The 54,918-nt window shown below is 70.2% G+C and carries 52 protein-coding genes and 1 pseudogene (1 of these 53 running past the window's edge); 27 read left to right on the forward strand and 26 right to left on the reverse strand.

Annotated elements, in window-relative coordinates; genetic code table 11:
• Positions 1-98 precede the first annotated feature (98 nt).
• The 5 genes from mctP to ACLVWQ_RS08445 all read right to left on the reverse strand — a co-directional run bounded on the left by mctP (position 99) and on the right by ACLVWQ_RS08445 (position 5,464).
• Complete coding sequence (gene mctP / locus ACLVWQ_RS08425; protein WP_414107600.1) at positions 99-1,727, reverse strand: monocarboxylate uptake permease MctP; 1,629 nt, start codon at positions 1,725-1,727, stop codon at positions 99-101.
• Complete coding sequence (locus tag ACLVWQ_RS08430) at positions 1,724-2,005, reverse strand: DUF3311 domain-containing protein (RefSeq protein ID WP_414107601.1); 282 nt, start codon at positions 2,003-2,005, stop codon at positions 1,724-1,726. Before ACLVWQ_RS08430 ends, mctP begins: the two co-directional genes overlap by 4 nt.
• A gap of 160 nt (positions 2,006-2,165) precedes the next feature.
• A complete protein-coding gene (locus tag ACLVWQ_RS08435) occupies positions 2,166-2,375 on the reverse strand; it encodes a YbdD/YjiX family protein (RefSeq protein WP_414107602.1) in 210 nt (69 codons plus the stop codon).
• Positions 2,347-4,500 carry a carbon starvation CstA family protein gene (locus ACLVWQ_RS08440; RefSeq protein ID WP_414107603.1) on the reverse strand — a complete coding sequence of 718 codons (2,154 nt, stop codon included), beginning with the start codon at positions 4,498-4,500 and terminating at the stop codon, positions 2,347-2,349. The genes ACLVWQ_RS08435 and ACLVWQ_RS08440 overlap by 29 nt, the downstream gene beginning before the upstream one ends.
• 199 nt (positions 4,501-4,699) lie before the next feature.
• Positions 4,700-5,464 carry a GntR family transcriptional regulator gene (locus ACLVWQ_RS08445; RefSeq protein WP_414107604.1) on the reverse strand — a complete coding sequence of 255 codons (765 nt, stop codon included), beginning with the start codon at positions 5,462-5,464 and terminating at the stop codon, positions 4,700-4,702.
• A gap of 441 nt (positions 5,465-5,905) precedes the next feature.
• Here ACLVWQ_RS08445 and ACLVWQ_RS08450 point away from each other — a divergent pair, with 441 nt between their 5' ends.
• The 4 genes from ACLVWQ_RS08450 (at position 5,906) to ACLVWQ_RS08465 (ending at position 10,632) form a co-directional block, all read left to right on the forward strand.
• Entirely contained in the window at positions 5,906-7,183 is a 1,278-nt protein-coding gene (locus ACLVWQ_RS08450; protein WP_414107605.1) for an extracellular solute-binding protein, read from the forward strand.
• A gap of 87 nt (positions 7,184-7,270) precedes the next feature.
• Positions 7,271-8,272, forward strand: a complete 1,002-nt coding sequence (locus ACLVWQ_RS08455) for a carbohydrate ABC transporter permease (protein ID WP_414107606.1) — start codon at positions 7,271-7,273, stop codon at positions 8,270-8,272.
• Positions 8,269-9,099 carry a carbohydrate ABC transporter permease gene (locus ACLVWQ_RS08460; protein WP_414107607.1) on the forward strand — a complete coding sequence of 277 codons (831 nt, stop codon included), beginning with the start codon at positions 8,269-8,271 and terminating at the stop codon, positions 9,097-9,099. Before ACLVWQ_RS08455 ends, ACLVWQ_RS08460 begins: the two co-directional genes overlap by 4 nt.
• A gap of 9 nt (positions 9,100-9,108) precedes the next feature.
• Positions 9,109-10,632, forward strand: coding sequence for a glycoside hydrolase family 3 protein (locus ACLVWQ_RS08465; protein WP_414107608.1), 1,524 nt, complete (start codon positions 9,109-9,111; stop codon positions 10,630-10,632).
• 459 nt (positions 10,633-11,091) lie between these two features.
• Here ACLVWQ_RS08465 and nagB read toward each other — a convergent pair whose 3' ends face one another.
• A complete protein-coding gene (gene nagB / locus ACLVWQ_RS08470) occupies positions 11,092-11,877 on the reverse strand; it encodes a glucosamine-6-phosphate deaminase (RefSeq protein WP_414107609.1) in 786 nt (261 codons plus the stop codon).
• Between the two features lie 108 nt (positions 11,878-11,985).
• Positions 11,986-12,738 carry an SDR family oxidoreductase gene (locus ACLVWQ_RS08475; RefSeq protein WP_414107610.1) on the reverse strand — a complete coding sequence of 251 codons (753 nt, stop codon included), beginning with the start codon at positions 12,736-12,738 and terminating at the stop codon, positions 11,986-11,988.
• Positions 12,739-13,266: 528 nt separating this feature from the next.
• Between ACLVWQ_RS08475 and ACLVWQ_RS08480 the strand changes: the two genes are divergently transcribed.
• Together ACLVWQ_RS08480 and ACLVWQ_RS08485 are read left to right on the forward strand one after the other, a co-directional pair.
• Positions 13,267-13,812 (forward strand): TetR/AcrR family transcriptional regulator, encoded by a 546-nt coding sequence (locus ACLVWQ_RS08480; RefSeq protein WP_414107826.1) that lies wholly within the window; start codon positions 13,267-13,269, stop codon positions 13,810-13,812.
• A 473-nt stretch (positions 13,813-14,285) separates the two neighbouring features.
• Entirely contained in the window at positions 14,286-15,761 is a 1,476-nt protein-coding gene (locus tag ACLVWQ_RS08485; protein ID WP_414107611.1) for a sensor histidine kinase, read from the forward strand.
• A gap of 331 nt (positions 15,762-16,092) precedes the next feature.
• Here ACLVWQ_RS08485 and ACLVWQ_RS08490 read toward each other — a convergent pair whose 3' ends face one another.
• Both ACLVWQ_RS08490 and ACLVWQ_RS08495 read right to left on the reverse strand, forming a co-directional pair.
• The gene (locus ACLVWQ_RS08490) at positions 16,093-16,350 is read right to left on the reverse strand and encodes a WhiB family transcriptional regulator (protein ID WP_016639615.1); all 258 of its coding nucleotides are present in this window, start codon (positions 16,348-16,350) and stop codon (positions 16,093-16,095) included.
• 318 nt (positions 16,351-16,668) lie between these two features.
• On the reverse strand, positions 16,669-17,637 hold the full coding sequence (locus ACLVWQ_RS08495) for a diacylglycerol/lipid kinase family protein (RefSeq protein ID WP_414107612.1): 969 nt from the start codon (positions 17,635-17,637) through the stop codon (positions 16,669-16,671).
• A gap of 228 nt (positions 17,638-17,865) precedes the next feature.
• Here ACLVWQ_RS08495 and ACLVWQ_RS08500 point away from each other — a divergent pair, with 228 nt between their 5' ends.
• Positions 17,866-18,315 carry a hypothetical protein gene (locus ACLVWQ_RS08500; RefSeq protein ID WP_414107613.1) on the forward strand — a complete coding sequence of 150 codons (450 nt, stop codon included), beginning with the start codon at positions 17,866-17,868 and terminating at the stop codon, positions 18,313-18,315.
• A gap of 312 nt (positions 18,316-18,627) precedes the next feature.
• On the opposite strand, the gene ACLVWQ_RS08505 is transcribed toward ACLVWQ_RS08500, so the two are convergent.
• The 3 genes from ACLVWQ_RS08505 to ACLVWQ_RS08515 all read right to left on the reverse strand — a co-directional run bounded on the left by ACLVWQ_RS08505 (position 18,628) and on the right by ACLVWQ_RS08515 (position 20,698).
• Positions 18,628-19,755 (reverse strand): RNA polymerase sigma factor SigF, encoded by a 1,128-nt coding sequence (locus ACLVWQ_RS08505; protein ID WP_414107614.1) that lies wholly within the window; start codon positions 19,753-19,755, stop codon positions 18,628-18,630.
• Positions 19,756-19,772: 17 nt separating this feature from the next.
• Positions 19,773-20,186, reverse strand: a complete 414-nt coding sequence (locus tag ACLVWQ_RS08510; RefSeq protein ID WP_055512819.1) for an anti-sigma regulatory factor — start codon at positions 20,184-20,186, stop codon at positions 19,773-19,775.
• Positions 20,187-20,437: 251 nt separating this feature from the next.
• Positions 20,438-20,698, reverse strand: a complete 261-nt coding sequence (locus ACLVWQ_RS08515) for a UBP-type zinc finger domain-containing protein (RefSeq protein WP_414107615.1) — start codon at positions 20,696-20,698, stop codon at positions 20,438-20,440.
• A 61-nt stretch (positions 20,699-20,759) separates the two neighbouring features.
• On the opposite strand from ACLVWQ_RS08515, the gene ACLVWQ_RS08520 reads away from it, so the two are divergent.
• The gene (locus ACLVWQ_RS08520; protein ID WP_414107616.1) at positions 20,760-22,355 is read left to right on the forward strand and encodes a Na+/H+ antiporter; all 1,596 of its coding nucleotides are present in this window, start codon (positions 20,760-20,762) and stop codon (positions 22,353-22,355) included.
• Here ACLVWQ_RS08520 and ACLVWQ_RS08525 read toward each other — a convergent pair.
• From ACLVWQ_RS08525 to ACLVWQ_RS08535, 3 genes are all read right to left on the reverse strand, one after another.
• Entirely contained in the window at positions 22,339-23,397 is a 1,059-nt protein-coding gene (locus ACLVWQ_RS08525; RefSeq protein ID WP_414107617.1) for a 1-aminocyclopropane-1-carboxylate deaminase/D-cysteine desulfhydrase, read from the reverse strand. The two genes, ACLVWQ_RS08520 and ACLVWQ_RS08525, sit on opposite strands and share 17 nt — an antisense overlap.
• Before the next feature lie 94 nt (positions 23,398-23,491).
• On the reverse strand, positions 23,492-24,082 hold the full coding sequence (locus ACLVWQ_RS08530; RefSeq protein WP_414107618.1) for an N-acetylmuramoyl-L-alanine amidase: 591 nt from the start codon (positions 24,080-24,082) through the stop codon (positions 23,492-23,494).
• Positions 24,083-24,217: 135 nt separating this feature from the next.
• On the reverse strand, positions 24,218-24,451 hold the full coding sequence (locus ACLVWQ_RS08535) for a hypothetical protein (RefSeq protein ID WP_414107619.1): 234 nt from the start codon (positions 24,449-24,451) through the stop codon (positions 24,218-24,220).
• Between the two features lie 220 nt (positions 24,452-24,671).
• Between ACLVWQ_RS08535 and ACLVWQ_RS08540 the strand changes: the two genes are divergently transcribed.
• The 5 genes and pseudogenes from ACLVWQ_RS08540 (at position 24,672) to ACLVWQ_RS08560 (ending at position 29,977) form a co-directional block, all read left to right on the forward strand.
• Complete coding sequence (locus ACLVWQ_RS08540) at positions 24,672-26,078, forward strand: family 2B encapsulin nanocompartment shell protein (RefSeq protein ID WP_414107620.1); 1,407 nt, start codon at positions 24,672-24,674, stop codon at positions 26,076-26,078.
• 112 nt (positions 26,079-26,190) lie between these two features.
• Positions 26,191-27,309: a family 2 encapsulin nanocompartment cargo protein polyprenyl transferase gene (locus tag ACLVWQ_RS08545; RefSeq protein ID WP_414107621.1), complete on the forward strand. Its 1,119-nt coding sequence runs from the start codon at positions 26,191-26,193 to the stop codon at positions 27,307-27,309.
• A gap of 807 nt (positions 27,310-28,116) precedes the next feature.
• Positions 28,117-28,407, forward strand: coding sequence for a hypothetical protein (locus ACLVWQ_RS08550; protein ID WP_414107622.1), 291 nt, complete (start codon positions 28,117-28,119; stop codon positions 28,405-28,407).
• Between the two features lie 221 nt (positions 28,408-28,628).
• Positions 28,629-29,041 (forward strand): annotated as a pseudogene (locus ACLVWQ_RS08555) (YciI family protein).
• Between the two features lie 522 nt (positions 29,042-29,563).
• Positions 29,564-29,977, forward strand: coding sequence for a VOC family protein (locus tag ACLVWQ_RS08560; RefSeq protein WP_414107623.1), 414 nt, complete (start codon positions 29,564-29,566; stop codon positions 29,975-29,977).
• Here ACLVWQ_RS08560 and ACLVWQ_RS08565 read toward each other — a convergent pair.
• The 3 genes from ACLVWQ_RS08565 to ACLVWQ_RS08575 all read right to left on the reverse strand — a co-directional run bounded on the left by ACLVWQ_RS08565 (position 29,958) and on the right by ACLVWQ_RS08575 (position 32,227).
• Positions 29,958-30,410, reverse strand: coding sequence for a helix-turn-helix transcriptional regulator (locus ACLVWQ_RS08565; RefSeq protein ID WP_414107624.1), 453 nt, complete (start codon positions 30,408-30,410; stop codon positions 29,958-29,960). The two genes, ACLVWQ_RS08560 and ACLVWQ_RS08565, sit on opposite strands and share 20 nt — an antisense overlap.
• A gap of 47 nt (positions 30,411-30,457) precedes the next feature.
• Positions 30,458-31,198 carry an ANTAR domain-containing protein gene (locus ACLVWQ_RS08570; RefSeq protein ID WP_414107625.1) on the reverse strand — a complete coding sequence of 247 codons (741 nt, stop codon included), beginning with the start codon at positions 31,196-31,198 and terminating at the stop codon, positions 30,458-30,460.
• A 270-nt stretch (positions 31,199-31,468) separates the two neighbouring features.
• Complete coding sequence (locus tag ACLVWQ_RS08575) at positions 31,469-32,227, reverse strand: GAF and ANTAR domain-containing protein (protein ID WP_414107626.1); 759 nt, start codon at positions 32,225-32,227, stop codon at positions 31,469-31,471.
• A gap of 1,348 nt (positions 32,228-33,575) precedes the next feature.
• Here ACLVWQ_RS08575 and ACLVWQ_RS08580 point away from each other — a divergent pair.
• From ACLVWQ_RS08580 to ACLVWQ_RS08590, 3 genes are all read left to right on the forward strand, one after another.
• Positions 33,576-34,391, forward strand: coding sequence for a GAF and ANTAR domain-containing protein (locus ACLVWQ_RS08580; RefSeq protein ID WP_414107627.1), 816 nt, complete (start codon positions 33,576-33,578; stop codon positions 34,389-34,391).
• A complete protein-coding gene (locus tag ACLVWQ_RS08585; protein ID WP_414107628.1) occupies positions 34,388-35,116 on the forward strand; it encodes a GAF domain-containing protein in 729 nt (242 codons plus the stop codon). The genes ACLVWQ_RS08580 and ACLVWQ_RS08585 overlap by 4 nt, the downstream gene beginning before the upstream one ends.
• A gap of 233 nt (positions 35,117-35,349) precedes the next feature.
• Positions 35,350-35,736: an STAS domain-containing protein gene (locus ACLVWQ_RS08590; protein ID WP_414107629.1), complete on the forward strand. Its 387-nt coding sequence runs from the start codon at positions 35,350-35,352 to the stop codon at positions 35,734-35,736.
• A gap of 120 nt (positions 35,737-35,856) precedes the next feature.
• On the opposite strand, the gene sodN is transcribed toward ACLVWQ_RS08590, so the two are convergent.
• Complete coding sequence (gene sodN / locus ACLVWQ_RS08595; protein WP_261707948.1) at positions 35,857-36,252, reverse strand: superoxide dismutase, Ni; 396 nt, start codon at positions 36,250-36,252, stop codon at positions 35,857-35,859.
• Between the two features lie 136 nt (positions 36,253-36,388).
• Between sodN and sodX the strand changes: the two genes are divergently transcribed.
• Complete coding sequence (gene sodX, locus ACLVWQ_RS08600) at positions 36,389-36,823, forward strand: nickel-type superoxide dismutase maturation protease (protein ID WP_414107827.1); 435 nt, start codon at positions 36,389-36,391, stop codon at positions 36,821-36,823.
• Here sodX and ACLVWQ_RS08605 read toward each other — a convergent pair.
• Entirely contained in the window at positions 36,727-37,356 is a 630-nt protein-coding gene (locus ACLVWQ_RS08605) for a CGNR zinc finger domain-containing protein (RefSeq protein WP_414107630.1), read from the reverse strand. The genes sodX and ACLVWQ_RS08605 overlap by 97 nt on opposite strands.
• 98 nt (positions 37,357-37,454) lie before the next feature.
• Between ACLVWQ_RS08605 and ACLVWQ_RS08610 the strand changes: the two genes are divergently transcribed.
• Positions 37,455-38,213 (forward strand): class I SAM-dependent methyltransferase, encoded by a 759-nt coding sequence (locus ACLVWQ_RS08610; RefSeq protein ID WP_414107631.1) that lies wholly within the window; start codon positions 37,455-37,457, stop codon positions 38,211-38,213.
• A 141-nt stretch (positions 38,214-38,354) separates the two neighbouring features.
• Here ACLVWQ_RS08610 and ACLVWQ_RS08615 read toward each other — a convergent pair whose 3' ends face one another.
• Genes ACLVWQ_RS08615 through ACLVWQ_RS08625 form a run of 3 tightly spaced genes read right to left on the reverse strand, consistent with a single transcriptional unit; the run spans position 38,355 to position 41,110 of the window.
• The gene (locus tag ACLVWQ_RS08615) at positions 38,355-39,164 is read right to left on the reverse strand and encodes an amino acid ABC transporter ATP-binding protein (RefSeq protein WP_414107632.1); all 810 of its coding nucleotides are present in this window, start codon (positions 39,162-39,164) and stop codon (positions 38,355-38,357) included.
• Positions 39,161-40,114: an amino acid ABC transporter permease gene (locus tag ACLVWQ_RS08620; RefSeq protein ID WP_414107633.1), complete on the reverse strand. Its 954-nt coding sequence runs from the start codon at positions 40,112-40,114 to the stop codon at positions 39,161-39,163. The genes ACLVWQ_RS08615 and ACLVWQ_RS08620 overlap by 4 nt, the downstream gene beginning before the upstream one ends.
• Before the next feature lie 33 nt (positions 40,115-40,147).
• Positions 40,148-41,110: an ABC transporter substrate-binding protein gene (locus ACLVWQ_RS08625; RefSeq protein ID WP_414107634.1), complete on the reverse strand. Its 963-nt coding sequence runs from the start codon at positions 41,108-41,110 to the stop codon at positions 40,148-40,150.
• A gap of 637 nt (positions 41,111-41,747) precedes the next feature.
• Between ACLVWQ_RS08625 and ACLVWQ_RS08630 the strand changes: the two genes are divergently transcribed.
• From ACLVWQ_RS08630 to ACLVWQ_RS08645, 4 genes are all read left to right on the forward strand, one after another.
• Positions 41,748-42,971: an NAD(P)-dependent malic enzyme gene (locus ACLVWQ_RS08630; protein ID WP_414107635.1), complete on the forward strand. Its 1,224-nt coding sequence runs from the start codon at positions 41,748-41,750 to the stop codon at positions 42,969-42,971.
• 492 nt (positions 42,972-43,463) lie between these two features.
• Positions 43,464-44,429, forward strand: coding sequence for a zinc-binding dehydrogenase (locus ACLVWQ_RS08635; protein WP_414107636.1), 966 nt, complete (start codon positions 43,464-43,466; stop codon positions 44,427-44,429).
• Between the two features lie 55 nt (positions 44,430-44,484).
• Positions 44,485-44,694 (forward strand): helix-turn-helix domain-containing protein, encoded by a 210-nt coding sequence (locus tag ACLVWQ_RS08640; protein ID WP_414107637.1) that lies wholly within the window; start codon positions 44,485-44,487, stop codon positions 44,692-44,694.
• On the forward strand, positions 44,694-45,302 hold the full coding sequence (locus ACLVWQ_RS08645) for a Clp protease N-terminal domain-containing protein (protein ID WP_414107638.1): 609 nt from the start codon (positions 44,694-44,696) through the stop codon (positions 45,300-45,302). The genes ACLVWQ_RS08640 and ACLVWQ_RS08645 overlap by 1 nt, the downstream gene beginning before the upstream one ends.
• A gap of 93 nt (positions 45,303-45,395) precedes the next feature.
• On the opposite strand, the gene ACLVWQ_RS08650 is transcribed toward ACLVWQ_RS08645, so the two are convergent.
• Together ACLVWQ_RS08650 and ACLVWQ_RS08655 are read right to left on the reverse strand one after the other, a co-directional pair.
• Positions 45,396-46,496, reverse strand: coding sequence for a helix-turn-helix transcriptional regulator (locus tag ACLVWQ_RS08650; RefSeq protein ID WP_414107639.1), 1,101 nt, complete (start codon positions 46,494-46,496; stop codon positions 45,396-45,398).
• Position 46,497: 1 nt separating this feature from the next.
• Entirely contained in the window at positions 46,498-47,601 is a 1,104-nt protein-coding gene (locus ACLVWQ_RS08655) for a DUF4097 family beta strand repeat-containing protein (protein WP_414107640.1), read from the reverse strand.
• 147 nt (positions 47,602-47,748) lie between these two features.
• Between ACLVWQ_RS08655 and ACLVWQ_RS08660 the strand changes: the two genes are divergently transcribed.
• Complete coding sequence (locus ACLVWQ_RS08660; RefSeq protein ID WP_414107641.1) at positions 47,749-48,609, forward strand: hypothetical protein; 861 nt, start codon at positions 47,749-47,751, stop codon at positions 48,607-48,609.
• Between the two features lie 151 nt (positions 48,610-48,760).
• Here the strand turns inward: ACLVWQ_RS08660 and ACLVWQ_RS08665 are convergent, their stop codons facing one another.
• Complete coding sequence (locus tag ACLVWQ_RS08665; protein WP_037674049.1) at positions 48,761-48,946, reverse strand: DUF6104 family protein; 186 nt, start codon at positions 48,944-48,946, stop codon at positions 48,761-48,763.
• 261 nt (positions 48,947-49,207) lie between these two features.
• Here ACLVWQ_RS08665 and fxsA point away from each other — a divergent pair, with 261 nt between their 5' ends.
• The 4 genes from fxsA to fxsT form a co-directional block, all read left to right on the forward strand.
• The gene (gene fxsA / locus ACLVWQ_RS08670) at positions 49,208-49,384 is read left to right on the forward strand and encodes an FxSxx-COOH cyclophane-containing RiPP peptide (RefSeq protein ID WP_414107642.1); all 177 of its coding nucleotides are present in this window, start codon (positions 49,208-49,210) and stop codon (positions 49,382-49,384) included.
• 243 nt (positions 49,385-49,627) lie between these two features.
• Positions 49,628-50,839 carry an FxsB family cyclophane-forming radical SAM/SPASM peptide maturase gene (locus ACLVWQ_RS08675; RefSeq protein ID WP_414107643.1) on the forward strand — a complete coding sequence of 404 codons (1,212 nt, stop codon included), beginning with the start codon at positions 49,628-49,630 and terminating at the stop codon, positions 50,837-50,839.
• Positions 50,836-52,353: an aKG-HExxH-type peptide beta-hydroxylase gene (locus ACLVWQ_RS08680; RefSeq protein WP_414107644.1), complete on the forward strand. Its 1,518-nt coding sequence runs from the start codon at positions 50,836-50,838 to the stop codon at positions 52,351-52,353. Before ACLVWQ_RS08675 ends, ACLVWQ_RS08680 begins: the two co-directional genes overlap by 4 nt.
• A 219-nt stretch (positions 52,354-52,572) precedes the next feature.
• On the forward strand, positions 52,573-54,918 hold the 5' portion of the coding sequence (fxsT, locus tag ACLVWQ_RS08685) for an FxSxx-COOH system tetratricopeptide repeat protein (protein WP_414107645.1). It continues 672 nt past the right edge of the window; only the first 2,346 of its 3,018 coding nucleotides appear in the window; it begins with the start codon at positions 52,573-52,575; the stop codon falls past the right edge of the window.

The raw sequence follows: 54,918 nt of genomic DNA on the forward strand, positions 1-54,918 counted from the left end.
CCTTCTTCCAGCCCCTCCGGCGTTTGAGGAGCGGGGGTCCGGGGGCGGAGCCCCCGAGTGAGTGACGGGATCGGGCAGGGGCGGCGGGGGCGAAACCCCTAGTGGCTGCTCCCGGCCGTGGCCGGCGGCAGCTCCACCTGAACCCCCTTGTCCCCCGCGTCGACCGTGTAGTCCGCGGGCGACGTCTCATCGACACCCTCGGGAGCCTTCACCGCCCGCAGGACGAACGTCAGCACCACGGTCACGATCACGTTCAGCACGATCGCCGTCATGCCGATGTACCCGATCTCGCCGATCCCGGGGATCTCGTCCGAAGAGCCACCGAAGTGCTTCTGCGTCGGCGAGGCCACCCCGTACGCGGCGATCGTGCCGTACGCCATGCCGACCGCCCAGCCCGCGAGCAGCGCCCACCGGTGGAACCAGCGGGTGAACAGGCCACCGACCAGCGCCGGGAAGGTCTGCAGGATCCAGATGCCGCCGAGCAGCTGGAAGTTGATCGCCACGGTCTTGTCCATGGTCAGGACGAAGACGAGCGCGCCCACCTTCACAAGGAGCGAGACCAGCTTGGAGACCTTGGTCTCCTGCGCGGGCGTCGCGTCGGGCTTGATGAAGTCCTTGTAGATGTTGCGGGTGAACAGGTTCGCCGCCGCGATGGACATGATGGCCGCCGGCACCAGCGCGCCGATGCCGATCGCCGCGAAGGCGACCCCCGCGAACCAGTCGGGGAACATGGTCTCGAAGAGCTGCGGGATCGCCAGCTGCCCGTTGTCCACCTTGATGCCGGCCGCGATCGCCATGAAGCCGAGCAGCGCGAGCAGGCCCAGCATCAGCGAGTACAGCGGCAGGATCGTGGTGTTGCGCCGGATCACCTCACGGCTGCGGCTGGACAGCGTCGCCGTGATCGAGTGCGGGTACATGAAGAGGGCCAGCGCGGAGCCGAGCGCGAGCGTCGCGTACGTCCACTGGCCCGCCTCACCCGGTGCCAGGGCGCCGCGTGGCGCGCCGGTCGCGGGGTTGGTCTGGCTGTAGGCCTCACCGGCCTTGGCGAAGATCTCGTCGAAGCCGCCCAGCTTGATCGGGATGTAGATGATCGCGACCGTGATGACGATGTAGATCAGCGTGTCCTTGACGAACGCGATCAGGGCGGGTGCGCGCAGCCCGGACGAGTACGTGTACGCGGCCAGCACGGCGAAGGCGATGAGCAGCGGCAGGTCCTTGACGAACCAGTTGGTGTCCTCACCGCCGCCGACGCCCATCACGTCGAGGACGGCCTGGATGCCCACCAACTGCAGTGCGATGTACGGCATCGTCGCGAGGATGCCGGTGACGGCGACCGCGAGCGACAGCCCCTTCGAGCCGAAGCGCCCGCGCACGAAGTCCGACGTCGTCACGTACCCGTGCTTGTGCGACACCGACCAGAGGCGGGGGAGGAAGGTGAAGATGAGGGGGTAGACCAGGATCGTGTAAGGGACGGCGAAGAAGCCCGCCGCGCCCGCCGCGTAGATCGCCGCCGGGACCGCCACGAACGTGTAAGCCGTGTAGAGGTCGCCGCCGAGCAGGAACCAGGTGACCCAGGTGCCGAACGATCTTCCGCCCAGGCCCCATTCGTCGAGGGTCTGTTCGTTGGCGGACCGGCGCCAGCGCGAGGCCATGAAGCCCATGACCGTGACGGCCAGGAAGAAGAAGATGAAGACGGCGAGTGCCACGCCGTTCACGCCGTCCTTCATGCGGACACGCCCCCGTTCTGCGACTTGCGGGCGCGCTGGTCACGGTTCCACAGGAAGTACGCGGTCATCGTGAGCGCGGTCGAGATGAGCACCCACAGCATCTGGTACCAGTAGAAGAACGGGATGCCGATGAAGGTGGGGTCGACCTTCGCGTACGACCCCACCCAGAGCAGTGCCACGAACGGCGCGATCAGGCAGAGGGCGATCACCACCCGGACCGGTGTCACCACCGGCGGATTCCCCTCGGGCGCTCCTGGCGCATCCGGTGTTTCTGACATACGGCGGCTCCGTCCCCTCACTGATCACCTGTGCAACGCGCAGGAAATCTAAGGGACGTTTCCGCTTTATGGAACCCCTGTCCGCATAACGGATGTGCCGCGCCGCTCGCTCGACACCATGCCGGACAGCGGCTCTGAGAACGGCTTCCGACAGCAGCCCTCAGCAGCAGCGGAAACCCCGCCGGGGATCCTCCTCCTGACGGTCCGTGCGCATCCGCTCGAACGCACGCCGCGAGGGCACATCGGCATCGGGCCGGTCCCTGCGCACATGCGCGACGTAACGGTCGTACGCGGACTCGTCGGTGAACTCCCGTACGTACCAGCGCACGCCTCTCACCGCCTTAACCGCCTGGTGCAGCGCCGACCGCATCGCGTACCTCCTCCTTCTCCTCCTTGGTCGGGATCAGCCCGGCCGGAGCGACGATCTGCGACTCGACGTACGGTGCCTCGCTGAGGGTGGAGAGCGCGGGACGGCGTACATGCCGGATGCACACCCTCGTCGCGTCCACGATCACGATCACGATGAGCAGGGCGAGCGCCGCCGTGAGGACGCCGTCGACCGTGGAGTTCGTGACGATCGTGTGCATGTCGTCCATGTTCTTGGCGGGCGCGATGACCTCGCCCCGGTCGATGCCGCCCTGGTAGACCGAGCGTTGCTCGAAGAAGCCGACGCGCGGGTCGCCGGAGAAGACCTTCTGCCAGCTCGCGGTCAGGGTGACGGTGGCGTCCCAGACGAGTGGGATGCCGGTGATCCAGGCCCACTTGAGGCGGCCGGACTTCACCAGCAGGGTCGTGCAGACCGCCAGGGCGACGGCGGCGAGGAGTTGGTTGGAGATGCCGAAGATCGGGAACAACTGGTTGATCCCGCCGAGCGGTTCATGGACGCCCACCCACAGGAAGTAGCCCCACAGACCGCAGACGATGCCGCTCGTGATGACGAGTCCGGGCTTCCAGCTCACGTTCTTGAAAGGTTTGTAGAGGTTGCCCAGGGTGTCCTGGAGCATGAAGCGGCCCACCCGGGTGCCCGCGTCCAGCGCGGTCAGGATGAACAGCGCCTCGAACATGATGGCGAAGTGATACCAGAACGCGCGCAGGCCGTTCCCGGTGACCTCGGAGAAGATCTCCGAGACGCCGACCGCGAGGGTGGGCGCGCCGCCGGTCCGCGAGAGCAGGGACGCCTCCTCGACGTTCTTCGCCGCGGCGGCCAGGTCCCCGGGGGAGATCTGGTACCCCCAGCCGCCCACGACCTGTGAGGCGTTCTGGACCGTGTCCCCGATGACCCCGGCGGGCGCGTTCATCGCGAAGTACAGCCCCGGATCGATGACGGACGCCGCGACCAGCGCCATGACGGCCACGGCCGACTCCATGAGCATGGAGCCGTACCCGATCATCCGGACCTGCGTCTCCTTCTGGATCATCTTCGGCGTCGTACCGGAGGAGATCAGGGCGTGGAAGCCGGAGAGCGCACCGCAGGCGATGGTGATGAAGACGAACGGGAAGAGCGAGCCCGCGAAGACCGGCCCGTCGCCCTGCGAGGCGAAGTCCGTCACCGCGTCCATCTTCAGGGTCGGCAGCGTGACCACGACACCGAGCGCGAGCAGCACGATCGTGCCGATCTTCATGAAGGTGGAGAGGTAGTCGCGCGGCGCCAGCAGCATCCACACGGGCAGGATCGACGCGATGAACCCGTACGCCACCAGCCAGACGACCAGTGTCGAGGGCGCGAGCGTGAACGTGCCGGCCCAGGACGACTCGGCGACCCAGCGTCCGGCGACCAGCGCGAACAGCAGCAGCGCCACACCGATCAGCGAGACCTCGGTGACCCGGCCGGGCCTCAGGACGCGCAGATAGAAGCCCATCAGCAGGGCGATCGGGAACGTCATCGCGATGGAGAAGGTGCCCCACGGCGACTGGGCGAGCGCGTTGACGACGACCAGCGCGAGCACCCCGAGCAGGATGATCATGATGGCGAAGGCGGCGACCAGGGCGGCCGCGCCGCCGAACGGGCCGATCTCCTCGCGCGCCATCTGCCCCAGCGACCTGCCGTCCCGGCGGGTGGAGAAGAACAGCACGATCATGTCCTGGACCGCGCCCGCGAAGATCACGCCGACGATGATCCAGATGGTGCCGGGCAGATACCCCATCTGCGCGGCCAGCACGGGCCCCACCAGCGGCCCCGCGCCCGCGATCGCCGCGAAGTGGTGGCCGAGCAGCACCCGCCGGTCGGTGGGATGGAAGTCGATGCCGTTGTTGAGCCGCTCGGCGGGCGTGGCCCGGGTCTTGTCGACCTTCAGGACCCTGTAGGCGATGAACTTCGCGTAGAAGCGATAGGCGATGGCGTACGAGCCGAGGGCGGCCGCGACCATCCAGGCGGCCGAGACCTCCTCGCCCCGCGAGAGCGCGAGCACGGACCACCCGGCCGCGCTCACCAGCGCGACGAGGGTCCAGATGACGATGCTGCGAGGAGTTGCCTTACGAGGTCTGTCGCTGTGCACGGGTCGTCCTCCCGTCCATGGATGACGGGAGGACGGTAGAACAGGACGAGCACCAACGCCACACCAGGCACGGTCTCTTGTCTTGAGACGCGGGGAACGGCGCAATCCTTTAGGGGCGCGGGGCTGTGTCGATATGCGGCTCCGCCGCGTGGGCGCGACCAGCCACAAGGCACCCGCCCCCGACAACGCCCCCGCGCACCTACTCCGTGGGCCTCTTCAACCGCGCAACGAACTTGTACCGATCCCCCCGGTACACCGACCGCACCCACTCCACCGGCTGCTCATCCTTGTCCAGCGAATGCCGCGACAACATCAGCATCGGCAACCCCACATCCGTCCCGAGCAACCCCGCCTCCCGAGGAGTCGCCAGCGACGTCTCGATCGTCTCCTCCGCCTCCGCCAGATGCACGTCGTACACCTCGGCCAACGCGGTGTACAGCGACGTGTACTTCACCAGCGACCTCCGCAACGCGGGAAACCGCTTCGCGGACAGATGCGTCGTCTCGATCGCCATCGGCTCCCCGCTGGCGAGCCGCAGCCGCTCGATCCGCAGCACCCGCCCCCCGGCCGTGATGTCGAGCAACTCCGCGAGCGCGTCGTCCGCGGTGATGTAGCCGATGTCCAGGAGCTGCGAGGTCGGCTCGAGCCCCTGCGCCCGCATGTCCTCGGTGTACGAGGTGAGCTGCAGCGCCTGCGACACCTTCGGCTTCGCGACGAACGTGCCCTTGCCCTGGATGCGTTCGAGGCGCCCCTCGACGACCAGCTCCTGGAGCGCCTGGCGCACCGTCGTGCGCGAGGTGTCGAACTCCGCGGCGAGCGTGCGCTCGGGCGGTACCGGCGTACCGGGCGGCAGCGTGTCCGTCATGTCGAGCAGGTGCTTCTTGAGGCGGTAGTACTTGGGCACGCGCGCGGTACGGATGGGGGCCCCACCCTCGTTCTCCGCACTGCTGACGTCGGTGCTCATACTCTGCCTTCCCGGCTCCGGGTGCCGTCGCGGCCGATGTACGCGCCGGCCACGGCTCACATCGTGGCACGCCCAGTCGTGCGAGTGTCCTCCCCGCACGCTGCGTGATCCCCTCTATATACCGTCGGGGTCCCTTTTGGTCTAGTCCACCAGGAGGCCGGGGCAGGTGGCGGACCCTGTCATGACCTGCGCACGCGTACGGCCGTACCCGCGCGCGAGTGTGTCCGATCTGCCGCGCGTGCAGTGAAAGGTCCCTGCATATGTAGGTCCCGTAACGGACGGTCGGGAGGGCCTTTTCCACCCTTGACACCCTTCTAGGTCTAGGCCAAGCTCCCCGTACTGGTCTAAACCATTGAGGACCAGGTCCCAGCCCCACGGGCAGTACTCGTCGTAAGTCACGCGGTGGGCAGGGGGGTTGCTGGCATCCCTGAGGAGGATGACGTGAATCGCAAGCTCATCGCGGCCGTCGGTGTCGCGGGCATGTTGATGTCGGTCGCTGCCTGTGGCGGCGACGACGGTGACGGTGGCGGCAAGGCGGGGGCCGACGGTTACAAGGGTCAGACCCTGACCGTCTGGGCCATGGACGGCTCCACGCCGCCCGGCTGGACCAAGGACCTCACGGCGGCCTTCGAGAAGAAGACCAAGGCCAAGCTGAAGTTCGAGACCCAGCAGTGGAACGGCATCCAGCAGAAGATCACCACCTCGCTCTCCGAGGAGAACCCGCCGGACGTGCTGGAGGTCGGCAACACCCAGACCCCCGCCTACGCGGCCACCGGAGGCCTCGCCGATCTGAGCGACCTCAAGGCGGAGATCGGCGCCGACTGGACCAAGGCCCTCAACGAGTCCTCGGTCTTCGACGGCAAGCAGTACGCCGCCCCGTGGTACTTCGCCAACCGCGTCGTCATCTACAACAAGAAGGTCTGGGCCGACGCCGGCATCAAGGACACCCCCAAGACGCGGGCCGAGTTCCTCGACGCCCTCAAGACCATCGACAAGAAGACCGACGCCGAGCCGATCTACCTGCCCGGCCAGAACTGGTACTTCTTCGACGGCCTGACCATCGGCCAGGGCGCCGACCTGGTGAAGAAGGAAGGGGACAAGTACGTCTCCAACCTCGCGGACCCGAAGGTCGGCAAGGCCATGGAGATCTACCAGGACTACCAGTCCTACTCCAAGGCCCCCAAGGACAAGGACGAGGCCACCCCGCAGCAGGCCGAGGTCTTCGCCAAGGGCGACGTCGGCGCCTTCGTCGGCATGGGCTGGGAGGCCGGCACGGCCATCGCGGCCAACAAGAAGATAGAGAAGGACATCGGCTACTTCACCATCCCCGGTGAGACGGCCGACCAGCCCGAGGGTGTCTTCCTCGGCGGCTCCAACTTCGCGGTCGCCGCGGGCAGCAAGAAGCAGGAGCTCGCCAAGGAGTTCCTGAAGCTCGCCCTGTCCGACAAGTTCGAGGGCGCGCTCGCCAAGGAGAACGGCGTCATCCCGAACAAGGAGTCGCTGCAGACCAACCTCGTGGGCAACGGCGCGGCCGAGGCCGCAGCCCCCGCCGCGGCCGGCGGTGGCACCACCCCGCTGATCCCCGAGTGGGCCGCCGTGGAGAACGACCCGAACCCGGTCAAGGCCTACATGACCGCGGTTCTGAAGGGTAAGTCGCCGGCCGCCGCCGCCAAGCAGGTCGAGGCCGAGATCAACAAGCGGCTCGCGCAGAGCAACTGATCACCTTCGTGCCGGGGACGGCCTGCCCGTCCCCGGCACGACGGCGCATCGAACTGCGATCCCCCGACGGTGGAAGAGATGGCGAGCATGTCAGTGCAGACCCAACGCACGGACACAGGCACGGCCGCGGCGCCCGGTGTCCGTAAGACCGACGTACCCCCGCCCACCGAGGGCACAGGCACGGGCCCGGCCAGAAGGCGCGGCGGTGCGTCCGCCCCGTATCTGCTTCTGCTGCCCGCGCTGCTCGCCACGCTGATCCTGCTCGGCTGGCCGCTGATCAAGAACGGCATGCTGTCGTTCCAGAACCTCAACCCGCGCCAGCTGATCCTCCACCTCACCGAGTGGAGAGGGTTCGACAACTACACGGACGTCCTGAGCAGTTCGGACTTCTGGAAGGTCGTCCAGCGGACGGTCCTCTTCACCGCCGTGAACGTCGTCCTCATCATGGTGCTCGGCACCCTCGTGGGCCTGCTCCTCGCCCGGCTCGGCAAGAACATGCGGCTGCTGCTGATGCTCGGCCTGGTGCTGGCCTGGGCGATGCCGGTGATCGCCGCGACCACGGTCTACCAGTGGCTGTTCGCCCAGCGCTTCGGCGTCGTCAACTGGCTGCTCGCCAAGGCGGGCTGGTCGTCGATGGCCGACTACAACTGGTTCGGCACCCAGCTCTCCACCTTCTCCGTGATCACCCTGCTGATCGTCTGGCAGTCGATCCCGTTCGTGGCGATCAACCTGTACGCCGCCACGACCACCATCCCCAAAGAGCTGTACGAGGCCGCGTCCATCGACGGGGCCGGCACCTGGAAGAGCTTCACCTCCGTGACCTTTCCCTTCATGCGGCCGTTCCTGTGGGCGACGACCTTCCTGGAGGTCATCTGGGTCTTCAAGGCGTTCCCGCAGATCTTCGCCATCAACAAGGGCGGCCCCGACCGGCTCACCGAGACCCTGCCGATCTACGCGTTCGTCGAGGGCCCCGGCAACCAGCACTACGGGATGGGAGCGGCGATCTCGTTCCTGACGATCCTCATCCTGCTCGGCCTGACGGCCTACTACCTGCGTACCGTTCTCAAGCAAGAGGAGGACGAGCTGTGAAGCGCTCTCCGATGGCCCGGCTGTGGCCCAACGCGACCGCCGTCGTCCTCTTCGTCGTCTTCGCGTTCCCCGTCTACTGGATGTTCGCGACCTCGCTGAAGCCGACCGGCGACATCATCTCGGACGACCCGGTCTTCGTGCCGACCGACATCACCTTCGACCACTTCCGGCGGGCCCTGGACGCGGACCACTTCTGGACGCTGGTCGGCAACTCCCTGACGGTGACCGTCCTCGCGGTGGTCTTCTCCCTCGTCATCGCGCTGCTCGCGTCGTTCGCGCTGGCGCGCATGCGGTTCAAGGGCCGTCGCGGATTCCTCCTGACCTTCATGATCGCGCAGATGGCGCCGTGGGAGGTCATGGTCATCGCGATCTACATGATCGTGCGCGACGCCGACCTGCTCAACAGCCTCGTACCGCTCACCGTCTTCTACATGATCATGGTGCTGCCCTTCACCGTCCTGACGCTGCGCGGATACGTCGCCGCCGTGCCGAAGGAACTGGAGGAGTCGGCGATGGTGGACGGCTGCACCCGCAGACAGGCCTTCGTGAAGGTCATCTTCCCGCTGCTCGCCCCGGGTCTCATGGCCACCTCGCTCTTCGGCTTCATCACGGCGTGGAACGAGTTCCCGCTGGTCCTGATCCTCAACAAGGACGCGGAGAAGCAGACGCTTCCGCTGTGGCTCTCCAGCTTCCAGACGACGTTCGGCGACGACTGGGGCGCGACCATGGCCGCCGCCTCGCTCTTCGCCATCCCGATCCTGGTCCTGTTCGTCTTCCTCCAGCGCAAGGCCGTCAGCGGACTGACCTCCGGCGCCGTGAAGGGATAACGCCACCCGATGACCACCATCACCTCCGGCACGGACACGCTCACGCGTGACGCCCTCGCCGTCCTGCAGCCCGGCTTCACCGGGACCTCCGCTCCCTCCTGGCTGCTCCGGCGGCTCGGCGAGGGCCTCGCCTCCGTCGGTCTCTTCGGCCGCAACATCGCCTCCCCCGATCAGCTCTCCTCCCTCACCGCCCAACTGCGCTCGGAACGCGACGACGTACTGGTCGCCATCGACGAGGAAGGCGGCGACGTCACCCGCCTGGAGGCGCGCACGGGGTCGTCGTTCCCCGGCAACCACGCGCTGGGCGCGGTCGACGACGTGGCGCTGACCGAGGCCGTGGCCCACGAACTGGGCCGCCGCCTCGCCGCCTGCGGCGTGAACCTCAACTGGGCACCGTCCGCCGACATCAACTCCAACCCCGACAACCCCGTCATCGGCGTACGGTCCTTCGGCGCTGACACCGCACTGGTGGCCCGGCACACCGCCGCTTACGTCACCGGCCTCCAGTCCGCCGGAGTCGCCGCGTGCACCAAGCACTTCCCGGGCCACGGCGACACGGCGGTCGACTCGCACCACGCGCTGCCGCGCATCGACGCGGACCCGTCGCTCCTCGACTCCCGTGAACTGGCCCCGTTCCGCGCGGCCGTCGCGGCCGGCAGCCGGGCCGTGATGAGCGCGCACATCCTGGTACCGGCCCTCGACCCGGCCCACCCCGCGACCCTCTCCCGCCGCGTCCTCACCGGGCTGCTGCGCGAGGAACTCGGCTTCGACGGGCTGATCGTCACCGACGGCATGGAGATGCAGGCCATCTCCGCCACCTACGGCATCGAACGAGGCAGCGTCCTCGCGATCGCCGCCGGCGCCGACGCCATCTGCGTGGGCGGCGGGCTGGCCGACGAGGCGACCGTCCTGCGACTGCGGGACGCGCTGGTCACCGCGGTCCGCTCGGGCGAACTCCCCGAGGAACGCCTGGCCGACGCGGCGTCCCGCGTACGCACCCTGGCCTCCTGGACGACCGCGACCGCGACCAACGGAGCCACACCGAGCGGAACTTCGCCGAGCGGAACCTCCTCCTCGTCTGCCGACGGCACCGAGATCGGCCTGGTCGCGGCCCGCCGAGCCCTGACCGTCACCCGCGGCCGGCACTACGCACCGGTCACCGAGGCGCCGTACGTCGCGGCCTTCACCCCCGTCGCCAACATCGCCGTCGGGGACGAGACCCCCTGGGGCGTCGCCGCCGAACTGCGCCGCACGCTGCCGGGCACGGCGACCGGCAGCTTCACGGGGGAGGGGGCCGGGGCCGAGGCGCTCACGGCCGCCGGACCGCGCCGTGTGGTGGCCGTGGTCCGCGACGCCCACCGCCACGCCTGGATGGCCGAGGCCCTCGACACCCTGATCGCCGCCCGCCCCGACACGGTCGTGGTCGAGATGGGAGTGCCCCAGGCCCCGCCCCGCGGCGCCCTCCACATCGCCACACACGGCGCGGCCCGCGTATGCGGACTGGCAGCGGCGGAGGTCATCACAGGGGTATGACCTCCCCCTCGTGTCCGCCTTGATGAGGAGGGGTCCCGGATTCTTCCGCGAGAGGAATCCGGCCCCTTCGCACCACTCCCCGGCACCGCGCACCGAGGCTTACCGCCGCGCCGGTTGAGCGGGCGGTCCACCAGGCCGACCAGGCCGCCCTTCTGAGACGGCCCCAAGACGGGCGCCGTCAACCGCAGGAGTGATCGACCCGGCCGACCGAACCGTCATCGTCCGCCGTGCACGACGGCAACGCCCCGCACCGACGGCCTACGACGCCGGCTGAACCCCCACGTCCCGCACCCGCCCCGAACCCCCTCCGCAGCGGACCTACGGCGAAGCCCAGCAACGGTGCCCCGGAACCGCCCCGCAGCCGGTCGACCGCTCTGCCGACGCCGCCAACTCGCGACTCGACCTACAACGTCGTTGCCAGTCCGAGCCCTGAGCCCCGAGCCCGAGCCGAGACCGCTGTCAGATGCCCTGCCACGCAGGCTTGTTGGCGAACGTGTGCCGGAAGTAGTCCGCCAGCTTCAGCTTGGACGCGGCTGCCTCGTCCACGACCACCGTGGCGTGCGGGTGAAGCTGCAACGCGGACGCCGGGCACACCGCCGCGACCGGCCCTTCGACGGTCGCGGCCACGGCATCGGCCTTGCCCTCACCCGTGGCGAGCAGCACCAGGTGCCGCGCTTCCAGGATCGTCCCGATCCCCTGGGTGATCACGTGCTGAGGCACCTGCTCGATGTCGCCCTCGAAGAACCGCGCGTTGTCGACCCGGGTCTGCTCGGTCAGCGTCTTGATCCGGGTACGGGACGCCAGCGAGGAACACGGCTCGTTGAACCCGATGTGCCCGTCGGTGCCGATACCGAGCAGCTGCAGGTCGACCCCGCCCACCTCGGCGAGGGCCCTGTCGTACGCCTCGCATGCCGCCCGTATGTCCTCGGCGGTCCCGTCAGGGCCCATGAACGCCGCCATGTCGAGTCCCAGCGGCTCCAGCACTTCGCGTCGCAGCACGGACCGGTACGACTCGGGATGCTCGGCCGGCAGCCCCACATACTCGTCGAGCTGCGCGACCCGCGCCCGTGAGGCATCCACGGCCCCGGAACCCACCTTCGCGGCCAGCGCCTGGTAGATGGGCAGCGGGGTCGAACCGGTGGCCACGCCGAGCAGAGCGTCGGGCTTGTGCTGGAGCAACTCCGCCATGGCCCCGGCTATGAGCTCGCCACCCGCCTTGACGTCCGAAACGATGACAACTTCCACGCTGGGCCTGCCGTTCTGAAGGGGAACTCACCTGCATATGTGGTATAGACCAATCTACCAGAATGGCCTTCCCCGGTCGCGTCTTCCCGGGACGGTGCCCCAGGCTGCTCAGCTCAGAGATCCCCCCGTCGCGTCCATCCAGTGACCTGTCACCCAGCGACCCTCGTCCGAGGCGAGGAACGCCACCACGTCGGCTATGTCCGCAGGCGTGCCCACCCGTCCGAGCGCCGACAGTGACGCGGCCCGCGCCCAGGCTTCGTCATCCGACCGCAGCCAGCCGGCGTTGGCATCGGTGGCGACGATGCCCGGCGCCACTGTGTTCACGGTGATGCCTCGGGGTCCCAGGACCTTGGACAGGTCCCGCGTGAAGATGTCCAGGGCGCCCTTCGTCATCGCGTACGCCATCTTGTCCGGCATCGCCGCGGTGCGCGCGAGGCCCGATGAGATGTTGACGATCCGGCCGCCGTCACGCATGCGGGTCATGGCGAGTCTGGTGATGAAGTGCGGTGCTTTCACGTTCACCGCGAAGACCCGGTCGTACTCGGCTTCGTCGATCTCGTCGAACGGGCGGGATGTGCCGATCCCGGCGTTGTTCACGAGGATGTCCAGGCCTTTCGCGTGCCGGTCGAACTCCCGCCACAGCTCGTCCGCGTCGCCCGGCGTCCCCAGCTCCGTCCGCAGCGCGAACGCGGAGCCGCCCGCCGCCCGGATCGCGTCCACGGTGGCCTTGGCCGCCGCCTCGTCGCTCCCGTAGTGCACCGCCACCCTGGCTCCGTCCCGCCCGAGCCGCTCGGCGATTCCCCTCCCGATCCCCCTGCTGCCGCCCGTCACCAGCGCGGTCCTGCCCGCAAGCACGCCCATGTCCGCCCCTCCAGATTTCCCTAGCGGTCGCTACAGAAAAAACCGTACACACGACGCGGACATTTCTCTAGCACCCGCTATAAAATCCACTCCATGGTGAACAGGCAGGCAGCCGGCAGACAGGCTGGTCCGGGACCCGAGGCCAGGCCGAAACCCGAGGTCGCAGGGGGATTCGAGGCCGGTCCGGGACCCGGCACCGGTCCGGAATCCGAGATCGGTGCGGATCCTGAGATCGGACGCGGGCCCGGTCCGGGACCCGAGATCGATCAGGATCTCGACACCGGACCGAAACCGGTGGCCACGCCGGGGCCTGCGCCAGGATCCACGCCGGGACCCGTGCGTGGGCCTGCACCGGGTCTCACGCCGGGATCTACGCCCGGACCCGTGTCGGAACCCGCACCGGGACCCGTGCCAGGATCCACGCCGGGCTCGGCGTCAGGACCCGTTCCAGGGGTCGCGGCCACGCCAAGACCCGGACCCAGGCCGCGCGGCCGCGGCCGCCCCCGCTCATTCGACCGTGAGACCGCGCTGGAGAAGGCGATCCTCGCCTTCTGGGAGCGTGGCTACGACGCGACCTCCGTCGCCGACCTCACCGAGGTCATGGGCATCGGCGCCCCCAGCCTCTACGCGGCCTTCGGCGACAAGCGCTCCCTGTTCGAGGAGGTCGTGACCGTGTACGGCACGCGGTACGGCTCCTTCGGTGGCCGTGCGCTCGCGGAGGAGCCGACGGCCCGTGCCGCCGTGGAGCGGATGCTGCGCGAGGCGGCGGCGGAGTGCACCGAGCCCGGCCGTCCGCGCGGCTGCCTGGTCGTCCACGCCGCCACGAACTGCACCAACCCCGAGGTGGAGGGCTTCCTGCGGGAACGGCGCAATGCCAACATCGCCGCCGTCGAGAGCCGGGTGGGAGCCGGTGTCGCCGCGGGCGAACTCCCCGCGGACACGGACGCGGCGGCCCTGGCCCGGCACACCGGCGCCATGATCCAGGGAATGTCCCAGCAGGCCCGGGACGGAGCGACCAGGGAACAACTGGAAGCGCTGGTGGAACTCGCCATGCGAATCTGGCCCCGCCCGTGAACCGCCCGGCGCTAGGCTGCGTGGTGGATGTAGGGCGCCGAGTCACCGGCTCGACTGGATCGATCGGATCAAGAGACAACAACAAACATCCGGCGGCGCATGGACAGTCAGAGTGGTCTAGTCCACAATTGTAAGTAAAGCTTGAGAACGTAACTGCACGATCAAGCCATCGGAATACCACGGTGATCGACGACCACGGGGAACGATCTCCGTGACCGACCACTGAATGACCGAGCCTCCGCCTTCCCCGCACAGGAAGGCGGATCGAGGAGCCGGCGCTCTCTGCCCTGACTGCACCGGATCCTCATCCTTCGGCCGATCGGGACCGCACACCCCGCGGCTGATGTTGCTCCGGGCTGCGGTGCCGGGAGGGCTGAGGGTCCCTCTCAGGCGCCGCGGCCCGCGGGTGTCTCCAGGGGCCCCGCCGATGGCCGATTTCGGGCCTTGTCGTACGCGACGGGTACGCTCACAGAGTGCCCTCCATGAACGACCTCGTACGCCAGCACACCGCACTCGGTGACTCCGACCTCGAGTGGCTGCATCTGCTGGTCTCGGAGTGGCAGCTGCTCTCCGATCTCTCCTTCGCCGACCTCGTCCTGTGGGTCCCCACCCGCGACGGCACCCGCTATGTCTCGGTCGCCCAGATGAGACCCAACACCGGCCCCACCTCCTACCAGGACGACATGGTCGGCCACCTCGTCCCACGCGGCCGCCGCCCCATGCTGGACGCCGCGCTGGACGAGGGCCGGATCGTGCGCGAGGGCGACCCCGAGTGGCGTGAGGAGGTCCCCGTACGGGTCGAGTCCATCCCCGTCCGGCGAGAGGGCCGCGTCCTGGGGGTCATCGCCCGCAACACGAACCTGCTCACGGTGCGCACCCCCTCGCGGCTCGAACTCACCTATCTGCAGAGCGCGTCCGACCTGGCCCAGATGATCGCGGCCGGCTCCTTCCCGTTCCCCAACCAGCAGGTCGACATGGACGCCTCGCCACGTGTGGGTGACGGCCTGATCCGGGTGGACGCGGACGGCGTCGTCCAGTACGCGTCACCGAACGCGCTGTCGGCGTACCACCGACTGGGCCTCGCGGCCGACCTGGTCGGCCACCACCTCGGCCAGACCACCGCCGAACTCGCCCCGTCCCGCGGCCCGGTGGACGAGGCGCTGGCCAAGGTCGCCAGCGGCTGGGCACCCCGCGAGTTCGAGATCGAGAGCAACGACGGCGTGATCCAGCTGCGTGCGATCCCGCTCAAACCCAAGGGCACCCGCGTCGGTTCCCTGGTCCTCCTGCGCGACGTGACCGAACTGCGCCGGCGCGAGCGAGAGTTGATCACCAAGGACGCGACCATCCGGGAGATCCACCACCGGGTGAAGAACAACCTCCAGACGGTCGCGGCGCTGCTGCGCCTGCAGGCCCGCCGCATCGAGTCGGACCGGGGCCGCGAAGCCCTCGAAGAGGCGGTGCGCCGGGTCGGCTCGATCGCGATCGTGCACGAGACGCTCTCCCAGAACCTCGACGAGCGGGTCGAGTTCGACGAGATCGTCGATCGTGTGCTCGCCATGGTCGCCGAGATCTCGCCGGGCAAGGTCGTCGGCCGGCGCACGGGCCGCTTCGGCATACTCGACGCCGAGGTGGCGACCCCGCTCTCCATGGTCCTCACCGAAATCCTGCAGAACGCCCTGGAACACGGCTTCCGTGAAGGCGAGCGCGGCACGGTCGAGGTGTCCGCGGTCCGCGGCGGCACATCGAAGGAGAACCGGCTGCTGGTCACGGTCCAGGACGACGGGGTGGGCCTGCCCGAGGGTTTCGACCCGCACCGCTCGGGCAATCTCGGCCTGCAGATCGTACGGACGCTGGTCGAGGGCGAGCTGGGCGGCACCTTCGACATGGTCGCGGCGCCGGAGCGCGGCACACAGGTCGTACTGGACATCCCGGTCGAGACCCCCAAGTGACGCGAGTAACCCATGTCACGTATGCCGCCTGAGTATTCAAGGCGGTCTGAGTCCCCATCAGCTCCACGCGCCCCTCGCGAACAATTTCGCACCATGACGTCATGGACACACTGAGTGACCCTCGTGGGTTGGCTCGGCGGGGGAGCGGGGCTCGGCCGGCCGCCGAACCCGCGATCGCAAACAGCAATGAGCCCCGGACCACTGAGTGGTCCGGGGCTCACCGTGTCGTTCGGTTGTGCGCATCGGGGGTACTGCGCGGCTGCGGCTCGGGGGCGGGAGATGCGTACTCGCTGTACGCGCCGCCAAGCTCAGGCTGTTGTGGGGCGGGTTGTCAGGCGGAGGCCTGACGGGCCCTGTTGCGAGCGGCGCGGCGCTTCATCGCGCGGCGCTCGTCCTCGCTGAGACCACCCCAGACGCCGGAGTCCTGGCCGGACTCGAGCGCCCACTGCAGACACTGCTCCATGACGGGGCAGCGACGGCAAACGGCCTTGGCTTCCTCGATCTGCAGCAGCGCAGGACCGGTGTTGCCGATGGGGAAGAAGAGCTCGGGGTCTTCCTCGCGGCAAACGGCGTTGTGACGCCAGTCCATGGCTGCTACCTCTCCTTGGTATTACATGCACGTTGCTTGTGAATGTGAACGCTTTCACGAATCCCTCAACAAGTGAAGGGCCGACTACCAGACGGACTGGTGTGGTCCTTTTAAGTGAGGAGGGGTTCCGGCGCTCTGTGGGGGCGATGTTGCGGCCCGTCCCGAGCGCCACGTAGAGACTCGCAAACCTCAGCGGCGGATACAACCCCTACCGGAAAGTTTTTTTTGATTCCTCGGTGTCGACTAGGTCACAGCCGTACTTCCATGGGGTGGATCCTGGCCTAAACGTTCGAGTGGAAGGACTTTAGCCCGTTCCGCTCACACAATCACACGCAGTGCACGGCGAACGCCTGTGAACGCGACGCTCGTACGCAGTCCAAGGTGGTCGCCGTCCATCTGGAGGGGGAGCGGGACCTTCGAATGCAAGGTGAAGTCGGTCAGATCGTGCAGGGACACCGCGTGCTTGCCATGGGGCCCTCGGTCGGGGGACGAAGTGAGCAACTGGGTGCCATACCGGGCAACCGCGGGCGTCGACATACGGCTGAGTCCGAGTACGTCGAGGCCGGTATCGAACGAGGCTTTAGGTGACGCGTACACCGGGCGATTGCCCAGATAGGTCCATGGAGAGGTGTTGCACACTATCGACAGCACCAGATCGGTCACCGGGTCGGAACCCGGCCGCTCCAGCGTGATGGTGCCGCGGCGGCGGTGGGTCTCCCCGAAGAACTGGCGCATCGCCTGGCGCACGTAGAGCGAGTGCGTGGAGCGTTTGCCGCGTTCGCGGTGCTGTTCGACGCGGCCGACCACGCCGGCGTCGAAGCCGAGGCCCGCGTTGAAGGTGAACCAGCGTTTGGGGACACCTTCGTCCTCGCTGCCCGGGGTCCCCGCGGCGAGACCGAGGCCCACCGTGCGCTCCCGGCCCTCGCGCAGGGCGTCCAGGAGGGCGCCTGTCGCCTCGACGGCGTCGTTGGGCAGGCCCAGGGCACGGGCGAAGACGTTGGTGGAGCCGCCGGGTACGACGGCGAGGCCGGGCAGACGGTCGGGGTCGGGGCCGTTGTGCAGCAGGCCGTTGACGACCTCGTTGACCGTGCCGTCGCCCCCGAGGGCCACGACGAGCTCTATGTCCTTGCTCTCCGCGGCCTGCCGGCCGAGGTCTCTGGCGTGGCCGCGGTACTCGGTGGTGACCGCTTCGAGTTTCATCTCGCTCGCCAGTGCGTGGAACAAGACGTCACGCGTGCGTGCGCTGGTAGTGGTTGCTGCCGGATTGACCACGAGAAGTGCACGCATGCGATGCAGCGTACCTACCGCGTGGTACTCGCCCCATACCGAGGTGAGGATCGGATGAGAACCGCAGCACCCGGAGAAAGCCGAGAGGAAGCCCGGACAGAGCCCCGGACAGAGCCCCGGAAAGAGCCCCGGAAAGAGCCCCGGAGAAGCCCGGGGACCGTGGTCCCACGGCCCGGGGGAGAGCCCCGGGACCGTGGTCGGGCAAGGGGTGAGGGATACCCTTCACGGGTGAGCTCTGAGCAGAATCCCACCCCGGAAACCGTTGACGCCGAGCCCCGCCCCGGGCGCCTGACCGCGGCGGCGGCGCTCGCCGCGCTGGAGGGGATCGCCCTTGTCGCGGGGGGCGGCTACCTGCTCGTGATGGGCCTCACGGGTCATCCGGACGACCGCCGTCAGGCCGTCACCGGGGGCGTGACGCTGATCGTGCTCGCCCTGCTGCCCTTGCTGGCCGCGCGAGGGCTGCTCCTGCGGCGCGGCTGGAGCCGGGGGCCGGCGATCATCACACAGATCATGGCGCTGCCCGTCGCGTACAACCTGCTCCAGGCCGACAGCCTGGCCATTCCCGGGGGGATCGCCCTGGCGGTGGTGGCGATCGCGGCACTGGTGCTGATCCTCAACCCCGAGACGACGAGGGCGCTGGGGATCACCGGACCGGGCGGGGCACGGGAACCGGAGTAGTACGGGTCCGCGTACGGGAGTACGGGAGCCGGACGGCTGCGGGCACCCGGGCTGCCGGGAGGCCGAGGCTGCGCCGATGCCGATGCAGTGGCCGGTGCGTGTACCTCCGAGACCGCCGGTGGCGATCGGCGGCGGTCGGCTGGCGTCGGCGGTTCCTCGAAGCCGACCGTGGCCCTCTGGTCCGGCCTGCCCTCCGAGCCTCGGGCCGGGGCGCGCGGATACGTGGGGCGCATGGGCACGTGGCGCGCGCGGGGCGCGTGGCCCAGGGCCGTGCGGTTCCCCGCGCCCCTCACGGGGCGCGAGCCGTGCTGTCTACTCCTCCACCAGCAACTTCTCGCGGAGCTGGGCCAGTGTCCGGGCCAGCAGCCGGGAGACGTGCATCTGGGAGATGCCGACCTCCTGGGCGATCTGCGACTGGGTCATGTTCGCGAAGAAGCGCAGCAGCAGGATGCGCTTCTCGCGCGGGGGAAGGTCCTCCAGGAGCGGCTTGAGGGACTCGCGGTACTCGACGCCCTCCAGGGCCTCGTCCTCCGCGCCCAGGGTGTCCGCGACGGCCGGTGACTCGTCGTCCGTGTCGGGGACGTCCAGGGACAGCGTGGAGTACGCGTTGGCCGACTCCAGGCCCTCCAGGACCTCCTCCTCCGAGATGCCCAGCTTCTGGGCCAGCTCGTGCACGGTGGGGGAGCGGCCGTGCTGCTGCGAGAGCTCCGCCGTCGCCGTGGTCAGCGCGAGCCGCAGCTCCTGCAGCCTGCGCGGTACGCGCACGGCCCAGCCCTTGTCACGGAAGTGCCGCTTGATCTCACCGACGACCGTAGGAGTCGCGTACGTCGAGAACTCGACACCGCGCTCCGGGTCGAACCGGTCGACCGACTTGATCAGGCCGATGGTCGCGACCTGCGTGAGGTCGTCCAGCGGCTCGCCGCGGTTGCGGAAACGACGGGCGAGGTGCTCCACGAGCGGCAGATGTATCCGGACCAGCTGGTTGCGCAGCTCCGCGTACTCCGGGCTGTCGTGGTCCAGCTTGCGCAGCTCGATGAACTTGGCCCGCGCCCCGCTTCGGTTGTGGGGATCGTGCTGTGTACCCGCCGCGCCGCTGTCGGCGTTTCGTTCGTGCTCGTGCTGCTCGCTCATGATCCCGCCCGTCACCCGCCGCCGCCCTTCCAAGGACGTCCCCCCAGACTCCGTCCGGGGGGACCCCCACTGCGCGGCAACGTCTGGATCCTGTCGCCCGTCACTGCCGGAAAGCGCCTCGCGCTCGCCCTTGCCGATCGGCTCGTCCCGAGACGTCCCGGCCGCCGCCGGAGAACTGCCGTCCTCCGGGTGCGGCCGGGCCTGCTGCTCGGGGATGCCGTCGACGCCCTCCGCCAGGCGCCGGGGCCCGCCGGGGCCGCCTTCGCCCTCGGCGGAGAGCTCCCGTGTGCCGCGCTCTTCGTCCCGCACCGGCCCGTCCCCGTTCCTCACGCCGGCCCGGGTCCCGCGCCGCGCTGTTTGTAGAGGCTGATCGAAACGGTTTTGTCGTCGGCCACCGAAGAGGAGACCTTGCCTGCGAGGGCCGACAGCACGGTCCACGCGAAGGTGTCCCGCGCGGGGGCGTGGCCGTCGGTGGTCGGGGCCGAGACAGTCACCTCGAGCGAGTCGTCGATCAGGCGGAAGACACAGCTGAGCACGGAGCCCGGCACCGCCTGTTGCAACAGGATCGCGCATGCCTCATCCACGGCGATGCGCAAATCCTCGATCTCGTCGAGGGTGAAGTCCAAGCGCGCCGCGAGGCCGGCCGTGGCCGTACGCAGCACCGACAGGTAGGCACCCGCAGCCGGCAGCCGGACTTCCACGAAGTCCTGGGTCGCGGGCTCGCCTGCGATCTGGGACACCCTCACCTCCAAGGTGGTACAAGCTCTTTCGGGGGCCGAGGGTCGCCCCCCGGGGTAACGCGCTACGTGGTTCAGCGGTGACGCTATCGCGCTCTCAGGTTTCCTGTCCCCGGGACCCCAACCCCTTGCTGTCACTCATAGTAAACCTATGGATACGCACAGTGGCTAGGGGTCTGCGGGCCCAATTGGGAAGAGGGCGCGCCGGATTGACGTACCCAGACGTCAGAGGGTCGAACCGTCCGGAACCCACGTCACACCAGCACATGGTCGACGAAGCACCAACGCCAGCTCTCGCCGGGCTCGAAGGTTCGCATGATCGGATGCCCCGTCTTCTCGAAATGCTCCGTGGCGTGCCGCAGCGGCGACGAGTCGCAACAACCCACGTGACCGCAGTCCAGGCACAGCCGCAGCTGCACCGGGTGCGTGCCCGCCGCCCGGCACTCGAGACACGTGTCGCTCAGGGGAGCTGGTTCCGTATGCGGCAGCGCGTCGGCGTGCGTGCACTGTTTCATGATTGCCAGATTACGTCGGGTGTGCGGGAATCCGCGCGGAAATGAAAGCGGGCCGATACCGATGCATGTGATGCCCCTGCTCCTGCTGATCGCGGGCAGTGCCGCGGTGGCGGGCGCCGCGCGCCGTACTCCGGTGCCGGCGCCCCTGCTTCTCGTCGCGGCGGGCCTGGTCGTCTCGTACGTGCCCGGGGTGCCCGAGTACACCCTGGACCCCCACATCGTCCTGCCGCTGCTGCTGCCTCCGCTGCTCTACACGGCGGCCACGGACAGCTCGTACCTCGATCTGCGGGCGCAGGTCCGGCCGGTGGCGCTGCTGTCGGTCGGGTACGTGCTGTTCGCGACGCTCGTCGTCGGCTGGGCCGCGTACGTGCTCGTGCCGGACCTGTCGCTGACCGCGGCGCTGGTGCTCGGCGCGGTCGTGGCGCCGCCGGACGCGGTCGCGGCCACGGCGGTGGCGCGCCGGGTCGGGCTGCCGTCGCGGGTCACCACGATCCTGCAGGGCGAGTCGCTGGTGAACGACGCGACCGCGATCACCGCCTACAAGGTGGCGCTCGCCGCCGCCGTCGGGGAGGGCGCGACCTGGGCGGGCGGCATCGGTGAGTTCCTGCTCGCGGCGCTGGGCGGCGTCGGTGTCGGGCTCGTCCTGATGGTGCCGATCCACTGGATGCGCACCCGGCTGACCGAGGCGCTCCTGCAGAATTCCCTGTCGCTGCTGACGCCCTTCTTCGCGTACGCGGTCGCCGAGCAGGTGCATGCCTCCGGAGTGCTCGCCGTGGTCGTCGTCGCGCTCTACCTCGGCCACCGCAACTGGGAGGTCGACTTCGCGACGCGGCTCCAGGAGGAGGCGGTCTGGAAGATGGTCGCGTTCATCCTGGAGTCGGCGGTCTTCGCCCTCATCGGCCTGCAGCTGCCGGTGATCCTCCAGGGCCTCGGCGCGTACGAGGGGTTGAGCGCCGCCTGGTACGCGGTGGCCCTCTTCGGGATCGTCGTGGTGGCCCGCTTCGCCTGGGTGTATCCGGCGACCTTCCTGCCCCGCCCGCTGTCCGCGCGGATCAGGGAACGGGAGGACAACCCCACCTGGAAGGGCCCCTTCATCATCAGCTGGGCCGGCATGAGAGGTGTGGTCTCACTCGCCATCGCCTTCTCGATCCCGCTCACCGTGGACGGCGGCGAGGACTTCGCGGGCCGCGACATGGTCCTCTTCCTGACCTTCACGACGGTCATCGGGACCCTCGTCGTGCAGGGACTGTCGCTGCCACCGCTCATCCGCATGCTGAAACTCCCGGAGCGGGACCAGCAGGCCGAGACACTGGCGGAGGCGAACGCCCAGGCGCAGGCCTCCCGGGCCGCCGAGGGGCGGCTGGAAGAGCTCCTCTCCGACGAGCGCAACACGCTTCCGCCACCCCTGGCCAACCGTCTCCGCACGGTTCTGGAGCGCCGCCGCAACGCCGTCTGGGAACGTCTCGGCCAGGTCAACAGCGTCACCGGAGAGACCGCGGACGACACGTACCGGCGGCTGTCCAGGGAGATGATCAGCGCCGAACGCGAGATGTTCGTGAAGCTGCGGGACGGCCGCTACATCGACGACGAGATGCTGCGGACACTGCTGCGGCGACTGGACCTGGAGGAGGCGGCGGCGTTCAGGGAAGCGACCTAGGCTCCGTCCCAGGGGCGCCGCCGTCCGGGCTGCCCGTGATCACGGCCGCGACCGTCGTCCCGCGCGGGAACGCGCCCTCCTCCGTGAGAGTCATGAGTCCGTACAGCGACTTGGCGACATAGAGACGTTCGACGGGCAGGCCGTGGCGTCGCTCGAAGTCGGCCGCGAACGCGTCGAGTTCGGGAGGCGTACGGGCGTAGCCGCCGAAGTGGAACCGGTCGTCCAGGGACCAGTCGCCGCGCGGGCCGCCGAACGCCTCCTCCTGGAGGGCGCGTATCTCGGCGCCCAGGAAGCCGCCCTTGAGGACCGGCACGCCCAGCGCGCGCCGGCCGGGGGACAGACCCGCGGCCAGGCCCGCCAGCGTGCCGCCCGTGCCGCAGGCCAGCACGGCGATGTCGGCGTGGTCGCGCAACTCCTCACCCAGGGCGGTGCAGCCGCGTACGGCAAGGGCGTTGCTGCCGCCTTCCGGGACCACGTACGCCTCCTCGCAGGCGGTCGCTCGGAGCAGGGCGGCCAGGGTTCCCGGCTCGCTCTTGCGGCGATAAGTCGATCTGTCGACGAAATGGAGCCGCATGCCGTCCGTGGCGCATCGGGCCAGCGACGGGTTCAGGGGGCGGTCGGCGAGCTCCTGGCCGCGGACCACGCCGACGGTGGGCAGGCCCAGGAGACGACCGGCCGCGGCGGTGGCCCGCAGATGGTTCGAGTACGCGCCGCCGAAGGTGAGGACCGTACGGCCGTCGGCCGCGAGGAGGTTCGGCGCCAGCTTGCGCCACTTGTTGCCGATCAGCTCCGGGTGGATCAGATCGTCCCGCTTGAGCAGCAGCCGCACGCCCCGCCGCTCGAAGCGCTCGTCCACGACCTCCTGGAGCGGCGACGGCAGCCGTGGCCGTAGGACGGCGGGGCCGACCGCTTGAGAGCCGGCCGCTTGAGGGTGGGCTGCGCGAGGGTCGCCCGCCGCAGGCCCGCCCGCCGCGGGCGCGAGCACTCCAGGAGTGACTGTTTCGGAGGTGTCGGGGCCGGTCACACCCCCATTGTCGGACATGCGTCCGAGCGACACGCGGGGCTGCGCCGACATCGCACGGTCGACGGCTTCCCCCGGGGAACCCGCTCTGCCCCCCTGGGGACCGCCCCACCCGTCAATTCAGGCGGTCACGGATGCGGGCCCGCATGGCGGCCATCGTGAAGCCGCGTGGGTCGATCTTGCCGGGCTGCCATTCGAGATGACCGATCACCGAGCGCTCGGTCCAGCCGTGGTGGCGGCAGACCGCCGCCGAGACCCGCTCTATGGCCTCCAGCTGGGCCGCCGGCCAGGGATCCCTGCCGTCACCGAGGTTCTCGCACTCGAAGCCGTAGAAATGGCGGTTGCCGTCGGTGTTCGCCTCGTTGTCCGCGGGCAGGGCCGTCTCGGCGATGACCGCCCGCAGTACGTCGTCGTCGCCGAGCCCCGCGTGATTGGCGCGGCCGTAACCGACGAGGTGGACGCGGCCGTCCTTGGTGATGACGCCGTGGCACAGCGGACCCGGCAACCCGCTGTAGCCGTCGCGGCATATCTCGACGGTCCGCAGACTGCCCGACGTCACGGTGTGGTGGATCATCACGCCGTGGACCGAGCCCCAGGGGCCTTGGTGATTGCGGTTGTGATGCCTCCAGTCGCCGACCTCGACGACGATGATTCCTTCCGCCTCGAGCCGGCTCAGAAAGCTGCCCGCGGACATGGGTGGGGCCACGGCCGCCTCCTCACAGGGCGCGACGGCCACCCTTCGTGACCGTCTCGTACCGCTGCTTGTACCCGGAACTCGCCGGGAGGGACCGTGTGTTCGCACGGCGTGCGGGCCGCGCCGCCGACGGCACGGATGAGCCGCCTAGGCGCGCAGGAAGCCGTCCCCGTGCGCCGCGATGTGGCTCTCCAGGGCCTGGAGAGCCTGCTGCGTGGTCTGCGGGGAGCCGCTGCCGCGCTGTTCCGCGAAGTAGGCCGCGCCGAGGCTCTTCAGCAGGTCGTTGCCGGCCCGCTGTGCCTGTACGTCGTCGATCTTCTGCTTGCCCTGCGTGATGCCGCGCTGAGCTTGTTCCTTGGCGCGGTCCAGGAATCCTGCCATTGCCGTCTCCTCCGTAGTCGTCGGTCGTCGGTCGGCCGTGGTTCGTGTTGCCGGGTGAACGGGCGGCCCGATCTTGGAGTTCCTGACGGTCTGATCGGGGGCGCGCGATATGCCCCACTTCTCAAAGATCCATTCCCCCTCTTTCGTGTAATAGCACCAGCACGGTCCGTGATGGAAGTGTTGTCGCCGCAGGCCATTGCACGATGGGGAGGACATTTTCATGTCGGTAGGCGAAGAGATCCGCGCGGACCAGGACCAGCCGCAGAAGAGTCTCGGCACATCCGCAGCGCGGAACCTGGCCACCACCACCAAGTCCGCACCGCAGATGCAGGAGATCAGCTCACGCTGGCTGCTGCGCATGCTGCCGTGGGTGAACGTGCAGGGCGGTACGTACCGGGTGAACCGCAGGCTCAGCTACTCCGTGGGAGACGGCCGCGTCACGTTCGTGAAGACCGGTGACCGCGTCCAGGTGATCCCGGCGGAGCTGGGCGAGCTGCCGGCGCTGCGCACCTACGAGGACCAGGAGGTGCTCGCCGAGCTGGCCCAGCGCTGCCAGCAGCGTGAGTTCGGACCGGGCGACGTACTCGCCTCCTTCGGCAGCCCGGCCGCCGAGGTGTTCCTGCTGGCGCACGGCAGGGTCGAGAAGATCGGCACCGGACCGTACGGGGACGACGCCGTCCTCGGGGTCCTCGCCGACGGCTCCTACTTCGGCGACCAGGCGATCACCGACCCGGACGCCATCTGGGAGTACACGGCGCGTGCGGCCACCGCCTGTACGGTCCTCGCGCTGCCCCGCGCGGACCTCGACCAGATCGCGGAGCGCTCCACGTCCCTGCGCGAGCACCTCAGTCAGCTGCGCGCGATTCCCGAGCAGCGTTCCAACACCTACGGAGAGAAGGAGATCGACCTCTCGGCCGGCCACACCGGAGAGCCGGCCATCCCGGGGACGTTCGTCGACTACGACGCCGCGCCACGGGAGTACGAACTCAGCGTCGCCCAGACCGTGCTGCGCATCCACACCCGCGTGGCCGATCTCTACAACCAGCCGATGAACCAGACCGAGCAGCAGTTGCGGCTCACCGTGGAGGCGCTGAAGGAGCGTCAGGAGCACGAGCTCGTCAACAACCGGGAGTTCGGGCTGCTCCACAACTGCGAGTACGACCAGCGGATCCAGCCGCACGACGGCGTACCCGGCCCGGACGACCTGGACGAGCTGCTCACCAGGCGGCGCGGCACGAAGCTGCTGCTGGCCCACCCGCGGGCGATCTCCGCGATCGGCCGTGAGCTCAACAAGCGGGGGCTCGTCCCCGAGACCCTGGACGTGGCGGGCAACCGCATTCCCACCTGGCGGGGCGTGCCGATCTACCCGTGCAACAAGATCCCGATCACCGAGGCGAGGACGACCTCGATCATCGCCATGCGTACGGGCGAGGCCGAGCAGGGCGTGGTCGGGCTCCAGCAGGCCGGCATCCCGGACGAGATCGAGCCGAGCCTGTCCGTGCGGTTCATGGGGATCAGCGAGCAGGCGATCATGTCGTACCTGGTGACGACGTACTACTCGGCCGCGGTCCTGGTCCCCGACGCGCTCGGTGTCCTGGAGAACGTCGAGATCGGCCGCTGGCGGTGAGCTCCGGTGAACCACGTGCGGTGTCCCCGCCCGCCGGAGCGGGTAGACCACAGGGGTACGCGCCCAGCGTCAGCGGAACCGTCACCGTCCGCGCATCCTCCGAGGCGGATCCATGGGTGAGTTCATGACGGAGACGCGACAGAGCCCGTCGCCCACGGCGGAAGGGTCGCTCCCGCGTCAAGGGGCCGCACCCGTCGGGGAGCACGGTCCGCCCGACGGACAGGACGCGGCCGTCATCCTGGAGCGGGCCCGGTCCGTGGTCGACCCCGAACTGCGCCGAGCCATCGATTCGTTGCCCGTTTCGATGCGGCGGATCGCGCTCTTCCACTTCGGGTGGGAACACGCGGACGGCACCCCGGCGGCGGGGAACGCGGGCAAGGCCATCCGGCCCGCGCTCGTCCTGACCGCGGCCGGGGCACTCGGCGGGCACCGGGCGACAGCCGTCCGAGCGGCCGCGGCGGTGGAGCTGGTGCACAACTTCACGCTGCTGCACGACGACGTGATGGACCGGGACACCACCCGCAGGCACCGGCCCACCGCGTGGGCCGTGTTCGGTGACGCCGACGCGATCCTGGCGGGGGACTCCCTGCAGGCGCTGGCCCATCGGCTGCTCGCCGACGATCCGCATCCGGCGTCCTCGGCTGCGGCCGCGCGGCTCGCGAAGTGTGTCGTGGAGCTCTGTGCCGGACAGCACGAGGACACCGCGATGGAGCGTCGTGGTCCTGACGACATCACGCTCGACGAGGTGCTCGCCATGGCCGAGGCCAAGACGGGGGCACTGCTGGGGTGCGCGTGTGCGATCGGGGCGCTGTACGCGGGCGCCGACGACGCGGATGTCGAGGCGCTCGACGCGTTCGGGCGCGAGGCAGGGCTCGCCTTCCAGTTCATCGACGACGTGATCGGTATCTGGGGGGATCCGAGGCGCACCGGCAAGCCGGCGGGAGCGGATCTCATAGCCCGCAAGAAGTCCCTGCCCGTCGTCGCCGCGCTCGCCTCCGGCACACCGGCCGGCGCCGAACTCGCCGAGCTGTACCGGGTTCCCTACCGGGACGGCGATCTGGAGCGCACGGTCCTCGCCGTCGAGCGGGCGGGTGGCCGTGACTGGGCCCAGATCCAGGCCGCCGAGCGGATGGCACGGGCTCTGGACCACCTGTCCCGGGCCATCCCGGACCCGGAGGCGGCGGGAGGTCTGCTGTCGCTGGCGGAGTTCGTGACGCGCCGGAACGTGTGACGGGGAGGTGCCCGAGGGAGCGACGGCGGGGGATCGAAGGGAGTCGAGGGGGATGAGAGACGGACCAGGGAGGGGTGAGGGGAGGGGCGGGAGACATGTGACGGGAGATCGGTAGAGGGTCCGGCGGGGCCTTGCGCAGCGGCCGGGGGGCGAAACCGGGTGGCGCTCGTGGGGACGCGGCAGCCGAACCGCGGAGTGCCGGGCCGGTCAGGGGAGCCGAGGGGGAGCGGCAACGGCCTGTGGCGCGGGTGGGGGCGGGCAGTTGTTGACCTCGTGTGCTGCCGGCTCGGCTTGAAGGGGCGTCGGCAGGATCGTCCGCCGTGCCGGTCGCAAGGCGGGTGGGGCCCGGCCTGCACGGCTCCGCCGGTGACGGTCTGCCGGTCCGGGAACGGTCGGTCCGGCTCCGCCGGTACGGGAGCGGTCCGGGCGCCGGTTCTGTCGGCTGACGCATCAAGTGGGGGCGTCGGTGCGCCGGCTCCCTCGGCGGTCCGAAGCGGTGCGGCACGTGGGGCCGCCTCCGAGACACCGGAGTTCTCTCCGTCGTGCGGTACCTGACGGCGCGGCGAGGTGGAGGGGTTCCGGTCATGGCGGGTCCCGCGCATCCCCACGGCGTGCGGGACCCGTCACCTCTGCCCGGGGTGATCAGCGGAGTCTCCGGGCCGTGCCGCTCGGCGGCGCTGGTGGCAGGCGTTCAGGTTCGCCGCCGTCCGGGAGGCCCGCGGGGCTCGCGGGGCTCGTGGACGGAAGCGCTGATTCCGGGCCGTCGCCCGGCTGTCGGCCCGACTTCTCCCGCAATATCCTCGAACCATGGCCAGCGATGAACCCGCCTGTCCGGTCTGCAAGCAGCCCGTCGACATGGTCGTGCGTCGGCACAAGACCCTGGGGGTCTTCGTGCCCGTGTGGGCCCCGGGCCCCTGCCACAACTCCCGGTGCGCGAGCTACCAGGAGGGTGACGAGTCCGAGGAGACCCGGACGGGGCCGGACCCGGCGGCCTCCGGCACAGGGACCTCAGGGACCGGGCCAGGGGCAGGGGCGGTGCTCATGGCCGACCCGGGGACGCCCGAGGTGCCCCCGGCAGCCGCGGGACCGGATTCCTGACCCTGGAGTTCCTGACGCCAGGAATTCCTGGCCACTGGACTTCTGAGTTCGGGGATTCTTGGGCCCGCGGAGTCCTGCCGCCGCGGGGTTCCTGGGTCCGGGGCGGCTCCTGGGCCGCGTGGAAGGTTCTTCCGCGCGTGTGTAGAGAACCGCGGGCCCGCTCCGACGTCCCCTGTGAGAACCGCCCACCACGGGCGGTCCCGACCGAAGGAGCGGACCTCATGAAGTACCTCGTGATGATCCAGGGCACGCAGGCGGGCTACGCGGCGCAGCGCGGCACGGCGTCCCCCGGGGCGCCCGCCTGGACCGAGCAGGACCTCCAGGCCATGTACGCGCACATGAGCGCCATCAACAACGACCTCGCCGAGACCGGTGAGATGGTCGACGGCAATGGCCTGACGGAGCCCGCCAAGGCCCGGACCGTCGAGCTGGCCCGGACGGAAAGCCCGTGATCACCGACGGGCCGTACAGCGAGACCAAGGAAGTGCTCGCCGGTTACTGGGTCCTGGACTGCGACAGCCTGGAGCGCGTCACGGAGATCGTGACGCGGATCCTCGAGTGCCCCGGCCCTGAGGGCACGACGGAGTACCCGGTCGTCATCCGGCAGATCTTCGACGTCGGCGGCGACGTGTGAGCCGTCCCCCGAGACATCCGTCGGGAGGTGGGCCGGGGCGCCCGTCGGGTCGTACGGCCGCGATCGGAGGCCTGCTGCGCCACAGCGCGCCGCAGTGCGCTCGTGCGGCGGTACGGGCACTTCGACTCCGCGGAGGACGCCGTGGCGGCTCACGGACGTGCTGCGGCGCTCACCCCGCGCGACGCGTTCACCACGCCGCCGCCCGGGGCGGGCCGCGCCCCGCCCGAGGACGACACGATCGCCCGCGCGCATCTCGTGCCCGAGGCGACGATGGCTGGGGGTCCCCACGCCCTTAAGGCAGTGGGGGAGGATCAGCCGGGCCAAGCAGAAGGTGAAGGGCGCGCGGCCCGGTGGGATGTCTCAACCGCGGGGTGGCCGTCGCGATGGTGCACGGTCCGCGCCCAGCCGCCCGCGCCGCCTACGAGTCGGCGGCAGGCAAGACCCTCAGCCTCCCGGAGCAGCACTACCTCAGAACCCCTGCCGCCCTGAGCCTTCGGCGTGAAGAGCCTCTAGCGTGAAGCCATGGACCTGAAAATCTCGCAGTGCTTCATCGCGGTGGACGACCACGATCGTGCGCTTGCCTTCTACCGTGACGTGCTGGGCCTGGAAGTCCGTAACGACGTCGGTTTCGAGGGCATGCGCTGGGTGACCGTCGGTCCCCCGCTCCAGCCGGACGTGGAGATCGTCCTGGAACCGCCCCTGGCCGATCCGAACGCCCCGGAGGCGGACCGGCGGGCCGTGGCCGAGCTGCTGGCCAAGGGACAGCTCCGGGGTGTCATCTTCACCACGGAGAACTGCGACGCGACGTACGAGCGGCTGCTCGCCGCGGACACCGATGTCGTCCAGGAGCCGATGGACCAGCCGTACGGAGTCCGCGACTGCGCGGTCCGCGACCCCGCCGGCAATCTGCTGCGCTTCACCCAGCGCAAGGGGTGAGCCCTGGGTTCCCGCGCGGCGCCATGGCCGCAGGCGCCGCGGCACGGCGCACCGGGCGTGTGTACAGCTTCGCCACGCAGGCCGGTATCGCCGCGCCCGGTTCGTGCGAGCGGGCCCGGTACGCGCTCGGTGTCTCGCCGACCAGCTCCGTGAAGCGGGAGCTGAACGAACCGAGCGACGAACACCCCACCGCGAAACAGACCTCCGTGACGCTCAGGTCGCCGCGCCGGAGCAGCGCCTTCGCCCGCTCGATGCGGCGCGTCATCAGATAGCCGTACGGCGTCTCGCCGAAGGCCGCACGGAAGCTGCGCTGGAAGTGGCCGGGCGACATCAGCGCGGTGCGCGCGAGCAGGGGCACGTCCAGCGGATCGGCGTACTCCCGGTCCATCCGGTCGCGTGCCTTGCGCAGTCGGACCAAGTCCTCCATGGTCATGCCCTCAGCATCCCACGGCCCACTGACAGCACCCCTGAGCAGGCCGGTCAGTCCGCGGACTGGGAGAGCGACAGGTCGCCGGTGCCGTCCAGCACCTCCCGCGCCACGGCCGAGATCCGGCGCTGACGGGCACGGGCATGGCCGCGGAGCAGCGTGAAGGCCTCGTCCACGCTGATCCGGCGCTGCTGGGCCAGGGCACCCTTGGCCTGCTCGATGAGGATGCGGGACTCCAGCGCGGTCTCCAGCTGCTGGGTGAGCCGCATCTGCCGGCGCAGCTCGCGCTGCTGCACGATCGGGATCGCGGCGAAGTCGGCGAGGGCACGGCCCAGCCTGAGCTGTCCGGGGTCGGGTGTGCCGGGCTCGTCCAGCAGGAGGCTGAGGGCGCCGACCACCTGGTCCCGTACACGCAACGGTGTCGCGGCGACCGAGTGGAAGCCCAGCTGCCGGGCCCGGCGTGCGAAGCGGGGCCACGCCTTGCGCGCGTCGGGGTGGGTGAGGGCGATCCCCTCGACGGGGCGGCCGGTGCGCAGGCAGTCCTGGCAGGGTCCCTCGTCCCAGTCGACGCTGCTTCGCTCCAGACCGCGGGTGCGGGCGTCGGAGCCGGTGACCTCCGCTCTGCCCTCCTGCGGCGCGGCCAGGACGACACCCGCGGCGGCGACGTCCAGCAGGTCCACGCAGCGCTCGGACAAGGTGCGCAGGAAGTGAATGTCGTCGAAGTCGCCCGCCAGGGTGGTGGCGAGCGACACGAAAGCGGCGGCGAAGCGCTCCTCGCGCGGTTGGTTGGGCATTCCGGCGTCCTCCCCCTCTGCCGTGCCTCTCTCCGCCAGTCTGTCGCTCTGGCTCGCACTGTCTGGTTCTGCTTGGTCTTGTCGCTGGGCTTTCTGGTCTTTCTGGGCCTCGACCCGCCAGGACTCGCGGTTGGGTCGGCGTCCATCGGCCTCGATTTTACGACGACGACGGCGAGACATCGACGGTCGACCAGCCGCCGACGACCGTCCGTTCGACGGCAGTCGGCGCGTAGTCGGCCACTGGTCGGCCCGCATCCGGTGCGGCAGTCCTCAGCCGGCCGGGTGCAGCCGCGGGAAAGGAGGCCCGTCGGACGGGTTGGCGACGATCAGCACGGCCAGGTCGGCGAGCTTCATCCGGTTCGTACGGGCGTGGCTGCGCAGTCGCTCGAACGCGGCCTGGACGTCGCAGTCGAAGCGTTCGGCCAGGATGCCCTTGGCCTGCTCGATGACGACCCGGCTGTTCAGCGCGTGCTGCAATTGGTCGGCCCGGACGAGCGCGTCACGCAGCACATCGCGATGGGCCAGTCCGACGGCCGTGGCGTCGGCCAGGAGTTGCGCCCACCGTATGCCCGACGGCTCCAGCCGGCCGTGCTGGTGGTAGAGATCGAGTGCGCCCAGGGGCCGGTCCCGATGGGTCAGCGGCAGGGCCGTGACGGCGGTGAAACCCTCCGCCAGGACGCGGCTCGTGAAGCGGGGCCAACGCGTCCGGCTGTGCGGGTGGGTCATCGGAACGTTGGTCAGGGGTCCTTCGCCACGTGAGACGTCCAGGCAGGGTCCCTCCCGCAACTCGGCCTGAAGGCACTCCAGTCGGCGGGTCCGTTCGTCGGAGGCCGCCATGTGCCCGGGGAGCCCCTCCGGGGCGAGGAGGCTGCAGGCAGCCGCTTCCACACCCGGCACGAGTGCGGTGACCCGCGCGAGCCGCCGCAGCAGGTTCTCCTCGTTCTCGCCCCGCGTCGGCGCGTCGGCCAGGGTCAGCAGGTTCGCGGCCACGTCCTGCGCCCGGCTGGTATCAAGCGGTTCGGTGTTCATCACGTGTCCTGACGGCTGGGATGGGGAGGCCGAGCCGGAACGAACGGCTCCCAGGCGCCCAGATTCCGCCCCTGGAGCCAAGGGGCTGTTGTTCGTTCCACCCGACAGCCAAGCACATGGCGCCACCGCGCCACTACGGCGAGACGAGGGCAGTGGTATCTTCCCGGCCGCGTCCCTTCGGCGACGTGACGCCCTGCGCGCCCCGGACCCGTCTCGAATGGTGGGAACACATGGGCGCGTACGGGGCATACGTCCCTGCGCTCGGTGGCGCCCGGAGCCCGCTGTCCCCGTGCAGCTCGCGCGTGCGACGCCGAGTGGGCTCGTGCGCGGCCGAATTGATGATCCGTCAGGCGCCGCAGTTCATGGCCGGTTCTGCCGAGGCGGCTTCCCCGCGGTACCCGCCCGTCCGGATACCCGAACGCCTTCCGCGCCGCGCCGGGTCCCGTGGTGACCGCGGTGTGGTCGTGCCCCACCGGTCCGGTCGTGCGGCGTCCGACGATCGGCCAGGTCGGGCCGCGCGTACCGGCGTAGGCGACCAGGACCGCCATCGGGTCGGATCACTCTCTGTTCGGCGTAGGGAATCTGGTGCCGGTGCTTCCCGCGGCAGGGACTGTCCGTGATGCGGGTGGAGGGGGGTGGGGCATGGCCTTCCGTGGGCCGTGGGTCGTGCGCCTTGGACCTTCCCCTGTCCCGGAGCCGCACGGGGCCAGGGACAGGGGAAGGCCCGCGGAAGGCCGGACCTCTCCGTCGGCACGTGGTCGGGCCTGTGACCCGTGACGGCGGGTGCGTGGAGGCGTGAGGAGACGACCGGGGCGGTGGCCGAACGGCGCACGGCGGGGGAAGGGCGAGCCGCCCGGTGAAGCGAAACAGGTCGCCGCGTGCCGACGCGTTCGGGCGCGCGGTCCCGTTCGCAGGGACTCTCGCCTCGGTTTCGGCCCATGAGCCGCTGACACACGATGTGCTCTGCCGGGGACCTGGGCACCGGCCACCCTAGGCCCGGCCGGCGGTGCCGAACAGAGGGGCACCGGCCACTCCTGGAACCGCTCCCGCACGGTGCGCGGGCGGCGGCGGCGCGGCCATGTGCCGAGGGGCGTACGCGTCGCCAGTGACACGGGTCGACCGTCAGTACGGCCGAAATCAGTACGAGTCGGAACCTGAACGAGTCGGAAGCGGCGGCGGAGGACCAGACTGGGACGGGCGCGAGAGCCGTGGTGCGACAGGACGCGACGGGCGGGCGACGGTCTTCCCGGGTGCCGGCGTGGGCGATACTGATGGATCATGCTGCTGGCCGTGAGACCGGGCGGAGGTGAAGCCGATGCGACCTGAGAACCGTGGCGGTGGGAACGAAATGCCCGACCGTATACAGCCGTCCGACGCGGAGGACCGCCGCCGGGTCACCGAAGCCTTCACCTCCCTGACCTCGTCGGCCCAGGTGAAGCGAGTGCCCGAGCTGCTGTGCCGGGCCTGCGTGGACCTGCTCCCGGTCACCGGCGCCTCGATCTCGATCACCGGAAGCAGGACCGCACGGGCGCTGTGGTGTGCCAGCGACGACACGGCGGCGCGCCTCGCCGAAGCGCAGTACACGCTGGGTGACGGCCCTTGTCAGAGCGCTCTCGACCGGGCCGCTCCGGTGCTCGCCCCGGATCTCACCGAGGGCCGCGACGCCCGGCGCTGGCCGGTCTTCGCCCACCAGGCCGTCGACCTGGGGGTCAGGGCGGTCTTCTCGCTGCCGCTCGGCGCCGGCGCGCTCGCCATCGGCACTCTCGACCTCTACCGGAACACCGCCGGGCCACTGTCTCCACGGGAGCTGCGGATCGCGCTCCTGGCGCGGGACGCCGTCACGTTCGCCGTGCTCAATCTCGAAGCGGCGGACGACGGTTTCGTGTCAGCGGACGAAGCAGGAGTAGCGTCGTGGGTAGACGCCGCGGAAGCCGACCACATCGAGGTCCATCAGGCCGTCGGCATGGTCATGGTCCAACTCGGGATCGATCCCGAGCAAGCCCTGGACCGGTTGCGAGCACACGCCTTCTCCCAAGGGCGAACGGTCACCGAGGTGGCACAGGAGATCCTGGCCCGCACTCTGCGTTTCCAGTCGGAAGCGGACGACGATCAGCTGAAGGGCCGCGGTCGGCTCGGCGACGAAGGAGACGGTGACCGGTCATGACCCGTGAAGAGCAGCTCGCCGACGCGTTCGTCGGGCTGGCCGACACCCTTGCCGCCGGGTTCGACCCGGTGGTCCTGCTGGACCGCCTGGCCGGACACTGCGTCGACATCGTGGGCGCCGACACGGTCAGCGTCATGATGGCCACCGTGCGCGGTGATCTTCGTACGATGTCGGTCTCCGCCCGGTCGGCCTCGGCCGAGCTGGTCCGGACGCAGACCCGGGAGGGCCCCGGACGGGACTGCTACCGGACCCGGCTGCCGGTGGACGCCGCCCACCTCGACGGGCTCGACGACCGCTGGCCGCGGTTCACGGCCCAGGCCCAGGAAGCGGGTTACGGCGCCGCGCACGCGCTGCCGCTGCGGGTCAACCACCAGACCATCGGTTCCGTGAGTCTCCTGCTGACCTCGCCCTCCGGCCTCCTGCCCGGCGACCTGCGGCTGGCGCAGGCGCTCGCGGACGTGGCCGCCGTGGCCCTGGTCCACTGGAGCCCGGACCCCGCCCGGCCCATGGACATCCTCACCCACGTCCAGGCGGCCGTCGCCGCGAAGGCCACCGTGGAGATGGCCCAGGGGATGCTCGCCGAACACGGCCAGGTCGACCCGGCGCGCGCCATGGAGGCGCTGCTCGCCTACAGCGGCCGCAACGGCAACAGGCTCACCATCACCGCCCAGGCACTGGTCCGCCGCACTCTCGAACCGGCCCTGGTGCTTGCCGCCCTGGCGTGATCCGCCTCGTACGAGCCGTTGTGCACGCCCCTGCGCACCAGCGCGCGCAGGGGCGCCCGTTGTCCCCGGCAAGCAACAAGAGCCACCGCCGGTGCGGCGTACGGACGCTTTCGGCCGGGCACGATGGTCAGTAATCACTTCGGTGCCGCCCAGGACCCTGGTGGCGTCCGCCGCGCGTCCCCCGTCGCGCGATCGCGTTGTCGTCATTCCTGGAGAGAACACCGAGGTGTGCCATGGGCACCCATCACGTCCCGTTCGGTCTGCGCCACCGGACGGTGGGAGACACGCTGGTGCTCCTGCCCCGCGGGGAACTGGACGCCTGGGCCGACCAGGAACTGTTCCCCCAGGTGGCCGAGCTCCTCGACCGCCCCCGGGACCCGGCCGTCTCCGGAGTCGTCGTGGACCTCGGCGCGGTGACCTTCCTGGACGCCGGCGGCCTGCGCCTGCTGGTCCGCCTCAGGGACCGGACCTGCCTGAGCGGCGTCGAGCTACGGCTCGCGCGCACCCCCGCCAAAGCCCGTCGGGTACTTCACCTCTGCCGTCTGGAGCGCACCTTCACGTTCCTGGACGAGCCCGGATTCCCCCGGGACCCGGCCCCGGGCCGCGGCATTCCCGCCTGACCGAGGGGAAACGACCGCACCCGGACCGCTCTGGACGCCGTGTTCGGCGGCCCGCGGACCGGGTGCGGTCAAGGAGAGCTGCGGCCGAAGCGGTCGCAGGTCAGAGAGCTTGACGTGGTGTCAGGCCTTCTTCGTCTCCCAGAAGATCTTGTCGATCTGGGCGATGTAGTCCAGAGCCTTCTGGCCCGTGGCCGGGTCGGTCGAGGCCTTCGCGGCCGAGAGGGCCTTGAGGGCGTCGTTGACCAGCTGGTGCAGCTCCGGGTACTTCTCGAAGTGCGGGGGCTTGAAGTAGTCGCTCCACAGCACCGAGACGTGGTGCTTGGCGAGCTCGGCGCGCTGCTCCTTGATGACGGTGGCGCGGGCCTGGAAGTGCGGGTCGTCGTTGCCGGCCATCTTGTCCTGGACGGCCTTCACCGACTCCGCCTCGATGCGGGCCTGGGCAGGGTCGTACACACCGCAGGGCAGGTCGCAGTGTGCGCTGACCTTGACCTTGGGGGCAAACAGGCGGGAAAGCATTGAGCTGTCCTTCCTCGTGATCGTCTTCTCAGGTGGGACATTACTCCGTGAGTGACGGGTTTTCGCGAGTGCCCCCATGGGCTTAGGACAAAAGTCCAGGGTCAGACTGGGACTCGTGGAGGATAGGACCGGGGAGGTGCCGGAGCTGTCGCAGGAGACCGAGCGCGGGAGGGCCGTCCTGCCCTTCGGGACCGCCGAGGTGACGGGGCCGTCCATGGTGCCCACGCTGCATCACGGGGATCTCCTCGTCGTGCAGTACGGGGCCAGGGTCAGGCCCGGTGACGTCGTCGTCCTGCGCCATCCGTTCCAGCAGGACCTGCTGGTCGTCAAGCGGGCCGTCGAGCGGCGCGAGGGAGGCTGGTGGGTGCGCGGTGACAACACCTACGCCGGCGGGGACAGTACCGACTACGGAACCGTGCCCGAGGAACTCGTCCTCGGGAAGGTGCGGTTCCGGTACCGCCCGCTGAAGAAGGGTCAGCGCTCGCCGTTCGCGCTCGCGCGCTGGCTGCTGTCGGCCGCCAGGCCGGTGCTCTCCGGCCGGTCCGCCTCCAGGCGTTTGCGGGCGCGGTAGGCGGCGACGTTCGCCCGGGTCGCGCAGCGGTCCGAGCAGTAGCGCCGGGAGCGGTTCGTCGAGGTGTCGAGGTAGGCGTTGCGGCACGGTGCGGCCTCGCACAGGCCGAGCCGGTCCACGCCGTGCTCGGTGAGGTGGAAGGCCAGGCCCATCGCGGCGATCGCCGCGTACCCCGCGGTCGCGTTCGACGGGTGGTCCGCCAGGTGCATGTGCCACAGCGGGCGGCCGTCGTCGTCGCGGAAGTCGTGGCCCGAGATCTGCGGGCTGACCGGGAACTCCAGGAGCAGTGAGTTCAGCAGGTCCACGGCGAGCGTCTCGTCACCGGTGTCCGCCGCCTCGAAGACCGCGCGCAGCCGGGCCCGTACACCGCGGAAGCGGGTCACGTCCGAGTCCGTGGCGCGACGGGCCGCCGACGCGTTGCCCCCGAAGAGGTCGCGGATGGCGTCGACCGAGGTGAGCGCGTCCTTGCCCCGGGCCGGTTCCTCGCTGTTGACGAGACGGACGGCGTAATCCGAGTAATAGGCCAGTTCCACTTGTAGTCCTTACGGCGGCGCTCTATGGTCGTGATGCGGACACGTAATGGCTAATGGTGCTTCCAGGGTATTACATGCTGAAGGGGAAAGGGGCTTTCATGACGACCACCCTCGGGTCCGACTGGCGCGCGTGGCAGGAGAGCTGGGACCGGCAGCAGGAGTGGTACATGCCGGACCGCGAGGAGCGCTTCCGCGTGATGCTCGACATGGTCGAGGCACTCGTGGGCCCCGAACCCCGTGTCCTGGACCTCGCGTGCGGTACGGGAAGTATCACGGCCCGGCTCTTCGAAAGGTTCCCGAAGGCGGTCAGCACCGGTGTCGACCTCGACCCGGCGCTCCTGACCATCGCCGAGGGCACCTTCGCGGGCGACAGCCGGGTCACGTTCGTGACGGCGGACCTGAAGGACCCGGACTGGCCGTCCCTGCTGCCGTACGACTCGTACGACGCCGTGCTCACGGCGACCGCGCTCCACTGGCTGCACAGTGAGCCGCTCGCGGTCCTCTACGGGCAGCTCGGCGGGCTCGTCCGCGACGGCGGGGTGTTCATGAACGCGGACCACATGGCCGACGAGACGACGCCGCGGATCAACGCGGCGGACCGTGCGTTGCGGCACGCGCGGATGGACGAGGCCAAGGCGGCGGGTGTCCTGGACTGGGCCGACTGGTGGCGGCTCGCCGCCCAGGACCCGGTTCTCGCGGAGCCCACGGCGCGGCGCTTCGAGATCTACGGTGAGCACGCGGAGGGGGACACGCCGTCCGCGCAGTGGCACGCGCGCGTGCTGCGTGAGAAGGGGTTCGGGGAGGCGCGGGAGGTGTGGCGGTCGCCGTCCGACGCGATGGTCCTGGCCGTCAGGTAGCGGGGGTTCTCGCCCCCGCCGCCCCTACCCCTTCCCGTCCCTGGGGGCTGCGCCCCCAGGCCCCCGCCATCGCGCTGAACGCGCTCGTCCTCAAACGTCGGACGGGCTGGAAACACAACCTCCGGCTGAACCGCCGGACGGCTAAAGCACCTTCGACAGGAACGACTGCGTCCGCTCGTGCCGCGGGTTCGTCAGTACCTCGCGCGGATGTCCGGACTCCACCACCACGCCCTCGTCCATGAAGACCAGCGAGTCGCCGACCTCCCGGGCGAAGCCCATCTCGTGGGTGACGACCACCATCGTCATACCGGACTCGGCGAGGTCGCGCATGACGTCGAGGACGTCGCCGACCAGCTCCGGGTCGAGCGCCGAGGTCGGCTCGTCGAAGAGCATCAGCTTCGGCTCCATCGCGAGCGCCCTGGCGATGGCGACCCGCTGCTGCTGCCCACCGGAGAGCTGCGACGGGTAGTTGACCGCCTTGTCGGCGAGGCCGACCCGCCGCAGGAGCTGCGCCGCACGCTCACGGGCCTCGGCCCGGCTGACGCCCTTGACCTGGACCGGCGCCTCCATGACGTTCTCCAGCGCCGTCATGTGCGGGAACAGGTTGAAGCGCTGGAACACCATGCCGATGTCCCGCCGCTTCAGCGCGACCTCGCTGTCCTTGAGCTCGTACAGCTTGTCGCCCTTCTGGCGGTAGCCGACCAGCTCCCCGTCCACGTACAGCCGCCCGGCGCTGACCTTCTCCAGGTGGTTGATGCAGCGCAGGAACGTCGACTTGCCGGAGCCGGACGGGCCGATGAGGCAGAAGACCTCGCTGGGCCGCACCTCCAGGTCGATGCCCTTGAGGACCTCGACCGGGCCGAACGACTTGTGGACGCCCTCGGCCTTCACCATCGGTGTGCCGGAGTCCGCCCCGGCCGCGTCGGTCTCGTTGGTCACGTTGGAGGTCATGCGGTTGCTCCTGTGCCCGAGCGGTTGGACAGCGACAGCACGTTCGCCCTGATCTTCTGGAGCGGGGTGGCCGGCAGAGCACGGCTCGAACCGCGCGCGTAGTACCGCTCGATGTAGTACTGGCCGACGCTCAGCACCGACGTCAGGACCAGGTACCAGGCGGCGGCGAGGAAGTACATCTCCACCGGTGCGCCCGACGACTGGCCGATGTCCTGGGCGTACCGGAACAGTTCGGCGAACTGGACCACCGACACCAGTGAGGTCGTCTTCAGCATGTTGATGACCTCGTTGCCCGTGGGGGGCACGATCACGCGCATCGCCTGCGGGATCACGATCCGCCACAGGGTCTTGCCCTGGCTCATCCCCAGGGCGTGCGAGGCCTCGGTCTGGCCCTCGTCGACCGACAGCAGCCCCGCACGGCAGATCTCCGCCATGTACGCGGCCTCGTTCAGACCGAGCCCCAGGAGCGCCGTCAGCAGCGGCGTCATGAAGCTCGACCACTCGTCCTTGTAGACGGGGCCGAGGTTGATGTACTCGAAGACCAGGCCCAGGTTGAACCAGACGACGAGCTGGACCAGGACCGGGGTGCCGCGGAAGAACCAGATGTAGAACCAGGCGATGGACGACGTCACCGGGTTGCTCGACAGGCGCATCACCGCGAGGAGGATGCCGCCCACGATGCCGATCAGCATCGACAGGACGGTGAGGAGCATCGTCTGGCCGACGCCCTTGAGGATCCGGTCGTCGAAGAAGTAGTCGGGTACGGCACCCCAGTTGATCTTGCCCTGGGCGAACGCGTAGATGATCGACGCGAAGAGCGCGATCGCGATGAGGGCCGACACGTACCGCCCGTAGTGCCGGACCGGGATGGCCTTGATGGCCTCCGGTCCGCCCGGGGGCGTGGGGGGAGTGTCGTCGGGGTCGGCCGTCTTGTCGATGTCAACAGTCACGGATGTTGCCTTTCAGCGCCGCCGGCTCCGCGGTCACTTGCCGCCGTTGATGGTGGCTTCCGTCACGGCGCCGTCCTTGACGCCCCACTTCTCGATGATCTTGCCGTACTCGCCGTTCTTGATGACCGCGTCGAGCGCGGCCTTCAGCGCGTCCCGCAGCTCGGTGTTCGACTTGGCCACCGCGATGCCGTACGGGGCGGCCTCGACCTGGTCGCCGACGACCTGGAAGTCCTTGCCGCCGCCCGAGGTCTTCACCGCGTACGCCGCCACGGGGAAGTCCGAGGAACCGGCGTCGGCGCCGCCGGCGCGCAGCCGGGTCTGGGCCTGCTGGTCGTTGTCGAAGGCCTCGATGGAGAGCTTCTTGCCGGCCGGACACTTCTTGGCCTGATCCTTGGCCAGGTCGTTGGAGACGGTGTTGCGCTGCACCACGACCTTCTTGCCGCACAGGTCGTCCCAGGTCTTGATGCCCTGGTCGTCGCCCTTCTTGGTGTAGATCGAGACACCCGCGGTGAAGTAGTCGAGGAAGTCGACGCCCTCGCCGACCTTCTTGCCGGTTTCGGCGTCGACGCCTTCCTGGCGGTCCTTGGTGTCCGTCATCGCCGACATCGCGATGTCGTAGCGCTTGGAGCGCAGGCCGGTGAGCAGGGTGTCGAAGGTGCCGTTCTCGAACTCGAACTTCACGCCGAGCTGCTTGCCCATCGCGTCGGCGAGGTCGGGGTCGATGCCGACCGTCTTGCCGGAGTCGTCCTTGAACTCGACCGGCGCGTACGCGATGTCCGAGCCGACCTTGATGACGCCCTTGTCGCGGACGGCCTTGGGCAGCTGGTCGGCCAGCGGGGCCGAGCTGGAGCCCGCGCTGTCGGAGCCGCCGCTGTCCTTGTCGTCGGTCTGGTCACCGCAGCCGGTGAGCAGCAGGGCGCCTGCGACCGCGATCGCACCGACCGCGGCTATTCGGGACTGCGCGGAGGTCGTACGACGGGTGGAGCTTGCGGTCATGGTGGGTTCCTCCGGCGGGTGGGTGGAGTTGCCGATGGGCCGGCAGTAGCCGATGGGTCGACGAGAACACACACCTTCGGGTGTCGCGACCTCGTGTGATTACGGCATCTTGCCATTCGGACTGGACCCTTCAGGGTGCCTGCCATGTCAAAATCGGATAACGGGTGACCCCCGAACCGGACCCGAGCGGTCCGGCTGAACCGGATCTTGTGCGGAAAACCTCCGCGTGGACCGGAAGATATGCGGTGGATGCCGAGATGTGAGCGATCACTTTCGGGCGCTTGGTGGGTTGCGTCACCTAGTGGTCGCTTGGTTGCGAAACGGTCCTTTTTTGCGCATTCGGGAATGAGTCATGTCACCGGTATGTGACCTTCGCTCTCCGGTATACGACCCGGGAGCCCTCGGTGCGCGCCCTTCGGCCGCTCGCGTGTGACCTTCGCTTTATGGACTCGTCCGCGGTGCGGTCCGTCCGGTAAGAAGGTTCCTTACACCCCTCATCCGGGGCTCAGGGCGCGTGTGCGGCGCGCCCGTCGCGCATGTTCCGCACTTAACAGTCATCAGGGACATGCGCGGTGCCCGCCCGCTCCTCACCAGGAGTGGCAACCCTCGACCATAAAGACTTAAGGGGTAAAACAAAGTGGCAGCGGAGATCGTCAATCCTCGCAGCGACAGCAGTACGGATCAGGACGGCGGGGCCGAGCCCCTCGATTCCTTCGACCCGGCGTTCGCGCTGCACCGCGGCGGCAAGATGGCCGTGCAGGCCACCGTGCCCGTCCGCGACAAGGAGGACCTGTCCCTGGCGTACACGCCCGGTGTCGCGAAGGTCTGCATGGCCATCGCGGAGCAGCCCGAGCTCGTCCACGACTACACGTGGAAGTCGTCCGTGGTCGCCGTCGTGACGGACGGGACCGCCGTTCTGGGGCTCGGTGACATCGGGCCCGAGGCCTCGCTCCCCGTGATGGAGGGCAAGGCGATCCTGTTCAAGCAGTTCGGCGGCGTCGACGCCGTGCCGATCGCGCTGGACTGCACGGGCGTCGACGAGATCGTCGAGACCGTGGTGCGGCTCGCGCCGTCCTTCGGCGGCGTGAACCTGGAGGACATCTCGGCGCCCCGGTGCTTCGAGATCGAGCGTCAGCTGCAGGAGCGGCTGGACATTCCCGTCTTCCACGACGACCAGCACGGGACGGCGGTCGTCACGCTCGCGGCCCTGCGGAACGCTGCGCGGCTGACCGGGCGGTCGCTCGGGCAGCTGCGGGCCGTGATCTCGGGCGCGGGGGCGGCCGGGGTGGCCATCGCGAAGTTCCTGCTGGAGGCGGGGCTCGGGGATGTCGCCGTCGCGGACCGCAAGGGGATCGTGTCGGTCGACCGGGACGATCTGACTCCGGTCAAGCGGGACCTCGCGGTCATGACCAACAAGGCGGGGCTGTCCGGCTCGCTGGAGGCCGCGCTTGCCGGGGCCGACGTCTTCATCGGCGTGTCCGGCGGTACGGTGCCGGAGCCGGCCGTGGCCTCCATGGCCGAGGGGGCGTTCGTCTTCGCCATGGCGAACCCGAATCCCGAGGTGCATCCCGATGTCGCGCACAAGTACGCGGCGGTCGTCGCGACGGGGCGGTCCGACTATCCGAACCAGATCAACAACGTGCTGGCGTTCCCCGGGATCTTCGCGGGGGCGCTTCAGGTGCGGGCCTCTCGGATCACCGAGGGGATGAAGATCGCGGCGGCTGAGGCGTTGGCTGCGGTCGTCGGGGACGATCTTGCGGCGGACTATGTGATTCCGTCGCCGTTCGATGAGCGGGTTGCTCCGGCGGTCACCGCGGCGGTTGCCGCTGCCGCTCGGGCTGAAGGGGTGGCTCGGCGGTAGGTTGCTCGGTCTGTGTGGCTCGGGTTCCGTCCTGGTGGGCGGGGCCCGAGCCTTTTGTGTGTGCGGGGGCGTTGGCGGGTGCGGGTTGGTGGGGGCTGGGTGCGCAGTTCCCCGCGCCCCTTGAAGGCGGGGCTTCGCCCTCGCCTCCCCGGGTTTGTGCGTCGGGTGTGGGTTGGGTGTGGTTGGGCGCGCTGTTCCTCGCGCCCCTTGAGGGCGGGGCTTTGCCCTCGCCTCCCCGGGTTTGTGCGTTGGGTGTGGGTTGGGTGTGGTTGGGCGCGCTGTTCCTCGCGCCCCTTGAGGGCGGGGCTTTGCCCTCGCCTCCTTGGGTTTGTGCGTTGGGTGTGGGTTGGGTGTGGTTGGGCGCGCCGTTTCTCGCGCCCCTTGGAGGCGGGGCTTCGCCCTCGCCTCTCGGGTTCGTTTGTCGGGGCTGCGGGATGTGTGTCACAGGGTGGGGTGGTATCGCCGGGGGCGTGTGCGGCCTAGGGTCGGGGGATGTTCGCTGCCTACGCTGCTCGTATCGACCGTGACCAGCCTCTGAACGGCCTCGAGCTGGGCGAGCGCCCCGCTCCGGAGGTCCGGACCGGGTGGAGGACCGTGAACGTCAAGGCCGCCTCCCTGAACCATCACGACCTGTGGTCCCTGCGCGGGGTGGGCCTCGCCGAGGACAAGCTGCCGATGATCCTGGGGTGCGACGCCGCGGGCGTCGACGAGGACGGCAACGAGGTCGTACTCCACTCCGTCATCGGCCAGACGGGGCACGGAGTCGGGCCGAAGGAGCCCCGCTCCATCCTCACCGAGCGCTACCAGGGCACCTTCGCGGAACAGGTCTCCGTGCCCACGTGGAACGTCCTGCCCAAACCCCCCGAGCTCTCCTTCGAACAGGCCGCCTGCCTGCCCACCGCCTGGCTGACGGCGTACCGCATGCTCTTCACCAACGCGGGCGTACGGCCCGGCGACTCGGTTCTCGTCCAGGGCGCCGGCGGCGGTGTCGCCACCGCCGCGATCGTGCTCGGCAAGGCCGCCGGGCTGCGGGTCTTCGCCACCAGCCGGGACGAGGCCAAGCGCAAGCGCGCCCTCGAACTGGGCGCCGTCGAGGCCGTGGAGACCGGGGCCCGGTTGCCGCAGCGCGTGGACGCCGTCCTCGAGACGGTCGGCGCCGCCACCTGGTCCCACTCGGTCAAGTCGCTGAAGCCGGGCGGCACCCTGGTCATCTCGGGTGCCACCAGTGGCGACCGGCCCTCGCACGCCGAACTGACCCGCATCTTCTTCCTCGAACTCAAGGTCGTCGGCTCCACGATGGGCACGAAGGACGAGCTTGAGGACCTGCTGTCCTTCTGCGCCGCCACCGGCGTCCGCCCCGTCGTCGACGAGGTCCTGCCGCTCGACCGGGCCCGCGAGGGCTTCGAACGGATGGCGTCCGGCGAACTCTTCGGCAAGGTCGTTCTGACCGCATCCTGAACTGCGGTGTCAATCACGGTTGACACACCCGGGTGTGTCAACCTATGTTGACGTCATGACCGAAGCAACGGATCTCGCCGCACGCGCAGGCGACCACGATCCGCGGATCGGGCTGCGGGCCGTCACCGCGTTGCGGCGACTCCTTGAGCAGCTCGAGGCGGTGCAGGTGCGCAGTGCGCGCAATCAGGGCTGGTCGTGGCAGGAGATCGCCACGGAACTGGGCGTCAGCAGGCAGGCCGTGCACAAGAAGTACGGGAGGCAGTGATGTTCGAACGGTTCACCAAGGGCGCCCGCACGGTGGTGCTCGGCGCGGTCGGCCATGCCGAGCGGCTGGACGCGGAGACGGTCGAGGAACAGCACATGCTTCTGGCGCTTCTCGACCGGGAGGCCGGCCGGGCGTCGCTCGCCCTGGTGTCGCTGGGGCTCGGGGGACGCCGGGAATCCGTCGAGCGGGCACTGGCCGAGGCGCGCCGGCGCGGCGGGCTCTCCCGCGCCGACACCGACGCTCTCTCGGGGCTGGGTATCGACGTCTCGGCGATCGTGTCGCACGTCGAAGAGGCCCACGGCGAGGGCGCGTTGGAGGCTGCCCAGGGAACCGGGAAGGGCGACGGCAGGGACGGTGGACGTGGAAAGGGGTGGTGGTCCGGCTTCGCCGGCGGGCGCCGCCCCTTCTCCCGGGGGGCCAAGGACCTCCTCACGAAGTCCCTGCGCATCGCTCTCGCGCAGCAGGACCGGTACATCGGCGACGAGCATCTCCTCCTCGCCCTCGCCGCCCGTCCCGGCGTCCCCGCGGAGGTCCTGGCCGACCACGGGGTGACCTACGCGTCACTCCAGCGCGTGCTGTACGGCGGGGGAGAGGCCAAGGCGGGCTGAGGTCGATTCCGGGACGGTCCCGCCCGAGGGCCGCCCCGATCGCCGTACGCCGCCCCGGCCTCCGGGCGGACGGGGCGGCCCTCGGACCGCCGCTCAGCCCTTGGGTGTCCGCAGCGCCGCGCCTATGCGCGCCGCCGCCGACGACAAGTGGCGTCGCGCATCGCGCAACTGCTCCTCCGTCACCCCGTGATCGCGGGCCGCGTCGCGGATGTCGTCGCGGAAGCGGTCCAGCAGCCGGTCCAGGTCCCGGGCGGGATCGCCCGTGGAGTCCTCATGGGCCCAGGAGGGTTCGTAACCGGCGGGGAAGTCCTCAGGGGTGTCCGTGTAGTCGGGGTGGCCCGGCTTGCTCGTGTCCGTACCGGCACCCGCACCGGTGCCGGTCCGTGTGTCCGGGCGGCCGAAGCCGAAGTCCTTTCCGAATCCCTTGCCGAAGTCCTTCCCGAAGTCACCGAACTCCTTGGCGATCTCGGTGATGCCCTCCCGCACGCCCGTCGGCCAGTCGCCCCGGGTGAAGTGGTCCTGCACCTGGTCCTGGACACGCTTGGCGATGCGCTGGAGCTCTTCCTGCGCCTGGGCCCGGACCCGCTCCTGGGCCTCCTTGGCCTGGTGGCGCGCCCGCTGGGCCTCCTCACGGGCTCGCCGGCTCTCGTCCTTGGCGCGCCGGGCCTGTTCCTTCCACTCCTGCTTGACGCGGCGCATCTCCTCCTTGGCGACGCGCCAGGACTCCTTGTCCCCGAGGTCCGTGAAGTCCCCGTGGGCGGTGTCGTGGTCGCCGTGGCCCTTGGCGCCGGCGCCCGTGGAACCCCGGCGTGCCGCGCTCGCCGCCGCCCGCATCTCGCGGCGCAGATCCCCCGCGGCGCCGCGCACATCGGCACGGATCTCCGCGGCGAGTTCGGCGACCGACTCGCGGATCTCCAGCTCCAGGTCGGCCAGTTCACCGCTGCGGTCGGCCAGCTCGGCGCGGCCCGCGTCCGTGATCGCGTACACCTTCCGGCCGCCCTCGGTGGTGTGGGTGACCAGGCCCTCGGCCTCCAGCTTGGCCAGTCGGGGGTAGACCGTGCCGGCCGACGGTGCGTACAGCCCCTGGAAGCGCTCCTCCAGGAGGCGGATCACCTCGTAACCGTGGCGCGGTGCCTCGTCGAGCAGTTTCAGGAGGTAGAGCCGCAGGCGGCCATGGGCAAAGACGGGAGCCATGTCAGAGCCCCTTCTGGTGGGTCGGACCGTCGGGTGATCCGTCGGTGACGTCGGCAGCTGGCTGTTTCGCGGGAGTGGAGGGCTCGGCGCCCGGTGTGGTCCCGGATGTGGGTTCGGCGGCGCTCGCGGTTCCGGTCTTGATTCCGGTTGTGGGGTCGGTGACGGCTTCGGACGGGGTGGGGAGCGTGTTCTTCGGGGCCGTGCTCTTCGGTTCATCCTCTCCGACGTCCGGCTCCTTCTCGAAATCCACCTGCCCGTCCACTTTCTCGTCCTGTGGTTCGTCCCACGGCTCGTCCTCCGCCGGGGGCCTGCGCAGCAGTGCGATCGAACCGGTGACGGTGGTCGCCTTCAGGTGTCCGTTCCCCGCGCCGAGCCTGCCGGTGATCTTCTTGGCGCCCCACTGGCCGCGGACCCGGAGGTCCTCGAAGGCGCTGGAGACGCTGCCGCTCGCGGAGTCCACCTCGACCTCGGCGTCGGCCGGATGCGGCAGGCGGACAGCGATCTCACCCGAGATGCTGGTCAGGCTGATGTCGCTGGCCCGGCCGGCCGGATCCAGGTCGACGATCAGGGAGCCGCTGACCGACTCGACCCGCACGGAGGGGCTGGAGCCCTCGATGACGGTCAGGTCGCCGGAGACGGAGTTGAGCCGGAGGTCGCCGGTGAGCGCCTGGGCCTCCACGTTCCCCGACACGGTGTCCGCGCGGACCGGGCCGGAGAGCCCCACGAGTGTGGTGTCGCCGGAGACGCCCTTCACCACGGCCCGTCCGTCGATGCCGGAGATCACGGCCGTGGCGTTGACCACGCCGACCTCGACACGTGTGTGCGCCGGTACGGCCAGGGAGACCACCGCGCTGCGGCGCCAGCCCTTGCGGTCGAGCCACTTGAGGAAGCCCTTCCAGGGCAGGTCCTCGTAGGCGACCGTCAGTGTGCCGTTCTCCTGGGTGACTATCAGGGGAGGGCCCTCTATCGAGGACACTTCGAGGCGGGCGGAACCCTCGTCGACTCCCACGACGTTCACCGTTCCACTGGCGATGCGCACATGGAGAGCCGTCACCGGTTCGTCGAACGTGAGCTTCCTTGGCTCTGCGACGGACCACTCGGACATGGTGCAGACCTCCTCGACAGGGGCGGACACGACACGCCATATCGCGTCTTCTTCTGAACACGATATATCGCGGATCGGTGAAGTCAAGGCACCCGTTCCGGTGATTCAGAAGGTACTGGTCAGGACAAAAACGCATAATCTGTCCCCATGCCGTCCCATGACCCGCAGGCGTCACCGCAGTCCTCCCGCCCGTCCCCCGCTCACGCTGCCGGTGCCCTGCTGCTCTGCCGCGCGGACCCCGAGGCGGTCGAACCCGTCGCCCGCCTGCTGCGTGAGCGCATGCTGCTCGTCCCGGCCGGCCGGGAGTGGAGCGCGCTGGTCCCGGAGGGCAAGCCCTGGCTGTGGGGCGACGAGCCGGTCGACCGCGTCCTCGGCGGCTGGGCGGCCGCGCTCGCGGTGGGCGCCCCCTGGCCCGTACTCGCGCTGTGGTGGGACAGCGACCACAGCGGCTGCACTCTCGCCTCGGGATTCCGCCGCACCGTCGGCTACGAATGGCTCGCGAACGGCACCCCGGTGGGCGAGGACGAGGCCATGCGGACCTTCGCCGTCCGCCTCGGTCTCGACCCGGTTCTGGACACGCAGTCCCTCGACCACCTCACGGAACCCGACCCGCAGGCCGACGCCACGGCCCGGCTGCGCGCACTCCTCGCCGTCCTCACCCGCGCGGGTGTCACGCTGCCCGCCGGGCTCGACCCCGGTGACCCGGCGGGCCGGCTTCTCGACGTCGCCCGTGCCCGGCCCGGGGCGCGGACCGTCGAACGGCCCGGCCGGCGCCACATCGTCCGCGCCGAACTCGACGCCGTCGGGAGCAGCCGGCTCGGCCCCTGGCTGCCCTGGGCGGGCACCCGCAGAGCCAGGGCGCTCGCGCTCGCCCAGGTGGCGGCGGGCCTGCCACTGACCGTCCGGGGGCTACGGCGGCGCGGGGACGGCTGGTTGGCGGCGGGGGCGCTGCTGATGGCACACGGCGCCCTCGGACTGGCGTACGACCTCAGGAAGGCTCGCGACTGACTCGTGAAGCCCCGCGACCGGCATCGGCACGCCGCCGCACGTCCACCGCGAGCCACCTTGCGAGCCCCTCACGCTCCCTCGCGCTCCCTCGCGCCTCCTGAAAACCCCGCCGCGCCTCAGCCCTCCCCTCCGCGCCCCTCCCGGTGCGCGCCTACTCCTCGTCGTCGTCCTCGTCGTCCAGTCGTGCCAGCCAGGTCGCCAGGCGTTCCACCGGCACCTCGAAGTCCGGATTGAGGTCGACGAACGTACGCAGCTGCTCGGCGAGCCACTCGAAGGTGACTTCTTCCTCGCCGCGCCGCTTCTCCAGCTCTTCGATACCGCGGTCGGTGAAGTACATGCGTGGTGCTCCGTCGTTCTCGCTGAAAGGCTGTAGAGCAGGATAGGCGGAGCGCGTCCGCGCTCCGGGCGCACACCGGCTCCGGATGCCCGCCGCCCTGTCGGGTGCGCAGGCGCACGGCTGACGGGGTATGCCCTACGGGACGGGGGTGCGCTCGCACACGACACGCGCGATCCGCGGACCGGTGGGGCGGCGAAGGCGGCCCGGCCGCCGTCGCCGGCCACGGTGTGACGCCGTGGGCCGGAGGGAGGGAGTCAGGGGATGGGCGTACGGGACGACGAGCAGGAGGCCGGGGAGCCGCTTCCGGACCTTCTCGCGATGGGGCTCGCGGAGCTGAGGACGATCGACCACCCCGTGCTCGCCGAGGTGCTGGCGGAGCTCCGGGAGAGGGCGGAGCAGCCGAGCGAGATGTTGTGGGGGTTCAACAACGCCTTTTGAGGCCGGGGGAGGAGGCCGGGACAGGCATGGCCCTCGCGCCTGGGCACCGTCGGTTCCGGTCGGTCACCCGGTCGAACCGGACAGGTTCGGCCGGGTCGCGTTTGCGGTGGAGAAGGTGCCGGGAATGGCCCTGCGGACGGTCGGAGGGCGGGGCGGTGGGCGGTCCGACGCGCGGGGCGTGCCGGAGAGGGACACGGGACAAGGACCCGACAGCTTGGGGGTGGTGCGGTGGACAGTCAGGTGATGCCCGCACAGGCAGGCGTCCCGAACGCTCCCTTCCGGCAGTTCATCGTGAAGGTGCACGGCAGGTGCAACCTCGCCTGCCGCTACTGCTATCTCTACGAGGGCCCCGACAGCACCTGGCGGGACCGGCCCGCCGCCACACCTCCCGAGGTGCTGGAGCGTGCCGCGTACCGCATCGCCGAGCACGCGGCGGCGCACGGACTGACCGACCTCTCCCTCGTCCTGCACGGCGGTGAGCCCCTCCTCGCGGGGGCGGACACGCTCACCCGATTCACCACGCGCGTACGCCGGAGCGTCCCTGCGGCCTGCACGGTGCACGCGACGGTCCAGACCAACGCCACCCTCCTGACCGGGGACCGTGTCGGCGCGCTCGCCCGGCACGGCGTACGCGTCGGCATCAGCCTCGACGGAGGCCTTCCCGCGCACAACGCCCGACGCGTCGACCGCGCCGGCCGTCCCTCCTGGCCCGCCGCGGTACGTGGCGCGAGTCTGATGGCCGACCGCTTCCCGCAGGCCTACGCCGGAGTGCTGACGGTGATCGACCCGGACACCGACCCCGTGGCCGTCTACGAGTCCCTGCTGGCCCTGCGCCCGCCGGCCGTCGACCTGTTGCTGCCGCACGGGAACTGGTCGGCTCCACCGCCCCACATCGGGCCGGGGCCGGACACCGGACCGGGTTCGGCGCGGACGCCGTACGGCGACTGGCTGTGCGCGGTCTTCGACCGCTGGTGGCGCGGGCGGCGCAGGGAGGTCCGGGTACGTCTCTTCGAGGAGTGCATCGCCCTGCTGATGGGACTTCCCGCGGCCACCGAGTCGCTGGGCCTGGCCCCCTTCGACGCCGTCGTCGTGGAGACCGACGGAAGCATCGAGCAGGTCGACTCGCTCAAGTCGGCCTTCGACGGCGCCGCCCGGACGGGCCTCGACGTCTTCCGGCACGGCTTCGACGAGGCGCTGCGCCATCCCGGCGTCGCGGCCAGGCAGGCGGGTGCCGCGGCGTTGGGCGCCCGCTGCCGGGCCTGCCCCCTGCTGACGGTGTGCGGGGGAGGCCACTACGCCCACCGCTACCGCGCCGGAGAGGGGTTCGCCAATCCCTCCGTCTACTGCGCCGACCTGCAGCGCTTCATCCGGCATGTGGCCGGCCGGCTGGCGCAGGCGGCGGACGCGGGCCGGACCCTGACCGGACCGGCCGTTCACCGAGGAGACAGCCCGTGATCCCGTCGGCGCTGACAGAGCGGGCCCTGACCGAGCAGGCCCTCACCGAACTGGGCCGCACAGCGGGCGGACCCGACACCCTGGCCGCTCTGGCGAGGGACCAGCACGCGCGGCGCCTGCTCCTGCTCCGCGCGGTCCTGGACGCCGTCGAGGCGGCCGACCCGCAGGTGTGCCCGCAGGCGCTGCGTGAACGGCTGCGGGAGGACTGGTCGTTGCTGGAGGAGGCGGACCGGGCGGGCGGGGCGGACACCGCGGTGCCCGGCGCGGAGGGCGCCGTCCGCAGCTCGCCCGCCCACGCCCGGATCCTGTACCCGCTCGTCGGCCCGTGGGCCCGCGACTGCCTGCGCGCGCTCGGCACGGGAGCGGCCTCCCCCACGGCGCTCCGGCAGCGGGCCGACACCGTGCGCCGCGGTCTCGCCCACTTCGGCGCGCTGGCCGCGGCGTCCGCGGCGCGGGCGGGGGTGTCCTTCTCCGTACGGCTGACAGCGGGCGAGGACACGCTGGGCCTGCCGTCGCTGGGGGCGCTGCGGACGCCCGGGTCCGGCGAGGGAGCCGCGGGAACCGTCGACGTCGTCCACCGCGGCGGCCGTACGACGCTGCGCCGGCCCGGCCACGCCGATGTCGTGGTGCACGAGGCGGGCCACCCGGGCACCGTTCGCGGGGTCAGCGCGGCCACGTACTCCCGGGCCGGCTGCTGGATCCCGGCGTACAGCCTGCCGGGTCTGCTGCCCGGCTCCGCTCCCGTACCCCTGGACGACCTCGACCCCTACCGCATGGTGAACGGCGGCTTCCGGCACCAGGGGCTGAGCGGCCCCGCGACCCTCGACGGGGCCGACCGGGAGCGGTGGTTCCACTCCTGGTCGGGGGTGCTCCCGGTGCTCCGGCTCGGCGGTGAGCACCGGGTGGCGGAGGTCGCCGCCCTCCTGCGCTGTCTGGTGCCGCTGGTCGCGCCGGCCGCCTCCGGGGAGCACGGCCGGGCACCGGGGAGCTGCAGCGGGACCCGGCGGGAGGCCTTCGGCGCGGTGCTCAGCAGCACCCCGCCCACCGCGGCCACGTTCGCGGCGACCCTCGTGCACGAGGTGCAGCACGCCAAGCTCGCGGCCCTCAGCGACATGGTCGTGTTGCACCGCGAGGGCCCGCAGGAACGGTACTTCGCGCCGTGGCGGCCGGACCCCAGGCCGTACGACGGGCTTCTGCAGGGTGTCTACAGCCATGTGGCGCTGGCGGACTTCTTCCAGCGCTGCGCACTGGACCCCGGCGCCCGGCCGGGGCAGCGGGACGCGGCGTGGCGGGAACACGCGCGCTATCGGGCCCAGGTCGGAACGACGCTGCCGGTGATCGCGCGGGCCGGCAGCCTCACGCCGTCGGGGCACCGGCTGGTGGAGCGACTGGCCGAGGAATGCGAGCGGATGAGTGAGCATCCGCCTCCTCGGGGCGTACGGATCGGTGCGGAGGCGGCGGTGAATGCCGCCCGGGAGCGCTGGCTCGCTTCCGTACGCCCTCCGAACGGGTGAGAGGGAGGTGTGTTCAGCAGGGTGTGACGGGTGCTGACAAGTCAAGATCGCTGAAAAATTACCCATGAGACGACGTGTGCGGGGCAATTTTCTCGAAAGTGTGCGAGTGAGACTGCTGGAGTTGTCAACTGGCGTCGGACTAGCCGCTGTTGGTCATTCCCGTACGCGTCCGGACTCCACTAGACTTCACGCGTTTTGAAACGCGGGGGAGGCCGATGCATGTCCGGAAGCCGTGCGCCGGTCGGACCGCCCGGCAGGCGTGTCCGCGAGGAAGAAGCCGTCACGATCAGCTTCGCCGGTTACAACCGGGCCTGGGCGGCCTGGATCGGCCATGTGCTCGAGCGCCGCGGGCAGCATGTCGTGTACCAGCGGTGGGTGGGCCCTTCGGAGGTCCCGCTGGCGGACCAGTTACGGGACCTGAAACTCGCCCGTGGACGCATCCTCATCGTCGTCAGTGAGTGGTACTTCCAGCTCGGGCCGAGGACGCACGAGGAGTGGAACGCCGCACTGCGCGAGGTGGTGGCCCCCGATCCGGAGCGGTTCGCCGCGGTCCTGGTGACCACACAGCCGGTGCCGACGGCGACCGCCGTGCTCGCCGCAACGGACCTCACGTTGATGGGCGCCGAGGAAGCCGAACGACGGGTGCTCGACCGGCTCGATCTGCTCGACCGCCCCGTGTCGGAACCTCAGATCGGCGCACGACGGGTGCCGCGCTTCCCGACCGCCACGCCAGAGGTCTGGGGGCCGACGGTCCCGCGCCGCAACACCCGCTTCACCGGGCGCGAAGAGCTGCTGAACGAGGCGTACCAACTGCTGCAGGACGCCGAGCCGGGCGCCGGGGTCGTGACCTTCCACGGCATGCCGGGAGTGGGCAAGACCCAGCTGGCCGCCGAGTTCGTGTACCGGTTCCGCCTGGAGTACGACGTGGTCTGGTGGGTGCGCGCCGAGAAACGGGCCGTCTACCGGCGGACCCTGGCCGAACTCGCGCCGAAACTGGGGCTGTCCACCGGCGCCGACTACGGCGAGCGGCTGCGCGCGGTGCGTACCTCGCTGCGCCGGGGCGAGCCCTACGCGAAATGGCTGTTGGTCCTGGACGGCGCCGACGAGCCGGAGCAGATCTCGAACCTCGTGCCGACCGGTACGGGCCACGTCCTGATCACCTCGCGCAACCCGCAGTGGCGGGAGCACAACAGCAGACTGCTGGAAGTGCCCGTCTACGACCGGGCGGAGTCGGTGGCCTTCGTGCGCCGCCGTGCCCCGCGGCTGACCATGGCCGAGGCGGGACAGCTCGCCGAGGCGCTGGAGGACCTGCCGCTGGTGCTGGACCAGACGGCCGGCTGGCTGAACGACTCGGACATGTCGGTGGCGCGGTACATCGACCTGTTGAAGGGGAGAATGGACCAGAACGTGGTGAGGGTGTCCCCCGATTTCCCGATGCCCTTCCAACAGGCCTGGTCGATACTGCTCGGCAAGCTGTACGAGGCGGTTCCGGAATCGGTCGACCTGCTGCGGCTGTGCACGTTCTTCGCGCCCGGCCTCATCCCCGTGAGCCTGCTCCGGCAGATGCCGACCGACCGGCTGCCCGAGCGCGTCGCCGCCCTGCTGGACGACCCGCAGCTGTGGGGGAAGGCGGTCAAACAGCTGCGGCGCTACTCCGTCATCCCCGAGGAGTTCCAGACGGCCGACCCCGACGAGACCGCAGCCTCGGACGAGCCCTTCTACCTGCACCGGATGGTCCACCAGATCGTCCGCCAGAACATGCCGGACGACGACCGTGAGCTCTTCACCGACGTGGTGCGGCGGGCCCTGGTGTCGGCCGATCCCGGCAGTCCGGACAACCCCAGGTCCTGGGACGGCTACGCCCAGCTCGTTCCCCATCTGGAACACGCGGACGTGCTGAGCAGCGAGGACCGCGGAGTGCAGCGCCTCGTCCTCAACAGCCTGCGCTACATGTACAGCTCGGGTGAGCACGCGGCCGGCCTGGAACTCGGCGAGCGTGCCATGGAGGCCTGGCGCGCGCTGCTCGGCGAGAACCACCCGAGGGTCTGGGAAGTGGCCCACGACTACGCCAACCTGCTGCGTGCGGTGGGCGACTACCAGCGCTCGGAGGCGGTCGCGCGCGCGGCCGTCGAGTACCTGAGGGGCGAGCAGGGCGCCGATTCGCTGGCGCACCTGCGCGCGGTGAACGGACTGGCGGCGGACCTGCGCGCGCTCGGCCGGTACGAGGAGTCACTGGAGCTCTCCGAGTGGCTCGTCTCGGCGTGCCGCAGTTCGCTGAGCGAGGGTTCCGTGGTGACCCTGCGCGCCGAGAACAACCTGGCGGTCTCCCTGAGGCTCCTCGGCCGGTACGAGGAGGCGCTGGAACGCGACCGGCGCACACTGGAGGAGCGACGAGCGCTCCTGGGCGAGGGGCACGTGGACCCGCTGTCCTCCGAGAGGTCCTACGCGACGGACCTCCGCCTGCTGGGCCAGTACAAGAGAGCTGGATCGATCCAGCGGGAGAACGTACGTGAACTGCGGAAGGCCGTCGGGCCGGACCATCACGAGACCATTGCCGCCGAGCAC

This window comes from Streptomyces sp. CWNU-52B, assembly GCF_047444975.1.
Lineage (GTDB): Bacteria > Actinomycetota > Actinomycetes > Streptomycetales > Streptomycetaceae > Streptomyces.

What these genes read in the sequence shown, in the direction of transcription:
- sodN (WP_261707948.1), bottom strand. Translation starts at nt 36,252, where the DNA reads ATGCTTTCCCGCCTGTTTGCCCCCAAGGTCAAGGTCAGCGCACACTGC.
- ACLVWQ_RS08540 (WP_414107620.1), top strand. Translation starts at nt 24,672, where the DNA reads ATGTCGGTAGGCGAAGAGATCCGCGCGGACCAGGACCAGCCGCAGAAG.
- ACLVWQ_RS08465 (WP_414107608.1), top strand. Translation starts at nt 9,109, where the DNA reads ATGACCACCATCACCTCCGGCACGGACACGCTCACGCGTGACGCCCTC.
- mctP (WP_414107600.1), bottom strand. Translation starts at nt 1,727, where the DNA reads ATGAAGGACGGCGTGAACGGCGTGGCACTCGCCGTCTTCATCTTCTTC.
- ACLVWQ_RS08550 (WP_414107622.1), top strand. Translation starts at nt 28,117, where the DNA reads ATGGCCAGCGATGAACCCGCCTGTCCGGTCTGCAAGCAGCCCGTCGAC.
- ACLVWQ_RS08455 (WP_414107606.1), top strand. Translation starts at nt 7,271, where the DNA reads ATGTCAGTGCAGACCCAACGCACGGACACAGGCACGGCCGCGGCGCCC.
- ACLVWQ_RS08640 (WP_414107637.1), top strand. Translation starts at nt 44,485, where the DNA reads ATGACCGAAGCAACGGATCTCGCCGCACGCGCAGGCGACCACGATCCG.
- ACLVWQ_RS08430 (WP_414107601.1), bottom strand. Translation starts at nt 2,005, where the DNA reads ATGTCAGAAACACCGGATGCGCCAGGAGCGCCCGAGGGGAATCCGCCG.
- ACLVWQ_RS08585 (WP_414107628.1), top strand. Translation starts at nt 34,388, where the DNA reads ATGACCCGTGAAGAGCAGCTCGCCGACGCGTTCGTCGGGCTGGCCGAC.
- ACLVWQ_RS08580 (WP_414107627.1), top strand. Translation starts at nt 33,576, where the DNA reads ATGCCCGACCGTATACAGCCGTCCGACGCGGAGGACCGCCGCCGGGTC.
- ACLVWQ_RS08545 (WP_414107621.1), top strand. Translation starts at nt 26,191, where the DNA reads ATGGGTGAGTTCATGACGGAGACGCGACAGAGCCCGTCGCCCACGGCG.
- ACLVWQ_RS08645 (WP_414107638.1), top strand. Translation starts at nt 44,694, where the DNA reads ATGTTCGAACGGTTCACCAAGGGCGCCCGCACGGTGGTGCTCGGCGCG.
- ACLVWQ_RS08495 (WP_414107612.1), bottom strand. Translation starts at nt 17,637, where the DNA reads ATGCGTGCACTTCTCGTGGTCAATCCGGCAGCAACCACTACCAGCGCA.
- ACLVWQ_RS08660 (WP_414107641.1), top strand. Translation starts at nt 47,749, where the DNA reads ATGCCGTCCCATGACCCGCAGGCGTCACCGCAGTCCTCCCGCCCGTCC.
- ACLVWQ_RS08590 (WP_414107629.1), top strand. Translation starts at nt 35,350, where the DNA reads ATGGGCACCCATCACGTCCCGTTCGGTCTGCGCCACCGGACGGTGGGA.
- ACLVWQ_RS08665 (WP_037674049.1), bottom strand. Translation starts at nt 48,946, where the DNA reads ATGTACTTCACCGACCGCGGTATCGAAGAGCTGGAGAAGCGGCGCGGC.
- fxsA (WP_414107642.1), top strand. Translation starts at nt 49,208, where the DNA reads ATGGGCGTACGGGACGACGAGCAGGAGGCCGGGGAGCCGCTTCCGGAC.
- ACLVWQ_RS08635 (WP_414107636.1), top strand. Translation starts at nt 43,464, where the DNA reads ATGTTCGCTGCCTACGCTGCTCGTATCGACCGTGACCAGCCTCTGAAC.
- ACLVWQ_RS08610 (WP_414107631.1), top strand. Translation starts at nt 37,455, where the DNA reads ATGACGACCACCCTCGGGTCCGACTGGCGCGCGTGGCAGGAGAGCTGG.
- ACLVWQ_RS08565 (WP_414107624.1), bottom strand. Translation starts at nt 30,410, where the DNA reads ATGACCATGGAGGACTTGGTCCGACTGCGCAAGGCACGCGACCGGATG.
- ACLVWQ_RS08675 (WP_414107643.1), top strand. Translation starts at nt 49,628, where the DNA reads ATGCCCGCACAGGCAGGCGTCCCGAACGCTCCCTTCCGGCAGTTCATC.
- ACLVWQ_RS08475 (WP_414107610.1), bottom strand. Translation starts at nt 12,738, where the DNA reads ATGGGCGTGCTTGCGGGCAGGACCGCGCTGGTGACGGGCGGCAGCAGG.
- ACLVWQ_RS08650 (WP_414107639.1), bottom strand. Translation starts at nt 46,496, where the DNA reads ATGGCTCCCGTCTTTGCCCATGGCCGCCTGCGGCTCTACCTCCTGAAA.
- ACLVWQ_RS08570 (WP_414107625.1), bottom strand. Translation starts at nt 31,198, where the DNA reads ATGCCCAACCAACCGCGCGAGGAGCGCTTCGCCGCCGCTTTCGTGTCG.
- ACLVWQ_RS08490 (WP_016639615.1), bottom strand. Translation starts at nt 16,350, where the DNA reads ATGGACTGGCGTCACAACGCCGTTTGCCGCGAGGAAGACCCCGAGCTC.
- ACLVWQ_RS08560 (WP_414107623.1), top strand. Translation starts at nt 29,564, where the DNA reads ATGGACCTGAAAATCTCGCAGTGCTTCATCGCGGTGGACGACCACGAT.
- ACLVWQ_RS08655 (WP_414107640.1), bottom strand. Translation starts at nt 47,601, where the DNA reads ATGTCCGAGTGGTCCGTCGCAGAGCCAAGGAAGCTCACGTTCGACGAA.
- ACLVWQ_RS08445 (WP_414107604.1), bottom strand. Translation starts at nt 5,464, where the DNA reads ATGAGCACCGACGTCAGCAGTGCGGAGAACGAGGGTGGGGCCCCCATC.
- ACLVWQ_RS08520 (WP_414107616.1), top strand. Translation starts at nt 20,760, where the DNA reads ATGCATGTGATGCCCCTGCTCCTGCTGATCGCGGGCAGTGCCGCGGTG.
- ACLVWQ_RS08625 (WP_414107634.1), bottom strand. Translation starts at nt 41,110, where the DNA reads ATGACCGCAAGCTCCACCCGTCGTACGACCTCCGCGCAGTCCCGAATA.
- ACLVWQ_RS08535 (WP_414107619.1), bottom strand. Translation starts at nt 24,451, where the DNA reads ATGGCAGGATTCCTGGACCGCGCCAAGGAACAAGCTCAGCGCGGCATC.
- ACLVWQ_RS08575 (WP_414107626.1), bottom strand. Translation starts at nt 32,227, where the DNA reads ATGAACACCGAACCGCTTGATACCAGCCGGGCGCAGGACGTGGCCGCG.
- ACLVWQ_RS08515 (WP_414107615.1), bottom strand. Translation starts at nt 20,698, where the DNA reads ATGAAACAGTGCACGCACGCCGACGCGCTGCCGCATACGGAACCAGCT.
- ACLVWQ_RS08525 (WP_414107617.1), bottom strand. Translation starts at nt 23,397, where the DNA reads ATGTCCGACAATGGGGGTGTGACCGGCCCCGACACCTCCGAAACAGTC.
- ACLVWQ_RS08615 (WP_414107632.1), bottom strand. Translation starts at nt 39,164, where the DNA reads ATGACCTCCAACGTGACCAACGAGACCGACGCGGCCGGGGCGGACTCC.
- ACLVWQ_RS08435 (WP_414107602.1), bottom strand. Translation starts at nt 2,375, where the DNA reads ATGCGGTCGGCGCTGCACCAGGCGGTTAAGGCGGTGAGAGGCGTGCGC.